The 48,677-nt window shown below is 68.6% G+C and carries 43 protein-coding genes (1 of these 43 cut by a window edge); 11 read left to right on the forward strand and 32 right to left on the reverse strand.

The features are described from left to right. The 3 genes in view from VGP60_RS38490 to VGP60_RS38500 are tightly spaced (at most 11 nt apart) and all read right to left on the reverse strand, a layout consistent with a single transcriptional unit that may run on beyond the window. Positions 1 to 959: the 5' portion of a DUF2293 domain-containing protein gene (locus VGP60_RS38490; RefSeq protein WP_327553148.1), read on the reverse strand. Its footprint begins 97 nt before the window's first position; 959 of the gene's 1,056 nt are visible here — the first part of the coding sequence; it begins with the start codon at positions 957 to 959; its stop codon lies off the left edge, out of view. Between the two features lie 11 nt (positions 960 to 970). Continuing rightward, positions 971 to 4,243 carry an ATP-dependent DNA helicase gene (locus VGP60_RS38495; protein WP_327553149.1) on the reverse strand — a complete coding sequence of 1,091 codons (3,273 nt, stop codon included), beginning with the start codon at positions 4,241 to 4,243 and terminating at the stop codon, positions 971 to 973. Further along, positions 4,240 to 7,452 carry an ATP-dependent DNA helicase gene (locus VGP60_RS38500; protein ID WP_327553150.1) on the reverse strand — a complete coding sequence of 1,071 codons (3,213 nt, stop codon included), beginning with the start codon at positions 7,450 to 7,452 and terminating at the stop codon, positions 4,240 to 4,242. The genes VGP60_RS38495 and VGP60_RS38500 overlap by 4 nt, the downstream gene beginning before the upstream one ends. A gap of 84 nt (positions 7,453 to 7,536) precedes the next feature. Here VGP60_RS38500 and VGP60_RS38505 point away from each other — a divergent pair, with 84 nt between their 5' ends. Next, complete coding sequence (locus tag VGP60_RS38505) at positions 7,537 to 7,857, forward strand: MGMT family protein (RefSeq protein WP_327553151.1); 321 nt, start codon at positions 7,537 to 7,539, stop codon at positions 7,855 to 7,857. Here the strand turns inward: VGP60_RS38505 and VGP60_RS38510 are convergent. Beyond that, the gene (locus VGP60_RS38510; RefSeq protein ID WP_327553152.1) at positions 7,830 to 8,669 is read right to left on the reverse strand and encodes a uroporphyrinogen-III synthase; all 840 of its coding nucleotides are present in this window, start codon (positions 8,667 to 8,669) and stop codon (positions 7,830 to 7,832) included. The genes VGP60_RS38505 and VGP60_RS38510 overlap by 28 nt on opposite strands. Before the next feature lie 192 nt (positions 8,670 to 8,861). After that, positions 8,862 to 9,827: a YafY family protein gene (locus VGP60_RS38515; RefSeq protein ID WP_327553153.1), complete on the reverse strand. Its 966-nt coding sequence runs from the start codon at positions 9,825 to 9,827 to the stop codon at positions 8,862 to 8,864. A 105-nt stretch (positions 9,828 to 9,932) separates the two neighbouring features. On the opposite strand from VGP60_RS38515, the gene VGP60_RS38520 reads away from it, so the two are divergent. Together VGP60_RS38520 and VGP60_RS38525 are read left to right on the forward strand one after the other, a co-directional pair. Beyond that, positions 9,933 to 10,337, forward strand: coding sequence for a DUF3224 domain-containing protein (locus VGP60_RS38520; RefSeq protein ID WP_327553154.1), 405 nt, complete (start codon positions 9,933 to 9,935; stop codon positions 10,335 to 10,337). Positions 10,338 to 10,345: 8 nt separating this feature from the next. Further along, positions 10,346 to 11,467 (forward strand): DNA glycosylase AlkZ-like family protein, encoded by a 1,122-nt coding sequence (locus VGP60_RS38525; protein WP_327553155.1) that lies wholly within the window; start codon positions 10,346 to 10,348, stop codon positions 11,465 to 11,467. An 82-nt stretch (positions 11,468 to 11,549) separates the two neighbouring features. Here VGP60_RS38525 and VGP60_RS38530 read toward each other — a convergent pair whose 3' ends face one another. From VGP60_RS38530 to VGP60_RS38590, 13 genes are all read right to left on the reverse strand, one after another. Then, complete coding sequence (locus VGP60_RS38530) at positions 11,550 to 12,722, reverse strand: S53 family peptidase (RefSeq protein WP_327553156.1); 1,173 nt, start codon at positions 12,720 to 12,722, stop codon at positions 11,550 to 11,552. Between the two features lie 5 nt (positions 12,723 to 12,727). Next, positions 12,728 to 14,950: a hypothetical protein gene (locus VGP60_RS38535; protein WP_327553157.1), complete on the reverse strand. Its 2,223-nt coding sequence runs from the start codon at positions 14,948 to 14,950 to the stop codon at positions 12,728 to 12,730. Between the two features lie 303 nt (positions 14,951 to 15,253). Continuing rightward, entirely contained in the window at positions 15,254 to 15,928 is a 675-nt protein-coding gene (locus VGP60_RS38540) for a sirohydrochlorin chelatase (RefSeq protein WP_327553158.1), read from the reverse strand. Further along, entirely contained in the window at positions 15,925 to 17,046 is a 1,122-nt protein-coding gene (locus VGP60_RS38545) for a uroporphyrinogen-III synthase (protein ID WP_327553159.1), read from the reverse strand. Before VGP60_RS38545 ends, VGP60_RS38540 begins: the two co-directional genes overlap by 4 nt. After that, the gene (gene nirD / locus VGP60_RS38550) at positions 17,043 to 17,387 is read right to left on the reverse strand and encodes a nitrite reductase small subunit NirD (protein WP_327553160.1); all 345 of its coding nucleotides are present in this window, start codon (positions 17,385 to 17,387) and stop codon (positions 17,043 to 17,045) included. The genes VGP60_RS38545 and nirD overlap by 4 nt, the downstream gene beginning before the upstream one ends. Next, positions 17,384 to 19,894, reverse strand: a complete 2,511-nt coding sequence (nirB, locus tag VGP60_RS38555; RefSeq protein WP_327553161.1) for a nitrite reductase large subunit NirB — start codon at positions 19,892 to 19,894, stop codon at positions 17,384 to 17,386. The genes nirD and nirB overlap by 4 nt, the downstream gene beginning before the upstream one ends. A 5-nt stretch (positions 19,895 to 19,899) precedes the next feature. Continuing rightward, entirely contained in the window at positions 19,900 to 21,267 is a 1,368-nt protein-coding gene (locus tag VGP60_RS38560) for a nitrate/nitrite transporter (protein ID WP_327553162.1), read from the reverse strand. Between the two features lie 41 nt (positions 21,268 to 21,308). Then, a complete protein-coding gene (locus VGP60_RS38565; protein ID WP_327553163.1) occupies positions 21,309 to 22,751 on the reverse strand; it encodes an FAD-dependent oxidoreductase in 1,443 nt (480 codons plus the stop codon). Then, the gene (locus tag VGP60_RS38570; RefSeq protein WP_327553190.1) at positions 22,748 to 24,805 is read right to left on the reverse strand and encodes a molybdopterin oxidoreductase family protein; all 2,058 of its coding nucleotides are present in this window, start codon (positions 24,803 to 24,805) and stop codon (positions 22,748 to 22,750) included. The genes VGP60_RS38565 and VGP60_RS38570 overlap by 4 nt, the downstream gene beginning before the upstream one ends. Positions 24,806 to 24,927: 122 nt before the next feature. Beyond that, positions 24,928 to 25,725 (reverse strand): TIGR02569 family protein, encoded by a 798-nt coding sequence (locus VGP60_RS38575; protein ID WP_327553164.1) that lies wholly within the window; start codon positions 25,723 to 25,725, stop codon positions 24,928 to 24,930. 109 nt (positions 25,726 to 25,834) lie between these two features. Beyond that, positions 25,835 to 27,013 (reverse strand): adenylyltransferase/sulfurtransferase MoeZ, encoded by a 1,179-nt coding sequence (moeZ, locus tag VGP60_RS38580; protein ID WP_327553165.1) that lies wholly within the window; start codon positions 27,011 to 27,013, stop codon positions 25,835 to 25,837. Positions 27,014 to 27,117: 104 nt separating this feature from the next. Then, positions 27,118 to 28,308: a DUF3152 domain-containing protein gene (locus VGP60_RS38585; RefSeq protein WP_327553166.1), complete on the reverse strand. Its 1,191-nt coding sequence runs from the start codon at positions 28,306 to 28,308 to the stop codon at positions 27,118 to 27,120. A gap of 80 nt (positions 28,309 to 28,388) precedes the next feature. Continuing rightward, a complete protein-coding gene (locus tag VGP60_RS38590) occupies positions 28,389 to 29,297 on the reverse strand; it encodes an alpha/beta fold hydrolase (RefSeq protein WP_327553191.1) in 909 nt (302 codons plus the stop codon). A 204-nt stretch (positions 29,298 to 29,501) separates the two neighbouring features. Between VGP60_RS38590 and VGP60_RS38595 the strand changes: the two genes are divergently transcribed. Next, on the forward strand, positions 29,502 to 30,125 hold the full coding sequence (locus tag VGP60_RS38595; protein ID WP_327553167.1) for a TetR/AcrR family transcriptional regulator: 624 nt from the start codon (positions 29,502 to 29,504) through the stop codon (positions 30,123 to 30,125). On the opposite strand, the gene VGP60_RS38600 is transcribed toward VGP60_RS38595, so the two are convergent. After that, the gene (locus VGP60_RS38600) at positions 30,122 to 31,048 is read right to left on the reverse strand and encodes an alpha/beta hydrolase (protein WP_327553168.1); all 927 of its coding nucleotides are present in this window, start codon (positions 31,046 to 31,048) and stop codon (positions 30,122 to 30,124) included. The two genes, VGP60_RS38595 and VGP60_RS38600, sit on opposite strands and share 4 nt — an antisense overlap. A gap of 1 nt (position 31,049) precedes the next feature. Next, positions 31,050 to 31,955, reverse strand: coding sequence for a diiron oxygenase (locus VGP60_RS38605; protein ID WP_327553169.1), 906 nt, complete (start codon positions 31,953 to 31,955; stop codon positions 31,050 to 31,052). A gap of 64 nt (positions 31,956 to 32,019) precedes the next feature. On the opposite strand from VGP60_RS38605, the gene VGP60_RS38610 reads away from it, so the two are divergent. Both VGP60_RS38610 and VGP60_RS38615 read left to right on the forward strand, forming a co-directional pair. Next, positions 32,020 to 32,799: a TetR/AcrR family transcriptional regulator gene (locus VGP60_RS38610; protein WP_327553170.1), complete on the forward strand. Its 780-nt coding sequence runs from the start codon at positions 32,020 to 32,022 to the stop codon at positions 32,797 to 32,799. A gap of 16 nt (positions 32,800 to 32,815) precedes the next feature. After that, positions 32,816 to 33,133, forward strand: coding sequence for a DUF4873 domain-containing protein (locus VGP60_RS38615; protein ID WP_327553171.1), 318 nt, complete (start codon positions 32,816 to 32,818; stop codon positions 33,131 to 33,133). 93 nt (positions 33,134 to 33,226) lie between these two features. On the opposite strand, the gene VGP60_RS38620 is transcribed toward VGP60_RS38615, so the two are convergent. The 3 genes from VGP60_RS38620 to VGP60_RS38630 form a co-directional block, all read right to left on the reverse strand. After that, on the reverse strand, positions 33,227 to 34,486 hold the full coding sequence (locus VGP60_RS38620; protein WP_327553172.1) for a DUF418 domain-containing protein: 1,260 nt from the start codon (positions 34,484 to 34,486) through the stop codon (positions 33,227 to 33,229). 122 nt (positions 34,487 to 34,608) lie between these two features. Further along, entirely contained in the window at positions 34,609 to 34,839 is a 231-nt protein-coding gene (locus VGP60_RS38625) for a DUF3107 domain-containing protein (protein ID WP_327553173.1), read from the reverse strand. Between the two features lie 100 nt (positions 34,840 to 34,939). After that, positions 34,940 to 35,593, reverse strand: coding sequence for a ferritin-like fold-containing protein (locus VGP60_RS38630; protein ID WP_327553174.1), 654 nt, complete (start codon positions 35,591 to 35,593; stop codon positions 34,940 to 34,942). A gap of 300 nt (positions 35,594 to 35,893) precedes the next feature. On the opposite strand from VGP60_RS38630, the gene VGP60_RS38635 reads away from it, so the two are divergent. The 3 genes from VGP60_RS38635 to VGP60_RS38645 are packed head-to-tail and all read left to right on the forward strand — an operon-like array spanning position 35,894 to position 39,925. Further along, a complete protein-coding gene (locus VGP60_RS38635) occupies positions 35,894 to 37,675 on the forward strand; it encodes a DEAD/DEAH box helicase (protein WP_327553175.1) in 1,782 nt (593 codons plus the stop codon). Between the two features lie 36 nt (positions 37,676 to 37,711). Then, positions 37,712 to 39,064 carry a hypothetical protein gene (locus VGP60_RS38640; RefSeq protein WP_327553176.1) on the forward strand — a complete coding sequence of 451 codons (1,353 nt, stop codon included), beginning with the start codon at positions 37,712 to 37,714 and terminating at the stop codon, positions 39,062 to 39,064. A gap of 9 nt (positions 39,065 to 39,073) precedes the next feature. Next, entirely contained in the window at positions 39,074 to 39,925 is an 852-nt protein-coding gene (locus VGP60_RS38645) for an alpha/beta hydrolase (protein ID WP_327553177.1), read from the forward strand. A 44-nt stretch (positions 39,926 to 39,969) separates the two neighbouring features. Here VGP60_RS38645 and VGP60_RS38650 read toward each other — a convergent pair whose 3' ends face one another. The 6 genes from VGP60_RS38650 to VGP60_RS38675 all read right to left on the reverse strand — a co-directional run bounded on the left by VGP60_RS38650 (position 39,970) and on the right by VGP60_RS38675 (position 43,542). Continuing rightward, entirely contained in the window at positions 39,970 to 40,323 is a 354-nt protein-coding gene (locus tag VGP60_RS38650) for a hypothetical protein (RefSeq protein ID WP_327553178.1), read from the reverse strand. Positions 40,324 to 40,345: 22 nt separating this feature from the next. After that, a complete protein-coding gene (locus VGP60_RS38655) occupies positions 40,346 to 41,206 on the reverse strand; it encodes a PD-(D/E)XK nuclease family protein (protein WP_327553179.1) in 861 nt (286 codons plus the stop codon). A gap of 34 nt (positions 41,207 to 41,240) precedes the next feature. After that, entirely contained in the window at positions 41,241 to 41,867 is a 627-nt protein-coding gene (locus VGP60_RS38660; RefSeq protein ID WP_327553180.1) for a MarC family protein, read from the reverse strand. Positions 41,868 to 41,869: 2 nt separating this feature from the next. Continuing rightward, positions 41,870 to 42,733 (reverse strand): PHP domain-containing protein, encoded by an 864-nt coding sequence (locus tag VGP60_RS38665; RefSeq protein ID WP_414640473.1) that lies wholly within the window; start codon positions 42,731 to 42,733, stop codon positions 41,870 to 41,872. Positions 42,734 to 42,797: 64 nt separating this feature from the next. Beyond that, on the reverse strand, positions 42,798 to 43,358 hold the full coding sequence (locus VGP60_RS38670) for a PH domain-containing protein (protein ID WP_327553182.1): 561 nt from the start codon (positions 43,356 to 43,358) through the stop codon (positions 42,798 to 42,800). Positions 43,359 to 43,377: 19 nt separating this feature from the next. After that, entirely contained in the window at positions 43,378 to 43,542 is a 165-nt protein-coding gene (locus VGP60_RS38675; protein ID WP_327553183.1) for a hypothetical protein, read from the reverse strand. A gap of 191 nt (positions 43,543 to 43,733) precedes the next feature. Between VGP60_RS38675 and VGP60_RS38680 the strand changes: the two genes are divergently transcribed. After that, a complete protein-coding gene (locus tag VGP60_RS38680) occupies positions 43,734 to 44,147 on the forward strand; it encodes an NUDIX hydrolase (RefSeq protein WP_327553184.1) in 414 nt (137 codons plus the stop codon). A gap of 27 nt (positions 44,148 to 44,174) precedes the next feature. Here VGP60_RS38680 and VGP60_RS38685 read toward each other — a convergent pair whose 3' ends face one another. From VGP60_RS38685 to VGP60_RS38695, 3 genes are read right to left on the reverse strand one after another with little or no spacing between them, the layout of a single operon-like run. Beyond that, the gene (locus VGP60_RS38685; RefSeq protein WP_327553185.1) at positions 44,175 to 45,767 is read right to left on the reverse strand and encodes an acyl--CoA ligase family protein; all 1,593 of its coding nucleotides are present in this window, start codon (positions 45,765 to 45,767) and stop codon (positions 44,175 to 44,177) included. A gap of 54 nt (positions 45,768 to 45,821) precedes the next feature. Continuing rightward, a complete protein-coding gene (locus VGP60_RS38690) occupies positions 45,822 to 46,916 on the reverse strand; it encodes a DUF2332 domain-containing protein (protein WP_327553186.1) in 1,095 nt (364 codons plus the stop codon). Between the two features lie 25 nt (positions 46,917 to 46,941). Further along, positions 46,942 to 47,445 (reverse strand): MaoC family dehydratase, encoded by a 504-nt coding sequence (locus VGP60_RS38695; protein ID WP_327553187.1) that lies wholly within the window; start codon positions 47,443 to 47,445, stop codon positions 46,942 to 46,944. Between the two features lie 339 nt (positions 47,446 to 47,784). Between VGP60_RS38695 and VGP60_RS38700 the strand changes: the two genes are divergently transcribed. Further along, a partial coding sequence (locus VGP60_RS38700; RefSeq protein ID WP_327553188.1) for a magnesium and cobalt transport protein CorA occupies positions 47,785 to 48,677 on the forward strand: 893 nt, incomplete at its 3' end.

Genomic DNA, 48,677 nt, shown 5'->3' on the forward strand with positions numbered 1-48,677 from the left:
GTGTCCAAATGCCGGACCGACGCGACGACGGCCGCGCGCACGGCGTTGTCGTCCAGCGCCCGCCCGGCGGCCGAGCGCCCGACGCGGCCACTGCCGCGGACAGCGGCGTGCTCGGCGATCCGCTGCGGCCGCTCGCCGGGACAACGCGGGAAGGCCTTCCGGATCGCTTCCGCCATCTCCGCCTGGAATTCGACGTCCCCCGCGGCCCGGCGCTCGGCGTCGCGCACCCGGCGCAGCGCACGGACGTCCTCGTCGGCGAGACATTTCTGCTCGGCGCTCTCCAACGCGGCCTGCTCGACGAGGATGCCGAGCCGCTGGTAGCGCTTGCGCCGGCGGTTGAATGCCATGACCAGCGCGGAAAGCCCGCTCTCGCTCTTCGCGCGCCGCGACATCGCCGCGTTGCCGGCGGGCAGGAACACGAGGTGGCCGAAGTCCGCGCAGTCCAGGCAATGCGGGGCTTCGTCCTCCAGGAACATGAACTCGCCCGCGTCACCGCGGACGCCGCAGCCCCGGCAGGTCCAGTCGTTCACCGGCGAGATCACCACGAGGTCGGGTGCCTTGCTCTGCCGCGCTTCGAGCTGTTCGCGCCGCTTCTCGGACAGGTTGGGCGAAACCCAGTGCGTGTGGAATATGCGTTCGAGCTCCGGTTCGCCGTTCTCGGTGAACCGCAACGGCCGCCGGTCCCGCGTCCCCGCGAGGTACGGCATTTCGCTCGCCAGAAGTCCTTGCTGCTCCGCCCAAGATCGCAGATACCCCAACGCCGTCCGGACCTTGGCTTCGTCGACGGCGACACCTTCGAGATGCGCGCTCCGCCCGGTACGCCACTTGTCGACGAAGTTGGCCGGGAGCCAGCCCAGCTGGGAAAGGATATCGATCGGCGCGACGTACTTCTGGCGTGCGAGATCCGCCTCCGCCGCCGCGATCACCCTGCGCTGGACCTTCGGCCGCTGCTCCTCCATGACCGACGAGTTTACTGCGCCTGCTGCGGGACACTTCGCAGCAGCTCGCGCAGGCCGTCGGCGTCCATGAGGTCCTCCGGCCACACCGTGCGATCCTGGCGCACGTAATGGAACGCGGCCCGCACCTGGTCCAGCGGAACGCGCCGCAGCGCCGCCCAGGCGAGCCGATACGCCGTCAGCTGCACAGCGAGCGGCCGTGCCCGGTCCGCGTCCGGGACCGAGCCGGTCTTCCAGTCGACGACCGTCCAGGTACCGTCCGGTTCCAGGTAGACGGCGTCCATCCGGCCGCGCACGGCGATCCCGTCGACGTCGGCGGAGAACGAAACCTCGACATCGAACGGAGTCCGGTCCGCCCAGGCACTCCGCTCGAACGCCTCCTGCAGTGCTTCGAGGTCGCTGTCCGGGGCCGCGTCGACGTCGGCGGCGCCGGGCAGGTCGTCGATCTCGAGCAGCTGCTCGCCGCCGAACCGGTACTCCAGCCAGCCGTGGAACGCCGTGCCGCGCCGCGCGAAATTGTTGGGCGGCAAGGGAAGCGGGCGCCGGATCTTGCGGGCGAGCGCTTCGGGGTCGGCCGCGAGCTCGACCAGCTGGCTGACCGAGAGCTGCTCGGGAAGCGTGACCTGTTCGGTGTGCGCGGCGGCGCGTGCGCGCTCGGCGAGGAGCACGTCGGTGTCGGAGATCCAGCCGTCCGGGTCCTCCTCGGGTTCCTCTGCTTCGTCGGACGGGTCGGGCGGCTCTTCGGCTTCCTCCATCGCGGCGAAGATCATCTCGACGCCTTCCATGACGTCGGTTCGCCTGTCCCCCAACGGGTCGAGCGGCCATTTCGCCGTGCGCGAATCGGTGACCAGCGGGTTCTCGTCGTCCGCCCCAGGTTCGTCGGCCCAGGCCGCGATAGCGCCGATCCCCTCGCCGGAGTCCCGGATCAGCTCGGAGATCTCGGTGAGGAACACCGACGGGCCCTTGGGTTTGGTGCTCGTCTCGTTCCACCAGTACCCCGAAACCAGCAGCGCGTGCTCGGACCGGGTCAGCGCGACATAACAAAGCCGACGCTCCTCCTCGGCCTCCCGCTCGACAAAGCCTTCCTCGTGGAGTTCAAGCCCCTCAAGCACTTCCTTGCGGTCGTACCCGGCGGCGACACGCAGCTCGGGCAGGTCCTGGGCGTCACCGCGCAGCGCGGCGGGCAACGCCGTCACGGTCCGGAGCCACGACGACGAACGCCGTTTGCTCGGGAAGACGTCCTGTACCAGGTGCGGGACGGCGACGACCTTCCACTCCAGCCCCTTGGCCGAGTGCACGGTGAGCACCTGCACCCGGTCGGGGACGACCGCGACTTCCCCTGGCGTCAAGCCATCTTCGGCGTGAGCCGCGGTGCTCAGATAGTCCATAAAGGACAACAAAGTGGACGTCGGCGCGGCTTCGGCGTAGTCGGTGACGACGTCGGCGAAGGCGTCCAGGTGCGCGCGCCCGACGGAACTCGGCCGGGCGAGGGACTCGACGTCGAGCAGCATGGTGCGTTCGACGTCGGCGACCAGCTCGGGCAGCGACTGGTCGAGCCGTCGGCGCAACGCGGAGAGTTCGCGACCGAGGCGCCGGATGCGGTAGAGGCCGTCCCTGGAGTACTTGTACTTCTGCGGCTCGCCCGGGTCGTCGAGCGCGTCCACCAGACCGGCCTGCTCGGCGCGCTCGGAGAACAGCACCGGCTCGTCCTTTTTGGACTCATCGACGCCCGCGGGGCTCGAAAGATCGTTGGCGCGGCGCCACAACGCGGCGAGGTCGGCGCTCGCGATCCGCCAGCGAGCGCCGGTCAGCAACCTCGCGGCGGCGGTCCCGGCGAGCGGGTCGGCCAATACCCGCAACGTGCTCACGAGGTCGGCGACTTCGGGTTCGTCGAGCAGCCCGCCGAGCCCGACCACCTCGACCGGAAGCCCGCGTGCGCGTAGTTCCGCGGCCAGCGGTGCCATGTCGGCACGCCTGCGGACCAGCACCGCGGCCGTCGGCGGTGTGCCGGTCTCGTCGAGTTCGGCGAACCAGCGCGAGGCCAGCGCGTCGGCCACCCATTCGCGTTCGGCGCGGACGTCCGGCAGCAGCGCGCACGCGATGTCGGCGGCTCCGGCGTTCTCCCGCGCGCGCAGTCGTTCGACGCCGAGTCCTTTGGCGCGCAACGGTTCGGAAATCGCGTTCGCCAATGTCAGGATCTCCGGCGGGTTGCGGAAACTGGTCAGCAGGCCGAAACTCCCGGCCGGCACCAGCTTTTTGTCTTCCATCCGGGGAAAGTCCGTGACGAACCGCGGCAGGTTCGCCGCACTCGCGCCACGCCAGCCGTAGATGGCCTGCGCGGGATCGCCTACCGCGGTGACCGGCATCGGCGGGTTCTCCACCCCGCCGAACAACGCGCGCAGCAGCACGCGCTGGGCATGCCCGGTGTCCTGGTATTCGTCCAGCAGTACCGTGCCGTACCGCTCGCGTTCCCCGGCGACGACCTCGGCGTGGCTCCCCGCGAGCTGCGCGGCGAGCGACATCTGGTCGGCGAAGTCCAGCGCACCTTCGGACCGTTTCCGCTGCTGGTAGCCCTCGATCAGGGGCAGCAGCGCGAGCCGGAACCGCTGTGCCTCGACGACGTCCTTGAGCTTCATCGGCAGCCCGGCGCGCTGCCCTTTGGCGCGCGGCGCGTTTTCGATGACCTCGCACAGCCAGCTGGTGTATTCGCCGAGCTCCTTGACACCGACAAGGTGCTCGCCCAGCTCACCGGCGAGCGAAAGCACCTGCGCCGTCACGGAAGCGGGCACGCGATCGGTCTCGAGGTCATTGTCCCAAGTGGACACCACCCGGTGTGCCAGCTGCCAAGAAGCGGTCTCCGAGAGGAGCCGAACCCCGGGCTGCACCGGCAGGCGCAGCCCGTGCTCGGACAGCAGCCTGCCCGCGTAGGCGTGATAGGTCAGCACGGTGGGCTCGCCCGCGAGCACCGCGGCGCGTCGCTGGCCGCCGGGGTCGATCTGTTCCAGCAGCCCGGAACCGGCCAGCCGCCGCAGCCGCGCGCGGACCCGCTCGGCCAGCTGCCGCGCGGCCTTGCGGGTGAACGTCAAGCCGAGCACACGTTCCGGAGTGACGAGCCCGTTGGCCACCAGCCAGACCACCCGCGCCGCCATGGTTTCCGTCTTGCCCGCCCCGGCGCCCGCGACCACCAGCGCCGGTTCGATCGGCGCGGCGACCACGTCCGCCTGCTCCGGAGTCGGCGGATGCAGGCCAAGGGCCTCGGCGACTTCGGCGGGCGAGACCAGGGTCATGGACCCGTCACCTGACGGCCTTCGGGCCGGATCGGACACGAACCCCTTGCCGGGCAACGATCACACTCGGTGTTCTCGCTCGCCTGGTACTCCGGGCCCGACGCCGAAGCCGCGACCGAGCGGACCAGTTCGAGCCACTGCCGCCCGCTGTCGTCGTTCAGCGGCGCCTGCTCACGCTGGGTGGAGCCGGTCTTGTTGTTCGACTTCGCGACATACACCAGCTTCGCGCCACCGGGCTCCGGCTTGCCTTCGAACGCGCCGAGCAGTACCGCCAGCTGGTAGGCGGCGAGCTGCGGATGCAACTCGGCTTCGGCCGCTGTCACCGGGACCTTGCCGGTCTTGATGTCGATGATCACCGGCCGGCCCTCGGAGTCCATCTCGACCCGATCGACCCGGCCGCGCAGCAGCACGCGTGCTTCGCCGTCCTCGGCCGGGAGTTCGACCTCGATGTCCTGTTCCACACCGGTTTCGGCGAGCTCGGCCCGGCTCTGCCGGAGCCACGTGATGAAGTTGCGCAGCATCTGCTCGACGCGTTTGCGTTCCCGGCGGGAAAACCAGGGCGCCCCGGCGTCCACGCGGGCCCAGGCGTCGTCGAGCGCGGCTTGGAGCTGCTCGTCGTTGGTGCCCGCCGCCACCGCCTGGGCGAGCCCGTGGACCAGGGTTCCGGTGACCGCCGCCAGCTGGGCCGGGTCGCTACCGCCATGCCGCTCGATGAGCCACCGCAACGGGCAACGGGCCAGGATGTCCACAGTGGAGGGTGAGATCTTGACCAGGTCGCCGGGCCCGTGCAGGGGCTCGGTCGTGGACGGCTCGGCGACGCCGTACCACGTGCTGGGGTGCGAGCCGGGAACCCCGGCCGCCGCCAGCTTGGCCAGCTGCCGCACCGCGCGACGACGTCTCGCGGGTTCCGTCTTGCTGTCACAGGAAACCCGGCGCAGCTCGCCGACCAGCTCGGCCAGCACCAGCGCGCGCTCGGCGGGCTGGGTCCGCGCGGCCTTGGCCGTCTCGTCGCCGACCTCTTCGAGATCGTCAAGGAACCGTGACGGCTGCTCGTCCTCACCGGCGACCGCGCTGACCAGCAGCGTGCGCCGCGCCCGGCTCGCGGCGACGAAGAACAGCCGGCGCTCCTCCGCAAGGATCGGCGCGGTGGCCGACATGTTCTCACTGTCCACACCGGACAAAAGGTCGACCAGCTTCTCGACCCCCAGCAGCGATCCGCGCAACCGCAGGTCCGGCCAGCTGCCTTCCTGGACACCGGCGATGGCCACGACCGTCCATTCGCGACCCGCCGCGCCATGGGCGGTGAGCAGCGAGACACCCTCACCGCGGACGGCGGCCGGAGCCAGGCTGTCGCCCGCGATATGTTGCGAGGAAAGGTAATCGGCGAACTCGGCGACCCCGGCACGCGGCAACCTGTCGACATAACGCCCGGCCGCGTCGAACAACGCGACCACGGCGTCGAGATCACGGTCGGCTTGCATGCCCAGCGAACCACCGCGCCCCGCCAGCCGCACCATCCGCTGCTCCAGGCCGCTGGCCTGCCACAGCTCCCACAGCACCTCTTCGACACCGAGCCCGCGGACGACAGCGTCCCGTGCCGCTCGCAACAGCTCACCGATCCGGCGGATCGGCGCGGCTTCGGCGTCCGCCAGCCCGATCAGAAGATCATTGTCCCGCAACACTTCGACCAGCAGCTCGTCACTCGACCGCTGCCCGCCCCCTGCCGTTTCCAACCGCCGCAGGCCTCGGCGCAGCCGCCGCACCGCCAGCGGGTCGGCACCGCCGAGCGACGACGCCAGCAGCATCTCCGCCAGATCGACGTCCAGCAGCGATGGGTTCGCGGCGAGCCGCAGCACGGCCAGCAACGGCCGGACAGCGGACTGCTTGGCCAGCGGCAGCTCTTCGAGAGCCGAGCCGATCGGCACGCCGGCCGCGCGCAAAGCCCGCTGCAGCACCAAAAACGTCCGCGCGGGCGAGCGCACCAGCACCGCGATCTCCGACCACGGCACACCGTCGACCAGATGGGCCCGGCGAAGCTGATCGGCCACCCAGCTCGCCTCGGCGGCCGGGGTCGGCATGAGCCGGACCCGCACCAGGCCATTGGGCGCGTCCGGCGCGGTGGTGGTCTTGCGGTGTCGAGCCGCGCCGGCGAGCGTCCCGGCGAGCCGCGAGACGACGGTATGCACGCCCGTGCTCAGCCGGTGCGTGGTGGTGAGCCGGACCGTCCGCCCGCCCTCACTGTCCGCGTCGTTGTGCAGCCGGGGATCCGCGCCGCGGAAGGAGAACACCGACTGGTCGGGGTCACCCGCGACGACGAACTCCTCGGCCGTCGAGCCGATCCGGCGCAGCAGGCGGAACTGCAGCGGGTCGAGGTGCTGAGCGTCGTCGACGAACAGGTGCCGGACGCGGGTCTGCTCGCGAGAGAGCAGCTCGGGGTCGGAATCCAGGGCCAGGAGAGCCGAAGTGACCAGCTCGGCGGCGTCGAGCGCGGGCGAGACGGGCATGCCGAGCGCGTTGCCGCCGACGCCCTGCAGCAGCGTGACCTCTTCGTACTGGCGCCAGAAGTTACCGGCCGCGACCCATTCCTCACGACCTCTGCTCTTGCCGAGTTTCACCAGGTCCTCGGGGCCGAGACCGCGTTCGGCGGCGCGCATCAGCAGGTCGCGCAGCTCCTCGGCGAACCCCGGAACCATGAGCGCGGGCCGCAGCGAGTCAGGCCAGTTCAGGCCACCTTCGTCGAGGTCACCCGCGAGCAGCTCACGCACGACGACGTCCTGCTCGGCGCCGGCCAGCAACCGCGGTGCGGGAGTGCCGTTCGCGGCGGCTTCGAGCCGGAGGATGCCGTACGCGTACGAGTGGACCGTTCGCACCAGCGGTTCGCTCGCGGTACGCGGGATCTCCGTGTCCAGCTCGGGGTCGGAGTTCAGCATGCGGGCGATATCCCGGCGCATCGCGTCCGCCGATCGGCGGGACGGCGTGAGCACCAGCAGACGCTCAGGCTCTACTCCACCTTGAGCGATCCGGCGGGCCACCGTGGCCGCGATCAGCTTGGTCTTGCCCGTGCCGGGACCACCGACCACCCGCAAAAACCCGCTGGGAGCGGACAAAACGCGGCGCGCGCCGGCGTCCCAATGCAGCGGAGGCGCGACTTCGAGCGGCGCGCGGACCAGCCGCGCACCGACCTGGCTCGCCGTTTTCCTCCCGCTCACCCCTGGATGGAACCACGCCCGTCCGACACATCGTGGTAGCGGGTCGGTCAGCGTGTTGGGCTGCCGGTCCGGCAGAGTGGTTCCATGGACGACGAACTGCACGAGCGGGTGCGGGAGGTCATCGCCGCGGTACCGGCGGGCAAGGTCGCGACGTACGGGGATATCGCGGCCGCGTCGGGGGCCCCGTCACCGCGGCTGGTGGGCCGGATCCTCGCCGAAGACGGTCACGATCTGCCATGGCATCGCATCCTCCGCGCGAACGGCACGCCCGCGCCGCATCTCCAGCACGAACAGCTCGAACTGCTGCGGGTGGAAGGCGTGCTGGCGAAGAACGACAAGATCGATCTGCGTACCTACCGCTGGCAGACCGAGCCCGATCAGGAGGACGAAGGCGGGCTCTGGTGACCCAGGTCGTGTCCTAGTTCGGCGACGATCAGCTTCACCAGCGCGCCCAGCCGCTGGCGTTCGGGCTGCAGCGTCCGGATGCCGGCGGCTTCCAGCGGCGCCGCGGTGACCGGGCCGACGCAGGCGCTCACGACGTCACCACGTAGCGCGTCCAGCAGCTTCTCGTAGGTCCCCGCCTCGCGAGCCAGGTTGAGCAGGTTCGTCGCGGCCGGGGCGCTGGTGAACGCGAGCGCCCGGACGCGGCCGTCCAGCGTGCCCGCGATGAGCTCGTGCACCAGCGCCGGGTCGGCGGGTGCGTGCCAGCGGTACGGCTGGACCTCGACGACCTGCGCGCCCGCCTCGCGCAACGCCCCGGTGAACTCCGGCAGCGGCGACCCGTGCAGCTGGACGGCCACGCGCCGCCCCTCGACACCGGCATCGGCCAGCGCGCGGAAGAGCTGTTTGTTGGACTCCTCCGGCGCGGAGAACTCCTCCCGCAAGCCTGCCCCACGCACCGCACCGACGCCTTTCGGTCCACGCACGAACAGCCGTGCGTCGCCCAACGACGTCAGCAAGCGTTTGCGGAGGCCCCAGCCGTCGGCAGCCTCGACCCAGCCGCGGAACCCCGCGCCGGTGGTGATCGCGGTGAAGTCGAGCGGCTCGGCGAGGACGTCCTCGGTGGCCGCGCGGAGCAGGGCGTCGTCCGGCAACGGCACGATCCGGATCGTCGGGGCGTGCCACACCGTCGCGCCATTGCGTTCGAGCGCGGTGATGAACTCCTCCGCCCGCCGCTCGGCGGTGATCCCGATCGTGACCCCGGTCAGCTCACCCATGCGCCCACGTTAGAGGTCCCCCGCCTCATGACCCGTGGCCGCGTGCCATGAACGGACCCTTCCTCGCGTTTTTCGGCAGGAAGGGTCCGTTCATAGCGTTCCCGCCGAGATCCTGAGCATGCGCAACCATCGCCACCTGTCGACAGATGGCGAAACGCCCACCCGGGGAATATGTCGACACTTTCCCCGGGGTCAGGGCATGTAGTGGGCGGACATCGCGAGGAGGGACTCGGCGATCTGGGCGCGGAGCTCGGGTGGCTCCAGGACCTGGACGTGCGGGCCGAAGCGCAGGAGATCGCCGATCGCGGCACTGTGCGACTCCACCGGCAGCTCCACCCGCGCCCATCCGTCGGCGTCCGGCTCGCCCGCGTCCCGCACCGCCCCCGCGCCGACCTCGCCCAGGTAGAACGGCGCGAGCGCCCGGGCCTGCGGAGACATCAGCACCACCGCGGTCCGCGGGTACATCCGCCGCTGGAACTCCTCCGACCACTGCCGCCAGTACGCCACCAGGTCGAAGTCCGCGGGCCGCTCGAACTCCCCCGCCGGCTCCAGCTCGAGGATCCGCGAGATGCGATAGGTCCGGTCGACGCCTTCGCTCCGCGCGGCGAGGTACCAGTTGCCCGCTTTGAGGATCACACCCAGCGGTTCGAGAATCCGCGAAGCCACCGAGCCGCCCCACCGCTCGTAAGCCACCTTGATCCGCTGGTTCCGCCAGACCGCGTCCGCGACCTCGGACAGCCGCGGCAGGCTCTCGATCCCGCGATGCCAGCCCGGCACGTCCAGGTAGAACCGCTCGTCGATCATCCGCGCGCGGCTTCGCTGCTCCGTCGGAAGCGCCGCGTACAGCTTCAGTTGCGCGGCCGCGAGCACCGTCCCGAGTCCCAGTTCCGCCGCCGCGCTGGGCAGCCCGGCCAGCGAAAGCGATTGCGCCTCTTCCTCGGTCATCCCGGTGAGCCGCGTCCGGTAGCCGTCGACCAGCTGATAGCCGCCGGTGCGCCCGCGGTCGGCGTAGACCGGCACGCCCGACGCCGACAGCGCGTCGATGTCCCGGTAAACCGTGCGAACGGACACCTCGAGCTCCGACGCGAGCTCATCGGCCGTCATCCGGCCACGGTTCTGCAGCAAGAGAAGGATCGACAGGAGCCGGCTCGCGCGCATGGTTTCGATTCTCTCTCAAATACCTGACACAAGCTGACAGGTATACCCGGCAAGGTGCTCTCCATAAACACCGAGCCACCAGCACCGACACGAGGAGAACGCATCATGACCGACAACGCCTTCACCATGAAGAGCTGGGACGAGCACCTCGTCAGCGGCGAGGAAGGCACGCCACGGGTCGCCCACGCCCACGCGGTCATGCGGTACGCCGGGATCATCGACGGCGACTCGACCTGCGACTTCCTGCTGTTCTACCCCGGCGAAGGCTTCGACGGCGGCGCCACCACGTCACCCGGTCTCGAGCGGATCGAGGGCAACGTGGCGGGTCGCAAGGGCAGCTTCGTCGTCCGCCACGAGGTAGGTTTCGACCTCAACGGGCTCCAGGGCACCTTCACCGTGGTCGCGGGATCCGGCACGGGCGAGCTGAGCGGCCTGACCGGCTCAGGCACGGTCGCGGGCACCATGGGCCAAGAGACGGTTTCCTACACGTTCGAGTACGAGATCGGCTAGGAGTGTCGATGCTGGAAGTGGATCGCGAGCAGGTGCTGGCGTACCGCATCGCCGCGCAGGGACTGCACCGTGACGAGCCGGACGCGGCGAAGCTGGCCGTGTTCGACCTCGGCGTGCAGGACAGCCCTCGGGACACCGCGCTGCTCGCGCTCGTCGCCCGGCTCGACGCCGGCGTCACCGAAGAGTCCCTTGTGGACGATCCCAGGTTCGTGCTGGCGTGGACCCACCGCGGCGCGCCGCATTTCCACCGCCGGGACGAGCTTTCCGACGTCATCGCCGCGCTCGTGCCGCTGGAAGCAAGCGACGCGATGGCGAGGATGGGCTGGCAGCGCAAGCAGGTGGAGGCCGCCGGGATGCCCGCCGCCGACATCCTGTTCACCGCGGCGCGGGCGATGCGCAAAGCCGTCGGCAAGACGATGCCCAAGGGCACGGCGAGCACGGCCGTCACCAAGATCGTGCCGGAGTCCTTTTCGTACTGGTGCCGCGGCTGCCAGGCGACCCATATCCTCGAACAGCTGATGCGGCTGGCCGCGGTCCACGGCGGGATTCGGCTGGAGGCCGGTGTCTCCCCGGCGACACTGTCCCCGCTCGAAGGCCGATCGGCCATCAAGACGAAGCCGGACGTCAAGGCCGCGACCGCGGTCGTGGCGGACTACCTGCGCGTCCACGGCCCGGCGACCAAGTCGGACGCGGCGGGCTTTGTCGGGACCACGAAGACGTCCGTCAACGGCATGTGGCCGGACGGACTGGTCGAGGTCCGGGTCGACGGGAAGGCCGCTTTCCTTCCGGAGGAACGGCTTCCCGAACTCGAAAACCCGCCGGAGCCCGATTTCGTGCGACTCCTGCCGCCGCTGGACCCGTTCCTACAGGCACGGGACAAGACGCTGCTGGTCCCGGATCAGGCCAGCCGCAAGGAGGTCTGGAAGATGCTCGGCAACCCGGGCGTTGTCCTCGCCGACGGCGACATCGCGGCGACCTGGCGTTCGAAAGCCAGTGGCCGCAAGCATCTCGACTTCACCATCAGTCCTTTTGAGACGTTCGACCCCGCCGCGCGTAAACTCGCCGAAGCGGAGGCGGAGCGGCTCGCCACCAGCCGAGGCTTCCCCGACGTCCGCGTGACCTGGGCCTGACACCTGTTTGTTCGCCATCTGTCGACAGATGGCGATCTCCCGGGGAGTGTCGGGCTCCCCGGGAGATCAGTAACCTCACGACCTAGAAGGCCGTGAGGCCGTTCGGGGTGCCGACACCTGTCGGAGCGTCGTAACCGGGCTTGGCGACACACAGATAGTCGTTGCCACACTTGGCTCCGCCCAGGAGCGGATCGTTGGTGCCCGTGGTGATGTCGAAGAACGATGCGCCCGAGCGGTACAGATCCGCGGGCTTGGCCGTGGCGGCGTGACCAGACGCGCCGTACAGCCCCGCGATGAACGGCGCCGACGCGCTCGTGCCGTCCACGGTCATCCAGCCACCGGATTCGGTGCTGTAGATAGCCAGGCCCGAGGCCACCGCCGAGATGTCCGTGGTCGTCCGCTTCGCGCAGCTCGTGTCACGCTGCCATGCGGGCTTCGCGATGTAGGCCGAGCAACCGCTGCCGCCCCACAGCCACACGGATTCCGCCCAGCCCCGCTCGCTTTCGTCCCTGACCAACGTCGTGCCGCCGACGGCGACGACGTTGTCGAAAACCGCTGGGAAGGACGCGGAGGTGAATCCGATGTCCCCGGACGAGGCCACGATCGTCGTGCCGGGGTGGTCGTAGGAAGCGGCATAGCTCAACGCCATCCCGGTTTCCCTGGCACCGTAACTGTTCGACACCACCTTCGCGCCGAGCCGCACGACGGTGTCCACGGCGGCCGCGAGATCGGGGAACGAGGGACTGTTGCCCTCGACGACCAGGATCGGGCACGTGGGACAACCGGCGGACGCCATCGAGACGTCCAAAGTGGACTCTACCGACCAGCCGTAGTTGGTCACGGGCAGCGGACCCGCGTCCCCGTTCTGGTTGACCTTGCGGAAGCAGCCGTTCTCGGTCGCGCAAGGGGGCAACCCGTACTGGGCACGGTAGACGTTCAGGTCCGCTTCCAGATTCGGGGCGTCATAGGCGATCGCGATCCCGATGAGGGTGTTCGCGTCGGTGATCTTCGGGATCCGGTAGGCGGACGCGAGATCGTTCGCCCCGATCCCCGACGGTAGTTCGCTCACCTTCGCCCGGACTCCGTTCGCCTGTGGGGTAAACGAAGTCAGGCATCGGGTGAATCCCGGAGCGGGTTCGGCACAGGCGGCTATCTTCGCCGCAACGGGAGCGGCCTGCGCGGTGCCGATGACGGCACTCATCGCCGCCGTCACGCTCACGACGACGGCCAGTATTCGACGGTTCACAGTGGACACTCCCCTCAGTCGAAGATCTTGTAGGCGCCGGTGGTCGTCTCGACGATCCGGCCGCCCGATTCGTCGGTCGCCGTGACACGTAGCGAAACTGGCACACCGCGGAAGGTCGGGGCGGTCGCGGTGTAGGCGGCGCGGTAGACGCCGTCGCCCTGTTCGGTGGTCGTGGCGTCCTGCCAGGTCCCGCCCTCGTCGAGGGAGAACTGCACGGCCACCGCGGTGACCTTGCTCGCCGCGGACTGCTGCAGATGCCCGACAGTCACGTCCAGCGTCTGCTGTCCGCTCTTCACCAGGCCGCTCAACGACATGCCGCCCACGCCGTAAGCCAGTGTCAGCAACGGTTCCACGGCGCAGACGCGGTCCAGTGGTTCGCCCCGGTTGATCCGGCAGACGAACGCGTCAGGCAGTTGAGCTCCCTGGACGTGCTGTGACTTCCACGTCCACTCGGTGTTGCTTCCGTTGGACAGCCGGTACATCGGCCCGTAGCGGTTGGCGTCGACGACGAGCCGGACCGTGGAAGGCTCTGGGGACAACGTGAACTCGGGGACTACGTCGATCATCGGGCCGGTGCTTTCGGCGATCTTGATCCCGTTCTCCTCGACCACGTAGCCGCCGTAGACGGAATCCACCTGCTCACCCAGGAAACCGAACCCGGTGTGCCCTGGCTGGCTGTCGCTGAACGGGACCAATTCGAGCTTGACCTGGTCGCCGTTCCTGGTCGCGGCCGGCACGGTCAGGTTCCTCGGGTCCGTCTGCGCCAGCAGACTCACGTTGCCCGCCGGGTGCAGCGGGAACTTGTTCCAGTCCTCGGTGAGGGTGGTACCCGGCTGGTAGCCACGCCCGGCTTCGTACTGCCCGCCCCGCCAGCCGCCGAACTCCGCGTCGACGTACTTCGCGATCCCGCCGAACCACATGATCGACGGATCGGCCGACACGTACTCCGTCTGTTTGCGCGGCATTTCCATCGGGTGGCTGAGCCGAGCCGTTCCCTCAAGCTCGAATGGGTAGGCACCCGCGCGCTGCCGCTGGCCGATCAGGCCCAGTTCCGAGAAGTAGCTCGCGTTCACCGTCGCGAGACTGTTCGCGGCGACGACGTACCGCTGCTGCGGGATGATCCCGGAGGCCGCCTTCTGCAACTGGTACTCGTACGGCGTGCCGGGGCCGGGCGCGGAAATCAGCCGGCTGTACGGATAGGACTGCAGCTGACCCACCTTGACCGGTTTGCTCGTCGGCGAAACCCACACGGGCACCCCGGATCCCGCGTCGACGTCGACGGTGAACCCGCTGCCGGCGGTCGCGGCGCGACGGATGAAGAAGCCACCTCCGGCCGGGAGTGCCGGCCTCGGCGTCACCCAGGTGACCTTGCTGGTGGCGCGCTGCGCGTCCAGGCGGATCGTGATGTCCGCCGCGACAGTGAACTCGGGCTGCGCGGAGAACCGCACACCGGTCACGTTGTTTTCGGCGTCGGTACTGAAAAAGAGCCCCAGTGCGCTGTAGCGGCCTTCGGGCACGCTGAACTTCGCGGTGCCGCCGAAGAAGTAGTTGGTGGACTCGTCGAAGTCCAGTAGATCGCCGTTGTCGACGTTGTACAGCAACGCGGTGCCGCCCTCGTCGGGCCGGCCCTCGGCGTTGTTAGCGTTCACTGTGACCGTCCGCATCACCGACGCCGGCTTGACCCGCGCCGGTTCCGCGCCCTCCAGCGCGATGCTGGTCTTCGCGGCGAACAAGCCCTTGCCGCCGTAACTGCCCGATGCGCGATCCTCGGCGAACTGCTGTGCGAGCGCGGCGCCGAACTCCTTGGCGGAAGCCAGATCGAGGTATCCGTCACCGGCGGTAGTGGCTTGAACACCCGGCACCGCGGGCTGGGCGCCGTCCGAACTGAGCTTGACCGGGACGCGGCCGTTCTTCTGTGCCTTGAGCACCGCCTGGACGTCGAACAGGCTCGGATCCAGGCCACGCCCGAGATACGGCAGCGCGGTGGCGGGGACCTCATAGGCCTTACCCGCGATCGTGAGGTGTACCAACGCCCGGGCCAGGCCCTTTTCGGTGGCGGGGGTGATGTTCGCCGCCGGTCTGCCGTCGGGCGCGGGCCGGACGGTGACCACGTCACCGGTGATCAGCAGAGCGGTGCCTGGTCTCGGGTTCGCCACCTCCGCCGCTGCCGGGCTCGACACCGTGAGCACAGCCAATCCGGCCGTGACGGTGACGAGCAGGGGTAGATACTTTCGCACGGGCGCCTCCAGGAGTGAGCAGGTCACCTCCATTACGGCTGCCGGCCGGTTCCTGTTGCACCGCGCCTAAAACCGGGTTCAAGTTCAGCCATTCGGCCCATTCCACCGCGCTGCGCGCGAGGTTCGCGAAGTGGCCCGAAAATGTCGTACCCCGGTGGCATTATGGAGACACGGGGGAACACCACTGGGAGGAAGACATGGAACTGAACACCGGCACAGTTATGTCCATTGTGGACGCGACCATCGGCACCGCCAAGTAGGACGCCGGGTGGCCCTCGGTAGGACTACCGAGGGCCACCGCTCTCAAGCGGCGCGTGACGTGCGGATAGCCGCCGCGTAGCGCCTCAGCACAAGATCGGCCGCCGCCGGATGGGTCCCGAGCGGGGTGGTGACGACGTCCGCACCGGAGTCGGTCACCCGGCGCTGGAACAGACCGGGGGCGAGCAGCCAGGACGCCACGGCCACCCGGCCGCGGGCCCGACCCACCATGTCCGCGATCGTGGGCGATGCCGTCGCCGCGTAACCGACGCGCACCGGCGTCCCCAAACGCAGCGCCAGCGCGTGCGCGGCCGTGTCGACGTCGGCCAGTGCGCGGGGGTCGCTCGAACCGGCCGCCGCGAGCACCACGGAGTCACCGCCGCGGTAGCCCGCCGCGGTGAGCCGTTCGGCCATGGCGTCGACAAGTTCCGGCGCGGGCCCGAACGAACGCGCGATGGTGACGTCGTCGTGCCCGCTCGCGGCCACCTGCGCCGGGATGTCCACGCGGACGTGGTAACCGGCGGCGAGAAAAGCGGGCACCACGACCACCGGCCGGTCGAGCACCTCGGCCAGCACACTGGTTACATCGGGCGCCCGCACGTCCGCGTACGCGACGCGGACTTCGACACCGCGTGAGCGCGCGCGTACTCGCGCGGCCAGGTCTTCGATCACCCGTGCGCCCGCGGGGTCGCGCGTGCCGTGTGCGGCCAAGACGATCATGCGTGCTCCCGTTCCACAGCCAGCCGGTAGCCGCGTTTCACCACGGTCTGCACCAGCTTTCCCTCCCCCAAAGACGTCCTGAGCCTGCCGATCGCCGTCTCCACCGCGTGTTCCTCCCCGCCGCTCGGCAACGCCGATGTCAGCTCCCGCCGGGAGACCACCCGTCCCGGCTCCGCCGCCAGCACCCGCAGCAACGCCATCGGCGCCGGGGCGACATCGCACCATTGACCGTCCACAATGGCCGCTTGCCCACGCAGCTCGACGCACTTCCCCGCCGCCTGCAACCGTGACGACCTCGCCGTCAGCGACTGCGTCACCGTTCTCGCCAGCGCGCCGATCCTCGACCGTTCCGGTTGCACGGTGGGAATGCCCAGCGCCGCGAAGGGCGCGGCGGTGATCGGGCCGACGCAGGCGACCACGACCCGGTGCGCGAGCGCGTCGACCAGCCCGGGAAACCGGCTGGTGCGCTTGGCCATCGCGAGCATGCTCGCCGCGGCGGGCGCGCTGGTGAACGGCATCGCGTCGATCGAACCGTCGATCACCGCGTCGATCAGCCGGTCCAGCGGGGCGGGATCGGCCGGGCCGACCCAGCGGTACACCGGGATCTCGATGACCTCGGCCCCGGCGGCGCGCAACGCGTCCACGAAGAACGGCAGCGGTTCCCCGTGCAGCTGCACCGCGATCTTCTGGCCGTCGACGCCCGCCGACAGAAGATGCTGCAGTAGCTCGGCGTTGCTCTCCGACGCCGGTGAGTAGTCTTCGGACAGGCCCGCCGCGCGGATCGCGCCCTTCGCCTTGGGCCCGCGCGCGAGCACCGACGCGTTGGCGAGCCTGTCCAGCAGTCCTTGCCCGAGTCCCCAGTCTTCGGCCGCCTCGATCCAGCCGCGGAAGCCGATCCCTGTGGTCGCGACGACGGCGTCCACCTGGTCTTCGAGCAGTCTCTCGGTCGCCTCGTGCAGTTCGGTGTCGTCGGACAGCGGCACGATCCGGATCGCCGGGCCGTAGCGCGCGGTGGCCCCCTTGCGTACCAACAGCGCGCCGAGCTCGTCAGCCCGGCGCGCGGCGGTGATGCCGACCACGAACCCGGCCAGCGGCAGTACTTCCGGCGACGCTGTCACGGCGAACCCACATGCACCACACCGCTGGTCACCCGTACCGCGAACGTCCGCACGCTCACCTCTTCGTCGTCCAGGCACGCCCCGGTGCGGAGATCGAACCGCTGCTTGTACACCGGCGAGGTGACCATGGGCGCGCCTGCCGCGTCGCCGACGATCCCCCGCGCCAGTACCGCCGCACCACTGAACGGGTCCATATTGGACAGTGCGTGGAACTCGTCGCCGGGCAGGCGGAAGATCGCTACCTGCACGTCTCCCGCGAGCAGCGCGGCGACCCCGGCGCCCATCGGCACGTCCTCGACCGCGCACACCGCTGTCCACGTCAGTTCCAAGGATAAAGTCACCGCCCCACCACCTCCGGCACCCCGAGCAGGACCGGCACGTTCTGCTCTCGTTCGGTGCGGAACGAAATACTCGGGTCCGGCGTGCCGGGCGCGTTCACGAAGGAACTGAAGCGGGCCAGCTTCGCCGGGTCTTCGAGCACCCCTCGCCACTCGTCCGCGTAGTCCTCGACGTGTTTCGCCATCGCCGCCTCCAGATCCGCGCAGATACCGAGGCTGTCGTCCACGATAACCGCACGCAGATGATCGAGCCCCCCTTCCATCTCCTCGATCCACGGTGCCGTCCGTTGCAGGCGATCCGCTGTCCGGACATAGAACATCAGGAAGCGGTCGATGATCCGGATCAGCTTCTCTGTGTCCACATCGGACACCAGAAGTTCCGCGTGGCGGGGCGTGATACCGCCGTTGCCGCCGACGTAGAGGTTCCAGCCGTTCTCCGTCGCGATGATGCCGAAGTCCTTGCTCCTGGCCTCCGCGCATTCCCGCGCACAGCCGGAAACCCCGGACTTGATCTTGTGTGGCGAACGCAGGCCGCGGTACCGGAGCTCCAGCTCGATCGCCAGCCCGACACTGTCCTGCACGCCGTAGCGGCACCATGTCGAGCCGACGCACGACTTGACGGTTCGCAACGCCTTGCCGTAGGCGTGCCCCGACTCGAAGCCCGCGTCGACCAGCCGTCGCCAGATGTCCGGCAGCTGGTCGACGGTCGCGCCGAACAGATCGATCCGCTGCCCGCCGGTGATCTTGGTGTACAGCCCGAAATCGAGGGCGACCTGGGCGATGACGAGCAGTTTTTCCGGGGTGATCTCCCCGCCCGGGATCCGCGGGACGACCGAGTACGTGCCGTTGCGCTGCATGTTGGCCAGGAACTTGTCGTTCGTGTCCTGCAGGGTGGCCTGCTCGCCGCCGAGGATGTGCCCGTTGCCGAGGGTGGCGAGGATCGAGGCCACCGCGGGCTTGCAGATCGCGCAGCCGCTTCCCTTGCCGTGCTTGCGGATGATCTCACTGAACGTGGTGATCCGGGTCGCCCGGACGATCTCGAACAGCTCGGCACGGGAATGCGTGAAGTGCTCGCACAACGCCGTCGACTGCTCGACACCACACGCCGTCAGCAGCTTGCTCAGCATCGGAACACAAGAGCCGCAAGCGGTTCCGGCGCGCGTGCACGCCTTGATCTTCCCGACCGAGTCGCAGCCCTCACCGGTGATCGCGTGGGTGATCGCGCCCTTGGTGACCCCGTTGCACGAGCAGATCTGCGCCGCGTCCGGCAGCGCGTCGACACCGACCGCCGCGCCGCCCCCGGCCGGGGCCAGGATCGCGCCGGGGTCGGCCGGAAGCCGCCTCCCGACGAGCGCGCGCAGGGTGTTGAACTCACTCGCGTCACCGACGAGCACGCCGCCGAGCAGCGTGCGCGAGTCGTCGGAGACCACGAGTTTCTTGTACGACCCGGCGACGGCGTCGTTGAACACGACCTCCAGCGAGCCTTCGGTGGCGCCGTGCGCGTCGCCGAAACTGGCCACGTCGACGCCCATCAGTTTCAGCTTCGTCGACATGTCCGGGTCGGGGAAGGTCGCCTCGCCACCGGTGAGTTGCGCGGCGACCACCTCGGCCATCGCGTATCCCGGCGCGACGATGCCGTAGACCCGGCCGTCGACAGCGGCGCATTCCCCGATGGCGTAGATGTTCTCGTCCACTGTTCGGCACGACAGGTCGACGGCGATCCCACCCCGCGCGCCGACGTCCAAACCGGACTCACGGGCGAGCTCGTCCCGCGGACGGATACCGGCTGAGAACACGACCAGGTCCAGATCGAGCTCGGTTCCGTTGCCCAGCCGGACGAACAGCCGGTCGCCGTCGGCTTCGATGGCTTCCGTCGAGGTTCCCGTGTGGACGGTGACGTCCAGCCCGGTGATCAGCCGGCGCAGCAGGCCACCGCCGCCCTCGTCGATCTGGAGCGGCATGAGCCGCGGGCCCATCTCGACGACATGCGGTGACAAACCCATGTCCCGCAGTGCTTTCGCGGCTTCGAGCCCCAGCAACCCGCCACCGATGACCAGAGCGGACCGACGCCCACGCCCGGGCTTGCCCGCCGCGTCCCGGATCGCGTCGAGGTCCTCGATGGTCCGGTAGACGAACACGCCTGGCAGGTCGTGGCCCTTGACGGGCGGCACGAACGGCCGCGATCCGGTGGCCAGCACCAACGCGTCGTAGCTCTGCTCGAACCCGGCGCGCGTGGTGACGGTCCGGCGTTCGCGGTCGATCGCGACGACCGGGTCACCGAGCCGGAGCTCGACCTGGTCGTCACCCGCGTAGTCCGCGCCCGGCAGTGCCAGCTTGGCCGGATCCCAGCCGTCCACATAGGACGTCAGGCCGACCCGGTCGTACGCCGGACGGGCTTCCTCGGCGAGTACGACGATCTTCCACGTACCGGCGGGGTCTTCGGCGCGGACCGCTTCGACGAGTCGGTGCGCGACCATGCCGTGCCCGGCGACGACCAGTGTGCGGGTCATGGTGCTCAGACCTCCGCCCCCGCGAGCGCCAGCCCACGCTTGCTCGGCTCGGCCGCCGGCTTACGCAGGTAGACCGCCCAGGTGATGACGAAGCACAGGCCGTAGAAGACCAGGAAGCCGATGAACGCGGGCACTCCGCTCTTGGTGGCCGCGAAGGACTCCCGGAACGCGAGGTTGATGAACAGGCCGCCCAGCGCGCCGACCGCACCGGCAAGACCGATCAACGCCCCCGACAGCCGGCGTGCCCGGAGCAGTTCCAGCGCTTCGTCGGCGCCTTCGGAGATCGAGACCTTGGCCTTGGCGCGGAAGATCGCCGGGATCATCTTGTACGTCGAGCCGTTGCCGATCCCGGTCAGCACGAACAGCACGATGAACGCGATGGTGAACAACGCCAGCGAGTTGCTGTTCGACGCGAGGATCAGCACGACCGTCGCGACTGCCATGCCGACGAACGTGGCGAAGGTGACCTTGCCGCCGCCGATCCGGTCGGACAGCCAGCCGCCGGCCGGGCGGGAGAACGAGCCGAGCAGCGGGCCGAGGAAGGTCACCGCGGCGGCCTGCAACGGCGTCCGGCCGAACTGGTTCTGCAGTACGAGACCGAAGGCGAAGCTGTACCCGATGAACGAGCCGAAGGTGCCGATGTAGAGGAACGACATCACATAGGAGTGCGGGTCCTTGAGGACCTCACGCATCGCCTTGGTGTCACCCTTCACCGTGGCGAGGTTGTCCATGTACAGCGCGGCGCAGACGGCGGCGATCACGATCAGCGGGATGTAGACGATGAGCACCAACCGGGGTGCGGTGGCGCCGGCAGTACTGATGACGAGCAACCCGATGAGCTGGATCGCCGCCACCCCGAGGTTTCCGCCACCGGCGTTGAGTCCGAGCGCCCAGCCCTTGTGCTTTTCCGGGTAGAACGTGTTGATGTTGGTCATCGAGGAGGCGAAGTTGCCACCGCCGACGCCGCCGAGTGCCGCGACGATCATGAACGTCGTCAGCGAGGTCCCCGGCTGCAGCACGATCGCCGCCATGATCGTCGGGATGAGCAGCAGCCCGGCACTGATGATCGTCCAGTTACGGCCGCCGAACTTGGCCACGGCGAAGGTGTACGGCAGCCGCATCAGCGCGCCGACCAGCGTCGGTGTGGAGACCAGCAGGAACTTGTCCGCCGCCGAAAGGCCGTACTGCGGGCCCATGAACAGGACCATCACCGACCACAGTGTCCAGATCGAGAAGCCGATGTGCTCGGCGAAGATCGAGAACCAGAGGTTGCGGCTCGCCACTTTCTTCCCGGTGGTGGCCCAGAACTCCTCGTTCTCCGGCTCCCAGCGCTCGATCCAGTGTGAGCCACGGCGTGTCGTGTTCGTCGTCATCGCGTTCTCCTCTTTCGTTGTGGTCACTGGGGATTCCGGGTTCATTGGGCACTCAGCCAGTCAGCTATGCCGCGGACGGCGTCGGCGCAGCCACCACAGCCGGTGGTCGCCCTCGTCGCCAGTGCCAGCTCCGGCACGTCGGTCGCGCCGCCCTTCCACGCCTCGACGAGCCTGCTCTTGCTGACCGAGTTGCACCGGCAGACCAATGCGGTACCAGGCAGATCAGCCGGGCTGGACGCGTTGGGCGCGCCCGCGGGCAACGCACGTCCCAGCAGCAACGCGAGCCGGTCACTGGGCACGAAACCCTTGCGGTCGTACAACTGCGTGATCGTCGCGGCCGCGTCCGGGAGGCCGATGACGATCGCCCCGGCCACCTTGTCGTTGCGCAACACGAGTTTCGCGTACCGCCCACGAGAAGCGTCGGCGAACGACAGGACTTCCGCTGTCGAATCGTCGGCTCCGGTGTGGACTTCGCCGAGCGCGGCGAGGTCGACGTCCCTGGCCTTCAGCCGGGTGGTCACCGGCGTTCCCCGGTACCGCGCCGAAGTGTCCGAGCCGGTCAGCAGATCGGCGAGCACCTCGGCCTGCTCCCAGGCGGGTTGCACGAGACCGGACACGGTGTCCGGATGCTGGGCGCAGTCGCCGATCGCGTGGATCCGGCCGTCGCTGGTGCGCAGGGAATCGTCGATCACCACACCCCGATCGACGGTCAGCCCGGCCGCGAGGGCGAGTTTCGTTTCTGCCCGCACCCCGGCCGAAACCACGACCAGATCGGCGGGCACGTGACTGCCGTCGTCGAGCTTCAGGCCATCGCCCGGCAGGTACCGCGCGGCCGTGGTGCCGAGCCGGAAGTCGATACCCAGCTTGCCGAGTGTGCGTACCAGCACCGAACTCGCGCCGGGGTCCAGCTGACGCTCCATAATGGACTGCATCGGATGCACGACTGTGACGATGTTTCCTCGCCCGGCGAGCCCACGCGCTGCCTCAAGACCGAGAAGTCCCCCGCCGAGCACCGCGACCGGCGCACCGATCTTCGCGGCCGCGAGGATGCGCTCGCAGTCGTCGAGCGTCCGGAACGCCACGACGCCTTCGGCCGGTTCGCCGTTTTCGGTGGTGAGTCCTTCGGTCGGGGGCAGCCACGGCCTGCTGCCGGTGGCGAGTACCAGCGCGTCGTAGTCCACAAAGGACCCGTCTGCCAGCTCGACCCGGCGCAGCGTCCGGTCGATCGCCGTGGCACAAGCACCGGTCCGCAGGTCGACGCCCGTGCGCTCGGGCCAGGCTTTGTCGTGCAGCGCAACCGAATCCGGGTGCATGGTCCCGGCAACGACCGCGGACAGCAGGACCCGGTTGTACGCCAGATGGGATTCCTCGCCGAGCACGGTCAGCGCGACCCGCTCCCCCGCCGGATCACGGCGCCGGATCTCGTCGGCGAGCCGGGCACCGGCCATGCCGTACCCGAGGATGACCACGCGCCGGGGGCTCATACCGGGCTCCTGACCAGCCGGACGGCACAGACCTTGAACTCGGGCATGCGGCTGGTCGGGTCCAGCGCGGGATTCGTGAGCAGGTTCGCCCGCTGCGCGCCGGCGAAGTGGAACGGCAGGAACACGACGTCCGGCCGCATCGACGTCACACAGCGGACGCGCGCGCTGGTCTCCCCGCGCCGGGAAGCGACGACGGCCCAGTCGCCGTCGGCGAGTCCGGCACGTTCGGCGGTGTCGGGGTGCACTTCCACGAAGGCCTCCGGGACGACGTCGTTGAGCTCGGCGACCAACCTGGTCTGCGCACCGGATTGGTAGTGCTGGAGAACGCGGCCGGTGGTGGCCTGCAACGGGAAGTCGGCGTCTGGCAGCTCGGCCGGGCCGGTGTGGTCGACGGCGGCGAACCGCGCGCGACCGTCGGCATGCGCGAACCGATCGAGGAACATCCGTGGCGTACCAGGGTGTTCGACCTCCGGCACCGGCCAGAACAGCGCCTCACCGGACCGCAGCCGGTCGTAGCTGATGCCCGAGTAATCGGCGAGTCCGCCACGCGACGCCGCGCGCAGTTCGGTGAAGACCGTCTCGGCGTCGCTCGAAAACCGCTCGGCGGGCTGCCCGAGCCGAGTCGCGAGCGCGGAGATGACCTCGAGGTCCGTCCACACGCCGTCCGGCGGCTCGACAGCGCGCTTGCGCAGCAGGACCCGGCCTTCGAGGTTGGTCATCGTGCCGTCCTCCTCGGCCCACTGCGTCACCGGCAGGACGACGTCGGCGAGCGCGGCGGTGTCGGACAGCACGAGATCCGCGACGACCAGCAGATCCAAGTCGGCCAGCCGATCGGCGATATGCGACGAGCGCGGCGCGGAGACGACCACGTTGCTGCCGAAGACCAGCAACGCCTTGGGTCCGTTGTCCGTGGCGAGTGCGTCGAGGAGTTCGTAGGCCGAACGACCCGGCCCCGGCAGCGATTCCGGCGTCACACCCCAGACGCCGGCGACATGCGCGCGGGCCGCGGGGTCGTCGATCTTGCGGTATCCGGGAAGCTGGTCGGCCTTCTGCCCGTGTTCGCGTCCGCCCTGGCCGTTCCCTTGCCCGGTAAGGCAGCCGAACCCGGAGCCTTTCCGGCCCGGCAGGCCGAGCGACAGCGCGAGGTTGATCCAGCCGCTGACCATGGCCGCGCCGCTCGCGTGCTGCTCGGTGCCGCGCGCGGTGAGGACGTAGGCGTTGCGCGCGGACGCGAGCTTCGCGGCCACACGGCGTTGGTCCGCCGCGGAAACCCCGGTGAGGCGCTCAACGCGCTCCGGCCACCACGCCGCCGCGATCCTCCACGCGTCGGCGAACCCGGAAGTCCGGCCGTCCACATAGGACTGGTCGAGGTGTCCGTCGGCGACCACGGCGTGCAGGATTCCCAACGCCAATGCCAGATCAGTGCCCGGTGAAGGCGCGAGATGCAGGCTCGCCAGCTCGGCGGTCGGGGTCCGCCGGGGATCCACGACGATCAGGTCCGCGCCACGCAGGTGCTGGGTGAACGGCGGCATCGTCTCGGCCGGGTTCGCCCCGACCAGCAGCACGACGTCGGCCTCGGCGAGATCGGTGACCGGGAACGGCATGCCGCGATCGAGGCCGAACGCGCGGTTCCCCGCGGCGGCGGCCGAGGACATGCAGAACCGGCCGTTGTAGTCGATCTGCGAGGTACGCAGTGCCACCCGCGCGAACTTGCCGAGTTGGTACGCCTTCTCGTTGGTGAGGCCGCCGCCACCGAAGATCGCGACGGAGTCGAGGCCGTGCGCTGCCTGAAGCGCGACGAGTCTGGCAGCGATGAGGTCGAGCGCCTCAGCCCAGTTCGCGGGCCTGAGTTCACCGTCGACGCGGATGAGCGGGCTGGTCAAGCGGGCCGGTGAGTCGAGCAGCGCGCCCGAGGTCCAGCCCTTCTGGCACAGGCCACCGCCGTTCGTCGGGAACCGCCGCGGCGCGACCTCGGTCCCGCGCAGGCTCATGCCGCACTGCAGGGCGCAGTACGGGCAGTGGGTCTCCACCGCGGTACGGGGCTCGGCAGTCATCGTCACGGGCACGACGCTAAGGAGGGCGTGTTACCTCAAAACGCCTGAATGTTTCCGGCAGTTGACATTGCCTGCCGCACCGGCGCCGGATGGTGGTGAGAACGCGGAGGCCGTGGTAGGGGTCACACCAGCTCGCTGACGCCCCTCGCCGCGGCGCGAAGACCGTCCAGAGCGGCCCGGGTGGACTTCGGGTGCAGCGCGTGCGCGGCGAGCCGGAAGAGGATCGCGCGCAGCAGCAGCTGCGACCACTCCGGCAGGTGGGACCACCGGTAGAGGAGCTGGATATCGGCGCCCGCCCACGCCATCGCGTCGACGGCGACGATCGCCGCACCCCACTCCGCCGGGCGGTAGTACGGCACGAAGTCGACGATGCCGGGCGCGGCCTCGCCGTCGAACAGGACGTTGCCCAGCAGCGCGCCGTGGACCACTTGGTCCGGCAGCGGGATCGGCTTGCGCGCGCCGGCGAGCACCTCGAACCAGCGGCCGCCCTTGGTCTCGTCGAGCGGGACGTCGAGCTCTTCCCACGCGATCCTGTCGGCCACCGCGTCGACGTCGGTGCGGGCGTCGATCAGGGGCGGACGCGGCAACTCAGCGGTGGCCCAGTGCAGTTTCAACGCGGCGAGCACGGTTTCGTCGGTGCGGTATTCGGGCGTTCCCGGCAGATAACGACTGGCCGACCAGCCACCGAGGATCGAGCGTCCATCGGTGGTGCGCACCGAACGGGCGACCCGCAGCTCGGGGGCGTCGATCCGGTCGAGCGCCTGCGCCTGCCAGATCGTGGATGCCTTGTCCGCCACCGGTTTCAGTACTGTTCCACCGCAACGCCAGCTCCGGCCGCCCGGCAGCAGTTCGGCTTCGGAAGGGTCCGCGCCGAAGGCCAGGCAGACGTGGTCCGGCGGCGGTTCCTGTCTGGAGGGCACGGCAAAGCACGTTACCCCGCAACAAAAGCCACGAACGAGAAGACTCGCGGGTGCGAAAGCAACTCAGAGGACCTCTTCATGGCGAAGAGGCCCTCTGAATCGGGTCGAATCAGTACGTCGGCAGCGACTGGTCGATCTGCCGCGCCCAAGCCAGCACGCCGCCACCGAGGTGGGTGGCGTCCTTGAAACCGGCTTGGTGCAACGCGGCCAGCGCCTCGGCCGAGCGCGCGCCCGACTTGCAATGCAGCACGATCGGCCTGTCCTGCGGCAGCTCGGACAGTGCCTCGCCGGACAGGATCCTGTCCTTCGGGATCAGCTTCGCGCCCTTGATGTTCACGATCTCGTACTCGTGCGGCTCGCGGACATCGATGAGTTCGAAGACGTCACCGTTGTCGAACTTGGCCTTGAGCTCCGCCGGGGTGATGGTGCTACCGGCGGCGGCGTTGGCGGCCTCGTCCGACACGACACCGCAGAACGCGTCGTAGTCGATGAGCTCGGTGATCTTGGGGGTCTCGGGATCCTTGCGGATCTTGACCTCGCGGTAGCGCATCTCCAGCGCGTCGTAGCTGATCAGGCGGCCGAGCAGCGGCTCACCGATACCGGTGATCAGCTTGATGGCCTCGTTCACCATGATCGAGCCGATGGACGCGCAGAGCACGCCCAGCACGCCACCCTCGGCGCACGACGGGACCATGCCCGGCGGCGGCGGCTCAGGGTAGAGGTCGCGGTAGTTGAGGCCCTTGCCGTTCGGCGCGTCCTCCCAGAACACGCTGGCCTGGCCCTCGAACCGGTAGATCGAGCCCCACACGTACGGCTTGCCGAGCAGCACCGCGGCGTCGTTCACCAGGTAACGCGTGGCGAAGTTGTCGGTGCCGTCGAGGATCAGGTCGTAGTCGCGGAAGATGTCGAGCGCGTTGGCGCTCTCCAGCCGCTCGGTGTGCAGGACGACCTTGACGAACGGGTTGATCTCGGCGATGGACTCCTGCGCGGAGATCGCCTTGAGCTTGCCGATGTCGGATTGGCCGTGGATGACCTGGCGGTGCAGGTTCGACTCGTCGACCTCGTCGAAGTCCACGATGCCGAGCGTGCCCACGCCGGCCGCGGCCAGGTAGAGCAGCGCGGGGCTGCCGAGGCCTCCGGCGCCGATCACCAGGACCTTCGCGTTCTTCAGCCGCTTCTGCCCAGCCATCCCGACATCCGGGATGATCAAATGACGGCTGTAGCGAGCCACCTCTTCCTTGGTGAGCTCGGCGGCCGGCTCTACGAGCGGCGGCAGCGTGCCTGACATCAGGGGTCCTCCATCTCACGCGATCGCGTTATCGCAACCACTATGTCTAACGCACGCAAGCGGCTGAGACTTCCCGCGCCCAGATGCTGGGATCAGGGCGTGTTCTACGGGTTTGGCCAGGGGTTGACCTTGCAGACCTTGCCGTCGGCGGGCACCGCGCCGTAGTTGCTGGAGTCGACCTTGTTCAGGTCCGCCACGTAGTCGTTGGCGACCCCGAAGGACTGCTGCATCATGACCGGGGCGAACGCGCCGTTCTCGGGGCAGCCCTGGTGCTTGTTCCCGATGGCGTGGCCCACTTCGTGGTTGATCGCGTACTGCCGGTAGGTGCCGAGCTCGGCACCGAAGGCCAGCGCGCCGCGGACCCAGCGGGCGAGGTTGATCACCACGCGCTTGCCGAAGCTGCTGCGGTAGCAGGACGACTCGTACTTGATCGAGAAGCCGCAGACGTCGGCCCGGTGGTCGGTCTCGGGAGTGGTCAAGCTCACCCGGAAACTCGGCGACGGGGCGTTCGCGTCCACGCGCTGGAAGGAGATCTTGCCGCTGCCCGTCCAGCTCTGCTTGCTCGACAGTGTCGCCTCGACGACTCCGGCGAACGCGTCGTCACCGCCGTAGCTCGACGCGTCGATGCCGTTCTCGACCTCGATGACGTAGGTGTACAGCTTTCCGGTCGTACCGGCCCGCTTTCCGGCGCCCGGGGGCATCGGCAGCACGTGGTACGTCCCGGCGGCGGACTGGGTGAAGTCCACGCCTTCGGGGAGCACGGCCGTCGGAATGTTCAGGTCGACCGGTTTGGCCGGGTTCTCGCCCACCGTCGGGCCGTCCTCGGCCGCGGGTTCGCCGCCGCTGCTGCCCGTGGTGGCGACCCCCTGCAGCTGCTGCTCCGCCGCGATCGGCTGCGCCGGGCTGTTCGCCGTCTTGAACACGATCAGCACCGTCAGGACGACGAGGATCGGCACCGCGTAGGCGCGCCAGCCGTACGTCTTGGAGATCTTGGCGAGTTTGCCGCGGGGCGGAGGCTGCTTGCGGCCCCGTGTCGGGCGCTCTTCGTCGCCGGCCTTGGGCTGCCAGGAAGCTCGCAACGGCTCCCCCGACGTACGCCTGCCACCTGGCCGGTAGCGCTCTTCGCTCGCCCTCACCGTGGCGACACGGGGGGCGGGAGAGCCACTCGGGCGGTACTGGCCGGTTCGCGGCGGGATGGCGGAACCTTTCGGCTGCGCGGGCGGGGTCCGGCCGGCCGACGACGGATACTGCGTCCGCCGTTCTTCGCCTCGCGCTCCGTGCGTCACCCGGTCCACGCGATCAGAGTGCCATATCCGGACCGTGATGCAGTAAGCGACTGGCGGATTACCCGGAGAATCACGTTCACTCGGATGGGCTACCAGCTCCCGTTTTCCACGGTTTCCCACATACCCAAAACAGCCTTCGCTACTGCATTCGGACGTTCCATTTGCGCCACATGCCCGGTCCGGGGGAGGACGAGTAGCCGAGCGTCCGGGATGAGCCGGGCAGTCCTCGCGGCGCGCCGGACGGAGATCACTCTGTCGCGCATGCCCCACACCACCAACGTGGGCGCGGTGACCGCCGGCGCGACCGCCCACAGCGACGCCGCGCCCCGGGCCGCCCAGGTGCGGAAGATGCCGAAGGTGCTTCGCGCCAATGCCGGGGCGGCCCAGGCCAAGCCCGCCCGCGCGCTGTGTTCCTCGGTGAGGTCCGCGAGCCGGCTCTCCGTGAACGCCGCCGGCTCCGCGAAGCACAGGTTGATGACCTGCATCGCGCGTTCCCGCGGCCCGAGCGCGGCAAGACGTCGACGCACTCCTGGTCCGACGAACGGGAGGTACGCGAACGCCATCAGCGGATCGGACAGGCGGTTGATGTTGACCCGGAGGTCAGGCATCGCCGGGGAGATCAGCGTCAGGGTGCGGACCAGCTCGGGCCGTCGCGCCGCCACCAGCAACGCGACCGCGCCGCCCATCGAATTGCCGAGCAGCTGCACCGGGCCGGAGTCGAGGCCCGCGATGTAGTCGCCGAGCACACGGGCGTGCGAGTCCAGCGAGAAGTCGAAGTCCGGCGGCGGCTCGGACATGCCGAACCCGGGCAGATCCACCGAAACGCCGTCCGTGAACGGCGAGAGCTGCGCGGCGAGGTCGGTCCAGTTGGTCGCCGAACCGCCCAGGCCGTGCACGTAGACTGCCGTCGCGCCTTTTTCGCCGGGGGTTCGCCGGACGTGCAGGCCCTTTTCGAACGAGCCTGTCCACGGCGGCCGCGAGCCGTCCAGGTGCGGCAACGGGGTCCGCGTCAACGGCACATGGGTGATCGGCGCCCGGCCGGGCTGAGGACGAGAAAACTTGGTGGCCACGGCTCCAGGATGCCTGACCCTTGGCGCATCCGGCGTACCGGCGAGTAATGTCAAGGCAACTTCGCGTGGTGGTCACCGCCACTCACGGCCGGAGGGCCGCTCGACCGGAGACAGCGCGCAATCGGAGGATAGATGACTGAGATGGCGCGAGTGCAGCCACGAGGTGTGCGCCTGCCGAGGACGGAACGCCGGGCTCAACTACTGGCCGCAGCGCAACGGGTCTTCGCCGAAAACGGCTACCACGCCGCCGCGATGGACGAGATCGCCGAAGAGGCCGGCGTCAGCAAACCGGTGCTCTACCAGCACTTCCCCGGAAAGCTCGACCTCTACATCGCGCTGCTGGAAAGCCACGTCGACGAGCTCGTCCGGCGCGTGCAGGAAGCGCTGGCGTCCACCAACGACAACCGCCAGCGCGTGCCCGCGACCGTCGGGGCGTTCTTCGACTTCGTGAACGGCGACGCCGGCGCGTTCCGGATGGTGTTCGAGTCCGATCTGCGCGGCGAACCGCTGGTGCAGGACGCCGTCGACCGCGCGATGTCGGCGAGCGTGGACGCCATCACCGAGACGATCACCGCGGACGCCGGGCTGGACGAGGACAAGGCGCGCCTGCTGGCCGTCGGACTCGTCGGGCTCAGCCAGGTGAGCGCGCGATTCTGGTTGGCACACCAGCAGAACCTGAGCCGTGAGGACGCCGTCGCCCTCACCGCCAACCTCGCCTGGCGAGGCATCGGCGGCGGTTTCCCGTTATCTCACTAAAGAGAGCTGAAGCTTGCGGAGCGGGTTAGCGCGCGAAGGCGCGTAGCGACTTCGGCGGCACGCTCCTGCGGGAGCATGTGCCCGGCGCCCGGATAGCGGACGAACTCGGCGTGCGGCAGCTCGTCCGCGATCACCTTGGCGTGCGCCACCGGGCAAAGCCGATCCCGCTCGCCGACCAGCACCACCGCGGGCGTCCCCCGCAAAGCCGCCAGCGCGACCCGGCAGTCATGCCGCGAGATCGCGTCCTGGAAACCCGCGACACTCGCGGGGTGGGCGCACAACAACTGCTCCGTCACCGAATCGACGTCCGCGCGCCGCGGATGTTCCCCGAACACCAGGAACCGCGCCCCCGGACGCACCATCGCGGGCCGCAGCGGCAACGCGTCCCGACGTTGGCGCGCGAGCATCTTCGCCAAGCGGCGTTCGAACGTGGCGGCGCCGTTTCCGGCGATTCCGGGCAGCCCCAAGGTGATCCGGTCCATCTGGCCCGACGACGTCGCCACGAAAGCCACCCCGGCGACGCGGTCCCGGACCAGCTCCGGGTGTCGTTCGGCGAGCTTCATGATCGTCATGCCGCCCATCGAATGCCCGGCGAGCACGAGCGGGCCTTCCGGGGCGCGGGCGGTGATGAGCTCGGCGAGGTCGTCGGCGAGTCTGTCGATGGTCGCGGTGCCGCGTTTCGCGGGCGCCGAACCACCGTGTCCGCGCAGGTCGTAGCGCAGAACGCGCAGCGACGGGTCCAGGCGCTCGACCACGCCGTCCCAGGTCCGGTGGTCCTGCGTCCAGCCGTGCACGAGCACCAGCGTGACCGGCGCGTCGGCCGGCCCGGTCGCGTTCACGTGCAGCGCGGCGCCGTCGTCGGTCAGGAACCGGTGTGCCGTCGAGGGATCCCAGGGCGCGGGCGGGCGCCGAAAAGTCGTCATGTCATTTCGCCGGGAGCAGGAAGGACCTGCGCCAGAAGAACATGCCCGGTTTGCCGATGAGCCCGGACTCCTGGAGGAACGGCATGATCCGCTCACCGGCGTACCGGATGGTGTTCTGCCAGTGCGGATTGTTCAGCGCCGCCTCGACGCCTTCCTTGGGCCGGATTCCGACGGCCTTGTAAACGCCGGGATTGATGAACGCCCGCGTCACGAAATAGGAGATCAGCGCGATGATGAACTGCTGGTAGATGATTTCCTTTTTGGACAGCTTCGCCATTCCGCGGGTGACTTCTTCCCGCGCGAAAGTGACGTGCCGCGCCTCTTCCAGCACGTGGATCCGGTTCACCATCCGCACGAGCGGCTGGACGTTCGGATCGTTCATCTGCTCACGCTGCAACCGGTCCAGCACCTCTTCGGCGACCAGGATCGCGCCGTAGCGGGCGGGTCCGTAGCTGATCGTCGGCATGAGTTTCGCGAGTTTGCGCAGCCACGGAACGGGCCCGTAAGCCGGGCAGCCGATCGAAGAGGCCATCCGCGCGAACATCGTCGAATGGCGGCATTCGTCGGCGATCTCCGTCAAGGCGTATTGCGCGTGCGAACTCGTCGGGTCTTCGTCGTAGACCTCTTTGAGCAGCATCTGCATCAGCAGGATCTCGAACCAGAGCCCGGTGGTGGCGATACTGGCGACCTCGTGCTTACCGAGTTCGATCCGCTGCTCGGGGGTCAGCTTCTCCCACAGTTCGGTCTTGTACAGCGAAGACCGTTCCTCCGGGATGAAATGCTTGCCCTCGACGAGCGGTGCGGCCCAGTCGATGTCGACGTCGGGGTCGTAGAACTTGTTCGCCGACGACTTCAGCAGGCGTTCCGCGGTCTTTTCGCGATCGGTCTCTTTCAGCGTCCGCGTCATTGCCGACAACCACCTTCCGGGACACGAGTGTCTGTAACCTTAGGTAACAGTTACCTCTGGTAGCATGACGCTCGTGGTCGAACATGTCAAGCGCAGCAAGCAGCCCAGCAAGCACCCCTCCGCGGGCGATCCCGCCACCGGCGACGCCCGCCGCGACAGGTGGCGCAAGCACCGCATCGCGCGCCGCGCGGAGTTCGTGGAGGCGGCCCTGCGCGCGCTGGACACGCATGGTCCAGACCTCGGCATGGAAGACGTCGCCGCGGAGGCGGGCGTCACGAAACCCGTGCTGTACCGGCATTTCGACGACAAAGCCGACCTCTACGTGGCACTCGGCCAACGCGGCACGGAGATCCTCTTCCAGCGCCTGATCCCGGCGATCAACGCCGAACTCGCGCCGGTACCGAGGATCCGCATGGCCCTCGACGCGTTCTTCACCGTGATCGAGGAGCACCCCAACCTGTACCGCCTGCTGGCGCGCGGGTCCTTTCAGGACAACAAGCCGGTGGATTCCGACGTCGTCGCCGAGGACAAAGAGGTCATCGCGACCGCGCTCACCGCGCTGCTCGGCGACTACATGCGCATGTTCAACATGGACTCCGGCGCGGCCGAACCCTGGGCCCACGGCATCGTCGGCATGGTCCAGAACACCGGGGAATGGTGGCTGGATCGCCGCTCGATGGGCCGCGACAGCGTCGTCGAATACCTCACGCAGATCATCTGGGCGGCCATCGACGGCCTCACGCGGCAGCACGGCATCGTGATCGACCCGAGCCTGCCGCTGGAAGAGAACAAGGTCATCCAACTCGCCGCGAACAAGGCAGCTGAGTCCCCGGAAACCGCCTGACCCCAAGGAGATCGACGTGAGCGAGCACGACGAAGACGGCTACACCGGCACGGCGACCCTCGTGGTCGAGGCCACCGAGATCCCGGTCGAGGTCGACCTGCGCGGCCACTTCCAGCCCATCGACGGCTACTACCGCTGGTACGGCCGGATCACGGTGAACGAGCAGCTCGCGACGCTGTCCGGCGGCAAGAAACTCCCCGTCGAGATCCGCACTCCGACCCACTCCGCCAAGGGCGAGATCTCCGACCCCGACCCGTGGGGCCGCTACCGCATCATGGGCACCAGCACCCCGCCCTTCCACGTCCCCACCACCCTCGAAGAGGTCGACGCCTAACCCCGCCATCTGTCGACAGATGGCGGTAGTTGCACACGCGGGGGTCGTGAGTGTTTACGAGTGTTAGAACACTTGTCGCCACTCACGACCGGTCTACGAGCGGGCGGGGACGCGTTGGGGTAGCACGTAGTTCGGCCATTTCGACAGGGTGTGCATGGCCCATTCCAGTGGGCCGCGCCCGATCCAGCGACGCCACGCGACGGCGGCGACCAGCGCGACCACCGAGAACTCCACGAAATGCAGCACGCTGAACACCTCCGGTCCGCCCTCGGGCCAGATCAGCGAGATCACCACGAAGTGCAGGACGTACGCGCTCAGCACGCGGCCGCCGAGGTCTGCCAACGGGCTCAGCACCCGCTCGAACCGGGGCATCAGCAGCTGGCAGGCGCCGATCACGGCCGCCGCGATACCGATCGAGATCGCGAAGTCGAACGGGGTGTACGAGCTCCCTGTCGGCAGCAGCTGCCACGCGAGACTGGTCGTCGGCGGGGTGCCGTGGATGAAGATTTCGTTCTCGTTCAGGAAAGTCGCCGGACTCAACCCCGCTTGTGCGGCTTCACCGGCGAGCGAGTTGTAGACGGCCTGCCTGCCGCCGAGCAGGTCGGTGGCCACCCACGACACCAGATAGCCCAGCACGGCGAGCGTGGTCCCGCCGAAGAACAGCCGGCGGCACACGTTGCGCGAACCCAGGTCCATCCGGCCGATCGCCATGCCGGCGAAGATGTACGTCATCAGGTTCAGCGCGGGAAACGTGCCGGTGAACAGCAGGATGATGATCAACTGCGAGAGCCCGGCGGCCGAGGTGAACTCCGCCGAGTCGACGTCCGGCGGCAGGAAGTTGAGTCCGCGCGGGAGCAGCTCACCGCGGATGAGGAACGAAACCAGCGGGAACGCCGCACCGGCCACCAGAGTCGCGCCCAGCAGGGCTTTCACGCCGAAGCGGAGCCAAGGGATCGCGAAGAGGAAACACACGCCGTAGTAGGCGAGGATGATCATGTACCCGGTGTCGAGGTTCGTCAGCCACAGCCCGAGCGCGATGAGCAGCGGTGCGCGCGTGCCGAGCCGCAGCGACACCTTGGTCTGCGCCATCCCGGTCTTCGGGGTGCGCCCACCGGACATCAGCGCTATCGACACCCCGGCGAGCACCGCGAACAACGCCGCCGAGTGGCCCTCGAACGGCTTGAACAGCACATCGACGCCGCCCATGGCCGGATCCGGCCCGACATGTACCGCGTACATGCCGAGCACGGCGAGCCCTCGGGCGACGTCGATGCCGGTAAGGCGAGTCTTCTGTTTCGGAGGTCCGCCGACCGGCCGCACCGGCCGGTCCACCACAGCAGTGACGTCGTCCACCTCGTCTCTCGGCTAGCCCCCGGCATCCCCCGGCAACCAGGGTGACGACCGAATCTGAGAGCCGGCTGAGAGCTGACGGTGACCGAGCTATGACGTAGAGCGCTGTTTGAAACCGCCCAGGACTAGCTTCCGACGGCGAAACCGACCTTGCGGGGCTCCGTCGGCGCGATCTCGACGTAAGCGATCCGGTCGGTCGGGATCAGGTACTTGCGGCCCTTTTCGTCGTCGAGACGAACCAGCCCGCCGCCCGCGTTCAGCGCGTCGGCCACCAGCTTCTCGACCTCGCCGGCAGACTGGCTACTGGACACCACGAGTTCGCGTGCGGTGTCCTTGATGCCGATCTTGACCTCCACGTGGAAACCTCCGCCTGATCGATTTGTTAGCTACGGACCAAAAGATTAAGCCTAGTGGCGCGCAGCGCCTCCGTTGAGGGTGGCGGTGGGAGACGGTGGGCTAGCCGAGTCCGAGCACCTGCATCCGTTTGGTGTGCCCCTGCTGCAACCGCCGGAACAGCGCCGCGATTCCCGACAGATCGCCCGAGCCCGCGACGATGAGCTCGGCGAGCCCGTCCCGCTCGGCCACGACGTACTGCGCCTGGGTCAGCGCCTCGCCCAGCAGGCGGCGTCCCCACAGTGCGAGCTTGTCCCGCGACTTGCGGTCCGCGGCGATCCCGGCGGCGACCTCACGCTCGGCGAACGCCGAATGCCCGGTGTCCGAAAGGACCGAAAGGACCAGATCCTTGGTTTCCGGGTCGAGCCAGGCGGCAATCTCGCGGTAGAGGTCCGCGGCGAGCCCGTCGCCGACATAGGCCTTCACGAGTGATTCCAGCCACGACTTCGGCGCGGTCGAGGCGTGGAAGGCGTTGACATGGCGCACGAACGGGTCCATCGCCTCCTCGATCACCTTGCCGTGTGCGGCGAGATGGCGGCTGAGCAGGTCGTAGTGGCCCATTTCGGCGGCGGCCATGGACGCCAGCGCCGCCCGGCCGGACATCGTCGGCGCGGATCGCGCGTCCTCCGCGAGCCGGTCGAACGCGGAAAGTTCGCCGTACGCGAGCACCCCGAGCAGGTCGACTACGCCGTCACTTATCTCTTTCTCGTCGGTCACGGCGAGAGCGTATCCGGCCCGGCCTGAAAATCACTCCGGAGACCGATCCCACCTCATCCGGCGTGGCTACACCTATCGCAAAACACCTGACCAGGTACACTGTGAGACGTATTGACAGGATTCACCGCACCACGACCTGGCGTCCCTGCGAGATTTCGGAGTACCCACTCGCAGCTGGGAGCGCAAGCCGGAAGCCGTCGTGAGCGCGGAGACAATGTGCGTGCACGCCTCGAGCGGCATTCCCGCGATCAGCTTTCCACCGCGGTCGAGTGTCGAAGAAAACCGGGTTTGCGCGCTGGTATGAGAGAGGCGATCACGCTGTCCGCAAGCCCGATTGAAAACGAAACCACCCCCATCGAGGCCGATCCGGTCGCTCTGGAACACGCCGAATCCGGCGTTCCGGACGTCGACGCCCACCCGCTTCAGGCGGGGGCCCCGGTCGAGGCCGAATCCCCCCTGTTCTCCGAATTCGGAGTGCGCCCGGAAATCGTCCGGTCGCTCGCCGAGGCCGGTATCGAACGCACCTTCGCCATCCAGGCGCTGACACTGCCGCTGGCCATGGCCGGCGACGACCTCATCGGCCAGGCCCGCACCGGCATGGGCAAAACCCTCGGCTTCGGTGTCCCGCTGCTGCACCGCCTCGAGATCCCGGGCGACGGCACCCCGCAGGTGCTCGTCGTGGTCCCGACGCGTGAACTGTGCGTCCAGGTCGCGAACGACCTCAAGGGCGCGAGCAAGCACCTCAAGGTGAGCACGCTCGCCATCTACGGCGGCCGGCCGTACGAGTCGCAGATCGAAGCGCTCCGCAAGGGCGTCGACGTCGTCATCGGTACCCCGGGACGGCTGCTCGACCTGGCCGAGCGCGGCGCGCTGGTGCTCGGCAAGGTCCGCGGCCTGGTCCTCGACGAGGCCGACGAGATGCTCGACCTGGGCTTCCTGCCCGATATCGAGCGCATCCTGCGGATGGTCCCGGAGAAGCGGCAGACGATGCTGTTCTCCGCCACCATGCCGGGCCCGATCATCACGCTGGCCCGCACGTTCCTCACCCAGCCCACGCATATCCGGGCCGAGGAGAACGACGCGAGCGCCATCCACGAGCGCACCACGCAGTTCGTCTACCGCGCGCACTCGATGGACAAGCCCGAGCTCGTCGCCCGCGCCCTGCGGGCCGAAGGCCGTGGCCTGACCATGATCTTCACCCGCACGAAGCGGACGGCCCAGAAGGTCGCCGACGAACTCGCGGAGCGCGGTTTCGCCGCCGCCGCGGTGCACGGTGACCTCGGCCAGGGTGCCCGCGAGCAGGCGCTTCGCGCGTTCCGCTCCGGCAAGGTCGACGTGCTGGTCGCCACCGACGTCGCCGCCCGCGGCATCGACGTGGACGACGTCACGCACGTGATCAACTACCAGACGCCGGATGACGAGAAGACCTACGTCCACCGGATCGGCCGCACCGGCCGCGCCGGCAAGACCGGCGTCGCGATCACGCTGGTCGACTGGGACGAAATGCCCCGGTGGAAGCTGATCTCGGACACCCTCGGTCTCGGCCAGCCCGAGCCCGTCGAGACGTACTCGTCGTCGAAGCACCTGTTCACCGACCTGAACATCCCGGCCGACGCGACCGGCAGGCTTCCGCTGTCGAAGCGGACCCGGGCCGGTCTCGCCGCCGAGCACGAAGAAGACCTCGGCATGAAGCGCCGTGGGCGCGGCCCGAAGGACAAGGCCGCCGAGCCCGCCGAGCCGGCGCGGACGCGGTCCCGTCAGCCCCGCCAGCGCACTCGCGGTGGCGCGGACGCGGCCGCGGCGATCGAGGCCGAGGAATCTCCTTCGACGAACGGCTCCACGCCCGCCGAGCAGCCCGCCGAGGGTGGGCGGAGCCGCAGCAGGCGCCGCACCCGCGGCACGGCGAACGCCGGACCCGCGAACGCCGAAGGCACCAGCCCCGCGGAGAAGGAGGCCGGCGAAACCACCGAGCGTCCGGCCCGCCGCCGGCGTCGCCGCTCGGCATCTTCGTCGGGCACAGCTTCGTCGGGCGCGGCTTCGGCCAAGGCAAACAGTGTCGATACACCCGCTTCGGCAGACTGACCGGCAACAGTCGACCGATACGCAGGAGTAGCGCACGTGAGCGAGCCCGATGACGGTGGACGCCATCGCCTGGAAGCGGGCTCGGAGACGAGCTTCGGTGTCGAGGACGTGCTCGCCAACCCCCCGCAAGGGCCGGTGACGAAGCACGCCGCGACATCGAAGCCCCGGTCGTCACCTTGGAACCGCAAGCGGGACAAGGTGCTCGCCGGGGTCATCACGGTGGCGTTCCTGCTCGCGGGTTCACTCGTCTGGGCGACCAGCGACACGAGGGCGACCACGAGCGACGTAGCCGTCGCCGGTCCTGATGTGCCCCCGGCACCCGATGTGGTGCCGGGGTCCCTCGCCGAAATCTGGCAGGCCCGCAGCGCGGCCGCGCCGGTCCCGATCGCGGAGGCCAACACCGTGGTGACGGCGGACGGCGGCGAAGTCGCCGGGCGCGACCCGATCACCGGCCAGATCCGCTGGAAGTACAGCCGTGACCTGCAGCTCTGCACGGTCGCGGCGGCGTGGTCGAAGGTGAACACGGTCTACCGCCACGACGGGGTCGACGGTCTCAGCGGCTGCAGCGAAGTGACCCAGCTCGACCCGGCCACCGGCCGCCGCACCGCGCAGCGCAACGGCGACGCGGAACTCGGCACCCGGCTGGTCAGCGACGGTTCGCACGTGACGACCACCGGCAAGAAGCTGCTCAACTCGTGGCGTGACGACCTCGTGAAAAGCATGGAATACGGCGAAGTCCGGACGCTGGTGAAGCCGAACGCCCAGCCGCGGACGGGCTGCACCTTCGGGTCTGTCGCGGCGGCCTCCGGCAACGTCGGCGTGATCGAACGCTGCCCCGGCGACGACGGCGACAGGCTGACCGTCTACAAGTCCTCGGGCGGCGAGGCCGACGAGCCGAAACCGCTGTTCAGTGCCGTGCTGGCCGGGCGCTCGGCGAAGCTCGTGGCGATGGCAGGCGAGTCCACCGCGATAGCGCTTCCCGAGCAGAAACTGCTGGTCGTCTACGGCATCGACGGCACCGAGCGGGCCGCGTACCCGCTCGACCTCCCGGCCTCCGATCTCGCCGAGGATCCGCCGGGCGGCGTCGAAACGACGTCCGTCACCGGGTCCGCGGTGTACTGGTTCACCGGCACGAAAACGCTTGCGCTCTCGATCGAGGACCTGACCCCGAAGTGGACGCTGGACAGCGCCGCCGGGCCGGGCATCACCTTCGCGAACCAGCTGGTGATCCCGATCAAGGGCGGCCTGGCCGTGCTGAACGAGGAAGACGGTTCGACCATCCGGACGATCGGCGTCGACAGACGCGGCTACGCCGGTCCGGTACAACTCGGCACCATCGGCCCGGTACTGCTGGAACAACGCGGCGACACACTGGCCGCACTCAGGTAGAACAGACGTATGAGCCTCCCTTCGCAGTTGTCAGCGCACGGGGCGGCGCGTGTCGAGCTGCGCGGCCCGTACGGCCCGATCGCCGCGCTGCGGACCACTCGGGCGGCGGGCGCAGTCGCCTTGCTGGTTCCCGGTTACACCGGATCGAAGGAAGATTTCGCCCCACTGCTGGACGGTTTGGCCGCGGGCGGTTTCGAAACCGTCGCCATCGACCTGCCCGGCCAGTACGAATCGCCGGGTCCCGACGACGAGTTCGCCTACCTTCCCGCGATATTGGGCAAAATCGTCGCCGACGTCGTCACTCAGCTCGCCGACGAACGCCCGGTCGTACTGCTCGGCCATTCCTACGGCGGCCTGGTCGCGCGAGGCGCGGTGCTCGCCGGTGCGCCCGTCGCCGGGCTGACGCTGATGGACAGCGGTCCCCGGCACCTGCCGGACGGGCTGCGGCTCAACGCGTTGCAGATCGGGGAACCGCTGCTGCGGGAGAACGGCATCGTCGCCGCCTACGACATTCGAGAGTCGCTCAGCGCCCGTTTTCCCGGCTGGGTGGCGCTTCCCGCCGAACTGAAGGCCTTCTTCCGCGCCCGGTTCGTCGCGTCCAGCGCCGCCGGGCTGCTCGGGATGGCGCAAGGCCTGCGAACCGAGCCGGACCTCGTCGACGAACTACGTGAGCTCAGCCTGCCGTACGCCGTCGTCGCCGGTGAGCACGACGACGCGTGGAGCGTGCCGGACCAGCGGGCCATGGCCCGGCGCCTGAACGCGCCGTTCGCCCTGATCCCCGGCGCCGCGCACTCGCCGAACACCGAAAACCCGGCCGCCCTGCTCGAGACCCTCCTCGCCACCTGGCGCCCGTGGCTGTAAGCCCTGCTGAGATATCGCCATCTGTCGACAGATGGCGGGATGGGCTAGAGCAGCCAGAGGGTCCAGACGGTGGCGACGGTGAGCGCCAGGACGGCGGCACCACCGGCCACGGCGACGACACCCGTCTTCCGGTCCGCCACCCACTGCGCCGACAAAGCCAAAATCGCACCGATCGGGTGACCGATCAGCATCAGCGGTCCGGGTCCGGGAGCGCCGGTGCTCAGCGCGTACACGCCGGAACCCAGGACGACGACGGCGAGCACGACCAAGCCCGCGGCGAACGAGCCCGTCAGGCCTCGCCAACGGCGACCGCGGACGCGTTTCCGGTCCTCGCCTGCCGGGTTCTCACCCGGGGTCGGCAAGGGAACGGTCCCGAGTTCTTCGGTGTCCGATGACAAAGCCCTTCGCGTCCAATCCTTTTCAGGGGGCCAAAAGATCCCATGGCTGCATGGGCGGCGCGGCCTGCTGGCCTTCGGCGCAGCTGGGCCGGAAATCGCACCAGGAGCAGTGCTTTCCGGTGTTCACGGGGAACAGCTCGTCCGCGTCACCGCCTGCCGCAAGGGTATCCGCTGCCAGCCGGAGATCCTCGGCGGTCTCCTCCGCGCGCCTCAATTGGCGGCGCAAACTCTCGTCGGTGTGCTCGGCGGCGGCGATGGTCCCGCTGGGCAAATGGTGCAATTCGACTGTGTGGCAAGGCTTCCGCAGCGTGCGCGACGCCGCGAGCGCGTACAGCGCCAAAGCCTGCGAGCTGCGCGACTCGTATTCGTCGGGGGTGCGGCGGCCGGTTTTGTAGTCGACGATGACCAGTGCGCCTTCCCGCTCGTCGATGCGGTCGGCCCGGCCTTCGATGATGACCGACGGTTTGGCGGCCGGGTCGGCGCTGATCGGCGCGGAAACCCAGCGCTCGATACCGATCGGCTCCATGCTGACGTCGTGCCGTTCGACGTACTCGCTGACCCAGCGCTTCGCCCGGCCGCGATAAGTGCCGGCCTGCACCGAATCCGCGAATCCCGCGTCCTTCCAGTGCTCGACGACGAGCACCGCCGCCCGCTGCGGTGACCTTTTCGCCGCGGGCAGGTCGAACAGTGCCCGCAAAGCGTTGTGTACCACCGCGCCCAGCGTGCTGTGCGCCCACGGACCGGTCCGCCGCGGGGAAGGCCGGTCCAGGTACGTCATGCGGTAGCGACGCGCACAGCCCTCGAAGGTGGCCAACCGCGCGGGCGACACCTTGACGAGCTTGCGGGGCTGTTCGACGCCGAAGTCGAACCCGATCTGCGACATGCCGTACACGCTACGCAGCACCACCGACAGTAATTCAGCCGCCGGCGACGAAACCCCGGACGGAGTTGGCGACGAGTTCGACGGCGATGGCGGCGAGCAGGAGGCCCGCGATCTTCGCCAGCAACGTGATACCGCTTTCCTTGATCAGGCGGATGACGACGCCGGAGTAGCGCATGCAGGTGTAAAGCACGAAGTGCACGGTGACGATCGCCAATGCCAGCGCGACGTACGCGCCTGCGTGACCGTCGGCCTGCCGCACGAACACGATGGTCGCGGCGATGGCACCCGGTCCGGCCAGCAGCGGAGTCCCGAGCGGGACCAGTGCGACGTTGACGCCGTCGGTCGCCTCGGCTTCGGTACCGGCGGATCCGGTCAGCAGTTGCAGCGCGATCAGGAGCAGCAGCAACCCGCCCGCGCCCTGCAGCGCGGGGATCCCGATGCCGAGGTACGCGAGGATCGCCTGCCCGGCGACCGCGAACAGGCTGATCACCAGCAGCGAGACGAGCACCGCCTGCCGCGCCGCCCGCGCGCGCACCGCCACCGGCTTGCGGCCCACGAGGCTCAGGAACACCGGAACCGTGCCGGGCGGGTCCATGATGACGACGAGGGTGATCGTCGCGCTCATGAACAGCTTGGCGTCGAAGAAGTCCTGGATCGCCACTGTCAGCCCACCACGAGCGGGCTGCCGGTGGCGCGCGCGACGAGGGCTTCGAACTGCGCGGGATCAGTGGTCTCCGCGCCGATCGCGATGGTCTTGTTCGTGCCGTGGTAATCGCTCGAACCGGTGCGCACCAAGCCGAGCTCGTCGGCGAGGCCGCGGACTTCGGCGCGCGTCGCCTCGTCGTGGTTCGGGTGGTCGACCTCGACCCCGGTCAGCCCGTGCGCGGCGAGTTCCACCAGCACCTCGGGGGTGATCGTCGCGCCACGGGAACGGGCGAACGGGTGCGCCATCACCGTCACGCCACCGGCGTCGGTGATCATGTCTATCGCGGTTTCGACCGGGGTGTCCTGCCGCGGCAGGTAGTACCCGCGCCCGTTGCCGAGGTACTCCGCGAACGCCTGGTTGACGTCGACGACCTTGCCCGCCCGGACCAGCGCCTGCGCGAGATGCGGGCGCCCGGCCGGTGCGTCGGCGGGCAGCGAGGCCATGACCTCGTCTGGATCGATGGGCAGGCCGTCGGCGGCCATCCGTTCGGCCATGCCGCGCAACCGCGTACGCCGCTCGGCCCGCAACCGGCTCTGCTCGGCCACGAGTGCCACCGACGTCGAGTCGAAGAGGTACGCGAGCAGGTGGACGCTGACGTGCCGCCCGGTACGCGGATCGACCGACACCGTGGACAACTCGGCGCCCGGCACCAGTGTTTGCCCTGGCCGCAGCGCCTTGGCGGCCTGCTCCCAGCCGGCAGTGGTGTCGTGATCAGTGATCGCGACGACGTCTAGGCCGGCCCGTGCGGCGGCGTCCACCAGCTCGGCGGGAGAGTCCGTCCCGTCGGAGGCGTTGGAGTGGGCGTGCAGATCGATGCGCATTAGGTGCATTCTGGACGATGCGCCAGATCACAGCGACCCCGGTACCAGCACGAACGCCGAACCGCTAGCGCAGGGCCTTCTTGCCCCGCGCGGCGCGCTGCGCCTTGATCATCGAGAAGCGTTCCGCCTGCTTCTCCTTGTCACCGAAAACGAGCTCCGAAATCGTGTCGAAGAACTCTTCGGGCTGCGGGAGATAGTCGATCTTGTTCAACGCCTGGATCTGCCCGGCGGACTCGACCACGATCGTGCCGTAGCCCATCATCCGGCCGGTCGCGGTGCGTTCGAAGGTGAGGTCGGTGACCTTCGTGATCGGCATCATCAGCACTTTGTTGGTGAACACACCGGTGGTCATGACGAACCGCTTGTTCGTCACGACCAGCCGCTCGACCCACCACTCCATCACCGTGTAAGCGAAGCGGAGGACGACCAGAAGCGCCGCGTACCAGAGGATGTTCTGCACCACCCACATCGACGGCGGTAGCAGGTACGACACCAGCACGCAGATCGCGAGCAGGGCGGCGGCTTCAAAGGTGTCCCAGAGCAGCACGGCCCAGTGACGGCGGATACGGATGACCCGTCGTTCGGTGTCGAGCAGATACTCGTCGGGATCGCGCGGCGCGAACATACCTCAGGTTAACCGGTCGCTAGCCTGTAAAGACGTTGCTGACGAAAGTAATGACCGATTCGGCCGCACTTCGCAGGAACGTGACCGCGTTGGTCACCAAGCCCGCTGCTTGACCGGGCTGGGCGATCACGAAGAAGAGAACCAACGCGATACCAGCGAATGTCGCAAGCTTTTTCGCGTTCACAGCGATCAATCCCCGTCTCTGCGTTCCTGAAACTGGCGGTCAACCTGACAATTCACTTTGTACCGCACTGCGGTCAAGTGTGGGAGGAATGTCCCGCGCTTGGGTCAGTGGGCGGTCATGAGTGTATCGCACGGCTACTCTCTGTGTACAGGACGATGATGGTCAACTCGCTTCCGGTTAGCATTCGGCCCATGTCTTCTCCAGTGCCGGGCACTGTGCGTTGCGTCGGCGGGATCGTGCACGACGCCGCCGGCCGCCTATTGCTCATCAAGCGCGGTAATGAACCCGGTCGTGGACTCTGGTCGGTACCCGGTGGCCGGGTAGAACCGGGCGAAACCGACAAAGAGGCCGTGGTGAGGGAGATATTCGAGGAAACGGGCCTCGACGTGATTCCGGGCACACTGGCCGGTTCGGTCACCATCGGCCCGTTCGCGATCAACGACTACGTCTGCACCCTCGCCGGCGGCACCCTGAAAGCCGGCGACGACGCCACCGAGGTCCGCTGGGCCGACGCCGCGGACTTCTCGCAACTGGACCAGATCAGCGGTCTTGTCGACAACCTGATGACTACGCTGAGCAACTGGAAAGTGCTCCCGCGAAGCTGAAACCGGACAGCGGCCGCCCAGTGCCCCTCAGCCTTGGACCCGACTTTCCCGACCGGCCCAGTCGCGCTCCCGGAGCGTGAACTTCTGTATTTTCCCGGTCGAGGTCTTCGGCAGTTCGGTCAAGAATTCGACCGAGTCCGGCACCTTGTAGTGGGCGATCAGGCCGCGTACATGAGTGAGCAGTGCTTCCTTGTCCACGGACTCCCCCGGCCGCAGCACGACGTACGCCTTGGGCCGTTCACCCCATTTGTCGTCGGGCACGCCGACGACGGCGACCTCGAGCACCGCCGGGTGGGAGTCGAGGGCGGCCTCGACCTCGATCGTCGAGATGTTCTCGCCACCCGACACTATGATGTCCTTCGCGCGATCGCGTAACTCGACGTAACCGTCCACATGCTGGACGCCGAGATCGCCGGAGTGGAACCAGCCGCCGCGGAAGGCGGCCTGAGTCGCTTCTGGGTCAGCGAAATAGCCCGACATGACGTTGTTGCCGCGCATCACGACCTCGCCCATGGTCGTTCCATCTCTTGGGACATCGTTCATCTGCTCGTCGACAACACGTACGCCGTCGGACACGATCATCCCGACGCCTTGCCTGGCCAGCAGCTTGCTGCGCGCCTCGATGTCGAGCCTGAACCAGCCCTCCTGGTACTCGCAGACGGTGTAGGGCCCGTAGGTCTCGGTGAGCCCGTAGACGTGCACGAGCCTGGCGCCGAGCGCGGACATGCGCTTGATGACCGTCGGGCTGGGCGGCGCGCCCGCGGTGGTCACGACGACCTCGCGGTCGAGCGGCCGGGCGCCTTCGTGGTTGGAGATGGCCACCAGCACGGTCGGCGCGCCGTTGAGATGGGTGATCCGCTCGGCCTCCAGCAGCCGCCAGATCTCGGCCGCGTCGACCGCGCGCAGGCATACGTGCGTGCCGCCGATCGCCGTCACCGCCCAGGTCGTGCACCAGCCGTTGCAGTGGAACATCGGCAACGTCCAGAGGTAGCGCGACTCCGTGGTGTGACCCGAGTGGATGATCTCCGCCAGCGAGTTCAGATAGGCGCCGCGGTGGTGGTACATCACGCCCTTGGGCTTGCCCGTGGTGCCGGAGGTGTAGTTGATCGAGATCGTCGAACGCTCGTCGTCGACGCTCCAGGGCAGCGGTTCGTCACTGCCGCGTGCCAGCAGCTCCTCATACGCGATGCCCCTGGCCGAAGTCGCGCCCGAAGCGGGATCGGTGACCGTGACGATCTCGACGTCCACGTCCGGCGCGACCGACCCGTGCAGCGCGGAGTCGACGACCAGCAGTTTCGCGCCGGAGTGCGCCAGGATCTGGCGGATCTCCGCGGCCGCGAGCCGGGTGTTGACAGCGACCAGCACCGCGCCCGCGAGTGGCACGCCGAAATGTGCGACGAGCGTTTCCGGGATGTTCGGCAGCAGGTACGCCACCCGGTCCCCCGGCTCGACGCCGCTCGCCTTCAAGGCGCTGGCCAGGCGGGTCGCCTCGGCCGCGAAGTCGCGGTAAGTGATCCGCCGGTCCCCGTAGACGATCGCCGTCTTCTCCGGGAACACCTCCGCGGAGCGCTCGAGGAACGCGAGTGGGGTCAGCGGCGTGAACCAGGTGTCTTCGCGCATACCGCCATCGTCACCCCAACCCGGGGAAAGTGTCGACACCTTCCCCGGGAGTGGTTACGCGGCCAGCCAGGTCATACGCTGGCCGTGCGGGGCCGTGCGGGCAAGCGCGCGGGCCTGGGTCTCGCCGTTGTGCCAGCGGACCAGGCCGAGCACGGTGTTCCCGGCGAGGTCGTCACGGCCGGGCAGGACGTGCTCGAGCGCGACTTGGTAGCCCTCGTCGCTGACCCACCACAGCGGACGCTCCGACGCCAGCTTCTTGAGCTCGCTGAGGAAGTCCTGCCGGCGTTCACCGAGGTAGGTGAGCACATGGCTGGTCATGACCACGAGCGGCAGGTCCTCGGGCAGCGACGCGGCCGTGGCGGCGAGATCGTCGACGGCGTCGCCGGTGACCAGCCCCGGTGAGTACTTGACCTGCGCGGCGGCGGCCGTGCGAAGCAGCCGGATCCGGTCCGGCTGATCGGCCCACACGCAGGCTTCGAGCCAGGCCAGCTCTTCCTCGTCGTGGACGTCGACAGGGGCACGATCAAGCCCGGCGCGGCCGTTGATGACGAGCTTCTTGAGCAGCTTGGGCGCCACCGCGCCGGGCTCCAGGTCCAACGCGCAGTGCAGGCCGACGGCCGTTTTCGCCGGACCGGCCGTGAGCTGCTCGCCGCCGTCGCACTGGTAGCGGTAGTTGAACTTGTCGAGCCCGAGCAGCAGACCCGCACTGCAGCCGACCTCGAGCAGCGCGATCTTGCCGCCCGCTTCCTTCGCGGCGATCGAAACCGCCGGATAGAGCAGCGCGGCGCGCCGGACCTCGTTGGTCTGGGTGTACCGCGAGGCGATGATCGCGCGGGCCTTGTCGGCCCGGCTCAGCAGGAACTCGCGGAACAGCGGCCATGTCTCGCTGTCGACGCCGTCGAACCCGCCGAGCGACGGGTAGTAGCGCGACAGCGGATGGATCGGGTCGGCCTGGATGAGCCGGTGCGCGGTCGCCATCAGCAGCGTTCCCCGCGCCTCGCCGTTCTTGGCGTCGGTCAGCAGCCCGGCGATCTCGTCGTCCTCGGCGGCCTTCGCGGTGAGGTGTTCGTACAACGGCGAAGTCCCGGCCGCCTCCTGCTCGGAGAACACCCGCAGCCGACGCTTGATCTCGTCGAGTCCTAGCCCCACTTGCCCGCCTCTGTCTCGATGTTTCTCAGGCGTGCGGGATCGGGCGGCCAGGCTGTTCGCCACCGCGGGAATCCCCGTACGACTGCTTCGGCACCATCACCTTGCGCCGGAAAACACACACGATCGTGCCGTCCTGCTTGTAACCGCGGGTCTCCACGTAGACGACCCCGCGATCGTCCTTCGACTTCGACGGCGTCTTGTCCAGTACCTCTGTCTCGCCGTAGATCGTGTCGCCGTGGAACGTCGGCTTGACGTGCTTGAGCGACTCGACCTCGAGGTTCGCGATCGCCTTGCCGGAGACGTCCGGCACGGACATGCCGAGCAGCAGCGAGTAGACGTAGTTGCCGACCACGACGTTCTTGCCGAACTCGGTGGTCTCCCCGGCGAAATGCGAATCCAGGTGCAGCGGGTGGTGGTTCATCGTGATCAGGCAGAAGAGATGGTCGTCGTACTCGGTGACCGTTTTTCCCGGCCAGTGCTTGTAGACCGCGCCGACCTCGAACTCTTCGTAGTAACGCCCGAACTGCACCGATTCCTCCTGATTACGTCGAGCCGCGCCAGCCTGAAGGACGGCCGTACTTACTTGAGGAGTACCCTCAACCATTGGTACTCGCGCGTCAACGCGAGCATCGCCACTCTGTGAACACGGGTGGTACGTCGGCCGGAGGAGGTGAGGAACTCAAGATGAATAGTGGCGATAGTCCGCTTCCTAGTAGTCCCAGCGTTCCCACCAAGTCAGCCGGCCCTACCTCTCGCGGGTAGGCCTGAGCGGTCCGGGAACGCTGGTAGTGCCCGGAGCGGAGTCCCCTCCCTCCCGGCACGTCGTCCTTGCGCACGATTACGCACGACGATCAGTCCAGGAGATCCCATGCCTGTCATTCCTTCACTCGGCGGCCTCAGAGGCCGGGCCAACGGCCGCGCCAAAGGCACCGGCGGCGTCGAGCACCAGATCCCGATCCCGCTGTCGCATTACGTCGTCGACTGCGCGGTCTATGTGGATGGCACGCGCCTGCCCGGCCGCTGGACGCACACCGAGGCGATCAAAGAGGTCCGCAAGCGCCGCGAGGGATTCGTCTGGATCGGCCTGCACGAGCCGGACGCCACGCAGATCCAGGGCATCGCCGAGACCTTCGGGCTGCACGAACTCGCCGTCGAGGACGCGCTCGAAGCGCATCAGCGCCCCAAGCTGGAGCGCTACGACGACACGCTCTTCATGGTGCTCAAGACCGTCCGGTACGTCGAGCACGAGTCGCCGACCACGGCGAACGAGATCGTCGAGACCGGTGAACTGATGGTGTTCCTCGGCCGCGACTTCGCCATCACCGTCCGGCACGGGAACCACTCCGGGCTCGCCCGGCTGCGCCAGGACCTCGACGAAGAGCCGGAGCGGCTCGCGCTCGGCCCGTCCGCGGTGCTGCACGCCATCGCCGACCACGTCGTAGACCACTACCTCGACGTCACCATGCGCATCGAGTCGGACATCGACGAGATGGAGACGCAGGTCTTCGCACCGCGTTCCCAGGTGAGCGCCGAGCAGATCTACTTCATGAAGCGCGAGGTGCTGGAACTGCGGCGCGCGGTCATGCCGCTCAAGACGCCGTTGCAGCGGCTCGCCGAGGGCTATACGCGGCTCGTCCCCGACGAGGTCAGGTCGTACTTCCGGGACGTCGACGACCACCTCGCGACCGTCTCGGAGCGGGTCGTCAACTTCGACGAACTGCTCACCACCCTGGTCGACGCGACGCTGGCGAAGATCACGCT

Source organism: Amycolatopsis sp., from assembly GCF_036008905.1.
Classification (GTDB): Bacteria; Actinomycetota; Actinomycetes; order Mycobacteriales; family Pseudonocardiaceae; genus Amycolatopsis.

Coding starts and splice junctions, on each gene's coding strand:
- VGP60_RS38495 (WP_327553149.1), bottom strand. CDS start 4,243: ATGACCCTGGTCTCGCCCGCCGAAGTCGCCGAGGCCCTTGGCCTGCAT.
- VGP60_RS38505 (WP_327553151.1), top strand. CDS start 7,537: ATGGACGACGAACTGCACGAGCGGGTGCGGGAGGTCATCGCCGCGGTA.
- VGP60_RS38510 (WP_327553152.1), bottom strand. CDS start 8,669: ATGGGTGAGCTGACCGGGGTCACGATCGGGATCACCGCCGAGCGGCGG.
- VGP60_RS38515 (WP_327553153.1), bottom strand. CDS start 9,827: ATGCGCGCGAGCCGGCTCCTGTCGATCCTTCTCTTGCTGCAGAACCGT.
- VGP60_RS38520 (WP_327553154.1), top strand. CDS start 9,933: ATGACCGACAACGCCTTCACCATGAAGAGCTGGGACGAGCACCTCGTC.
- VGP60_RS38525 (WP_327553155.1), top strand. CDS start 10,346: ATGCTGGAAGTGGATCGCGAGCAGGTGCTGGCGTACCGCATCGCCGCG.
- VGP60_RS38540 (WP_327553158.1), bottom strand. CDS start 15,928: ATGATCGTCTTGGCCGCACACGGCACGCGCGACCCCGCGGGCGCACGG.
- nirB (WP_327553161.1), bottom strand. CDS start 19,894: ATGACCCGCACACTGGTCGTCGCCGGGCACGGCATGGTCGCGCACCGA.
- VGP60_RS38560 (WP_327553162.1), bottom strand. CDS start 21,267: ATGACGACGAACACGACACGCCGTGGCTCACACTGGATCGAGCGCTGG.
- VGP60_RS38565 (WP_327553163.1), bottom strand. CDS start 22,751: ATGAGCCCCCGGCGCGTGGTCATCCTCGGGTACGGCATGGCCGGTGCC.
- VGP60_RS38570 (WP_327553190.1), bottom strand. CDS start 24,805: ATGACTGCCGAGCCCCGTACCGCGGTGGAGACCCACTGCCCGTACTGC.
- moeZ (WP_327553165.1), bottom strand. CDS start 27,013: ATGTCAGGCACGCTGCCGCCGCTCGTAGAGCCGGCCGCCGAGCTCACC.
- VGP60_RS38595 (WP_327553167.1), top strand. CDS start 29,502: ATGACTGAGATGGCGCGAGTGCAGCCACGAGGTGTGCGCCTGCCGAGG.
- VGP60_RS38600 (WP_327553168.1), bottom strand. CDS start 31,048: ATGACGACTTTTCGGCGCCCGCCCGCGCCCTGGGATCCCTCGACGGCA.
- VGP60_RS38605 (WP_327553169.1), bottom strand. CDS start 31,955: ATGACGCGGACGCTGAAAGAGACCGATCGCGAAAAGACCGCGGAACGC.
- VGP60_RS38610 (WP_327553170.1), top strand. CDS start 32,020: ATGACGCTCGTGGTCGAACATGTCAAGCGCAGCAAGCAGCCCAGCAAG.
- VGP60_RS38635 (WP_327553175.1), top strand. CDS start 35,894: ATGAGAGAGGCGATCACGCTGTCCGCAAGCCCGATTGAAAACGAAACC.
- VGP60_RS38645 (WP_327553177.1), top strand. CDS start 39,074: ATGAGCCTCCCTTCGCAGTTGTCAGCGCACGGGGCGGCGCGTGTCGAG.
- VGP60_RS38655 (WP_327553179.1), bottom strand. CDS start 41,206: ATGTCGCAGATCGGGTTCGACTTCGGCGTCGAACAGCCCCGCAAGCTC.
- VGP60_RS38665 (WP_414640473.1), bottom strand. CDS start 42,733: ATGCGCATCGATCTGCACGCCCACTCCAACGCCTCCGACGGGACGGAC.
- VGP60_RS38670 (WP_327553182.1), bottom strand. CDS start 43,358: ATGTTCGCGCCGCGCGATCCCGACGAGTATCTGCTCGACACCGAACGA.
- VGP60_RS38680 (WP_327553184.1), top strand. CDS start 43,734: ATGTCTTCTCCAGTGCCGGGCACTGTGCGTTGCGTCGGCGGGATCGTG.
- VGP60_RS38685 (WP_327553185.1), bottom strand. CDS start 45,767: ATGCGCGAAGACACCTGGTTCACGCCGCTGACCCCACTCGCGTTCCTC.